Source organism: Paraburkholderia sp. NPDC080076, assembly GCF_050281145.1.
Classification (GTDB): domain Bacteria; phylum Pseudomonadota; class Gammaproteobacteria; order Burkholderiales; family Burkholderiaceae; genus Paraburkholderia.
In genome coordinates, this window is record NZ_JBNNWQ010000010.1 from 226,228 (window position 1) to 283,898 (window position 57,671).

Consider the following 57,671-nt stretch of genomic DNA (forward strand, 5'->3'; position numbering starts at 1 on the left):
CACCGCGCAAGCGGAGTAGTAGCCCACGCCGAACGGCGGCGCGAAGAGGCCGACGCCCATCGAGAGGATCACGACCATCGCGTAATGCACGTCGTGGATATGCATGGCCCGCGCAATCGGAAACATCAGCGGGCCGAATAGCACGATGGCCGGAATGCCTTCGAGTACGCTGCCGAGAATCACGAACATGCAGATCGACGCCGCCATGAACATCGCCGCGCCGCCCGGCAAACCGCCCAAGGTCTGCGCGAGTTGCCCCGAGAAGCCGGACTGCGTCAACGCCCACGCCATGGCGGTGGCCGCGCCGATGATCAGCAGGATCGCGCCGGACAGCGTCGCGGTATCGATCAGCATAGGCTTGAGGCGCGTCCACTCGAAACGGCGGTAGATCAGCAAGCCGGCCAGCACCGCATAGGCAATGCCGATGGTGGAGACTTCGGTCGCCGTCGCAATGCCTTCGACCACCGCCGCGCGAATCACGAACGGCAGCGCGATTGCCGGAAACGCGATCACGAGCTTGCGCAGAATCTCGCCGCGAGTCGCACGCTTGACGCCCGACATGTCTTCGCGCCGATAACGCCACTGCACGACGATGCACAGCGTGATCGCCAGCACGATGCCCGGCAGCATGCCGCCGGTGAAGAGCGCCGAAATCGACACGCCGGTCACCGAGCCGAGCGTGATCAGCACGAGGCTAGGCGGAATCGTTTCGGTCTGCGCGCCGGTCGCGGCGAGCAGCGCGACCAGGTCGCCGGGTTTCGCGCCGCGCGCTTTCATCTCCGGAAACAGGACCGGCGCGACCGCCGCCATGTCGGCGGCTTTCGATCCCGAGATGCCCGACACCAGATACATGGCGCCGACCAGCACGTACGAAAGACCGCCGCGCACGTGGCCGAGCAGGCTCGCGAGAAACGCGATCATCGCCGCCGCCATGCCGGTCATTTCGATCAGCTGGCCGAGAAACACGAAGAGCGGCACGGAGAGCAGGATCAGATGCGACATGCCTTCGTCCATCCGGCCGACCACCACCGGCATCGGCGTGTTCGTGGTCAGAGCGAGATAGCCGAAGGTGGCGAGTCCGAACGAGAACGCGATGGGCACGCCGCTCAGCACGCCGAGCGCCACGAGGCCGACGAAGAAGATCAGCAGGTTCAGATTGCCGAGGTCGCGTAATACCGGCCCGAGCGCGATGAAAATGCCGACCAGCGCGCCGACCGACGCGAGCGCGCCCAGCACGAGGCGCCAGTTGCTCATGCGCGCGAGCCGCACCACGGCGACCAGCAGCATCAGCGCCGAGCCGACCGGCAACGCGGCGGCGCGCCACGAGTTCGACAGTTCGAGCGCGGGTGTGGTGATGAACGACTCGTCCTGCGCGAAGCTGATTGCCGGGCCGATCACCATCGCGAGAAACGCGATCGGCGCGGCGATCGCCACCACGTCGAGGAACGCGCGCACGCCTGGCGGCGCCATGCCCACGAGCGCCGTCATCCGCATATGCTCGCCGCGCCGCAAGGCGATCACGGCGCCGAGCATGGCGAGCCAGAGGAACAGCATCGAGGCGAGCTCGTCGGACCAGACGAGCGGCGAGTGCAGGATATAGCGGCTCGTCACACCGGCCAGCAGCACGACGATTTCGGCGAGCACCAGCAAGGCGGCGGGAATCTCCACCAGGTGCCCGAGCGCCGAATCGAGCGCACAGGCGAAGCGGTGCTGCCGCTCGTGCGAATATGAGATCGTGGTCATCGCATTACCCCAGTTTTCCGACGGACTTCTCCAGCAGACTCCAGGCTTCGTCGCCGTATTTGCTCTTCCAGTCGTGGTAGAAGCTCGTCTTGGCCAGCGCGCCGCGGAACGACTCGCGGTCCACGTCGATGAAGGTGATGCCCTTCGTCTTCAGATCGTCGCGCAGCGAGCTGCTCAGCTTCGCGATGTCCGCGCGCTGCAGCATCGCGGCTTTTTCGAATTCGCGTGTGACGATGGCGCGGATATCCGCCGGCAGCCGTTCCCATGCGGCGCGGTTGCCGAGAATCCAGTAACCGTCCCACACGTGCGAAGTGAGGCTGATGTACTTCTGCACTTCGTAAAGCTTGGCTGTGGCGATGATCGGCAGCGGATTTTCCTGGCCTTCCACGACGCCGGTTTGCAGAGCCGAATACAGTTCGTTGAAGTTGATCGGAGCGGGACCGGCGTCGAGCGCCTTGAACAGCGAGGTCAGCATCGGCGCCTGCGGCACGCGGATCTTGAATCCTTTCAGATCGGCCGGCGCACGCAGCGCGCGCGTGGACGAACTGATCTGCCGGAAGCCGTTGTCCCACACCTTGCTGACCGATACGATGCCGGACTTGCCGATCTGCGCGCGAATGTAATTGCCGAGGTCGCCGTCCATCGCTTTCCACACCGCGTCGTAGTCCTTGAACGCGAAGCCGGTGTTGACGATGCCCGCGGCCGGCGTGAGCGTCGCGAGAATCGACGAGGCCTGGTTGAAGAACTCCACGCCGCCGTTGCGCACCTGCGAGAGCAGATCGGTGTCGGAGCCGAGCTGGTTCTGCGGAAACAGCTTGATGTCGAGGCGGCCGTTGGTCGCCTCGCGAATGTGATTGATCGCCTCCTGGGCGCGGATATTGACCGGATGAGTCGGGTCCTGGCCGGTGGCGAGCTTGTATGAAAACTCGGGCGCCGCCATGGCGCGCCGCGAGACGCTCCATAACGGCACGGCTGCGGACAAGGTCGCACCGGCTTTCAGAAAGGTGCGGCGGCTGATGCCCTGCGGGGCGTTCGAACGGTTAGTCATGGTGTCTTCCTCCAAACCTGGATCGCGCGTCGTTATGTTTTTCGAACTTCGAGCGCGGCGGCTGCACGTGTCGCGCGCCGCGCCTGGTTGTTATCTACTACTGTGTCTCCATCGCCGCCGCCGGCCTCCCGCCAGACGGCTCGTCCTGCTGGACGAATCGGCCTTGAATCAGCCGTGAATCAGCATGCCGCCGTTCACGTCGATCACCGCGCCGGTGATATACGAGGACAGGTCCGACGCGAGGAACAGGAACGCGCCGGCTACGTCGTCGGGCACGCCGAGGCGATTCAACGGAATGCCCGCGAGAATCTCGACGCGCTTGTCGTCGCTGATCTTGCCGGCGTTGATGTCGGTCTGGATCAGGCCCGGCGTCACGCAGTTCACGCGGATGCCGTCGTTGCCGAGCTCGCGCGCCATCGCTTTCGCTAGGCCGAGCACACCGGCTTTGGCCGCGGAATAGTGCGGGCCGCCGAGAATGCCGCCGCCGCGCTGCGCCGATACCGACGACATGCAGCCGATCGAACCGCTCTTCTGCTTCTTCATTTGCGGCACGACCGCTTGCGACAGGTACAGCACGCCGCGCAAATTGACATCGAGAATGCGATCCCAGCTTTCCGGGTCGATGTCGAGCAGCTTGGCCGCCTGGGTGATGCCGGCGTTATTGATCAGGATATCGATCGAACCCAAATCGGCGACGGTGCGCTCGACAGCAGCCTGGCATGCGCCGCGATCCGTGACGTTGCACACATAGCCGCGGTGCTCCGGCCCGATCGAAGCGGCGGCGTCGATCGCGGCCTTTTCGTCGAGATCGAAAATGGCGATGCGCGCACCATGAGCGGCGAATTTGCGTGCGGTCGCCATGCCGATGCCGCGCGGCGACGCGCCGCCGGAAATGACGGCGACCTTGCCGTCGAGAAGACGTGACTCTGACATGATGCGGATCTCCTGAGTGTGATGCTTATGTTGTGCTGCGTGGTTGGCAATCGGTGATTACGATTTGCCCTGCGGATCAATTCAATGCCTAGCGCAGCCAGCCTTTGATCGTGTCGCACATCGCCTCGGTGGAAATGCCGTAGCGGTCGTGCAGTGTCGGCAGCGCGCCGGCATCGAGAAAGGCGTCGGGCAGGCCGATCTGACGGAAGGGCGGCGTGACGCCGTTGGTCAGCAGCACGGTGGCCACCGCTTCGCCGAGGCCGCCGATCACCGTGTGGTTCTCCGCGACGATCACGAGACGCCCCGGCCGGCGCGCTTCGCGCAGCAGCGTGACGGCGTCGAGCGGCTTGATGGTCGGCACATGCAGCACGCCCACGTCGATGCGGTCCGTGGCGAGCGCCTTGGCCGTTTCGAGCGCACGCATCGTCATGATCCCGGACGAGATGATCAGCACTTCGGCGCCGTCGCGCAGCAGCTTGGCTTTGCCGAGTTCGAACTGGTAGTCGTATTCGTCGAGCACGACCGGCACGTTGCCGCGCAAGAGCCGCGCATACACCGGGCCGCGATGGTCGGCAATCGCCGGCACCATCTGTTCGATTTCGAGCGCGTCGCACGGATCGATCACCGTGAGGTTCGGCATCGCGCGGAACAGGGCGAGGTCTTCGGCCGCCTGGTGGCTCGGGCCGTAGCCGGTCGTGAGGCCGGGTAGTGCACAGACCAGCTTGACGTCGAGGTTGTCCTCGGCGATCGCCTGGTGGATGAAGTCGTAAGCGCGGCGCGCGGCGAACACCGCGTAGGTGGTGACGAACGGCTGCGCGCCTTCGTGCGCCATGCCGGCGGCGGCGCCCATCAGCAACTGCTCGGCCATCCCCATCTGATAGAAGCGCTCGGGGAATTCCTTCGCGAACAGATGCAGGTCGGTGTATTTGCCGAGGTCGGCGGTCATGCCGACCACTTCGGGCCGGTTGCGCGCCAACTCCACCAGCGCGCGGCCGAACGGCGCGGAGCGGGTGATCTGGCCTTCACCGGCGATCGAGGCGATCATCGCCGAAGTCTTCAGACGCGGTTTCGGTGCGGCGGCGCTCATACGGTTCTCCCGGCTTCCAGCGCCTGCAGCGCGAGTTGCCACTCGTGCGCATCGACGCGGATAAAGTGGTTCTTCTCGCGTGCTTCGAGGAACGGCACGCCACAGCCCATGCGCGTATCGCAGACGATGATCCGCGGCTGCGCTTCGGGATGCGCGCGCGCCGCATCGAACGCGGCGACTACCGCCGCGAGATCGTTGCCGTCCACGCGCTGCACGAACCAGCCGAACGCCTGCAACTTCTCGACCAGCGGCTCGAACGCCATGACTGCCGAAGACGGACCGTCGGCCTGCTGGTTGTTGACATCGACCATCGCGATCAGGTTGTCGAGCTTCCAGTGCGCGGCGGACATCAGGCCTTCCCACACCGCGCCCTCGTCGAGTTCGCCGTCCGAGAACAGCGTGTAGACGGTGGCGTCCGAACCCTTGCGCTTAAGACCGAGGCAGCGGCCGACCGCAATCGTCAGCCCCTGGCCGAGCGAGCCGCCGGACATCTCCATGCCGGGCGTATAGCTCGCCATGCCGGACATCGGCAGGCGGCTGTCGTCGCTGCCATAGGTCTCGAGTTCTTCGTCGGCGATGATGCGGGCTTCGATCAGCGCCGCGTACAAGGCGATCGCGTAATGACCGTTGGAGAGCAGGAAGCGGTCGCGGCCTTCCCAGTCGGGGTCGTCGGCGCGATAACGCATGGCGCGGAAGTAGGCGACCGCCAGCACGTCGGCAATGTCGAGCGCCTGGCCGATATAGCCTTGGCCTTGCACCTCGCCCATACGCAGCGCGTTGCGGCGGATCTGATAGGCGTGCTCCGCGAGTTCGGGATACGGCGCGGTTTCGCTGATGTTCACTGTTGTCTCCTAGGTCTTTTGCGTGGGCCGCATTGACGCCGCAGCCAGTGATGACAAGCGTAATCGCACGCCTGCAAGCGCTCAAACGAATTAAGATGGGTCGATAGATGAATTGAATTCACGTGGATGCTGCCATGCACAATCGCGTCACTCTCAAGTCGATACAAGCCTTCGAAGCGGCCGCCCGGCTTTCGTCGTTCGCGCTCGCAGCAGAAGAACTGTTCGTGACTCCCTCGGCGATCAGCCATCAAATCAAGCTGCTCGAAGAGCAATTGAGCATTCGTCTGTTTCATCGGCTGCATCGCACGGTGCTGCTGACGGACTCGGGGCGGCAATACGCAGAGGAAATCACGTCGGCATTCGCGCGCATCGATGCGGCCACGCGCGAGATCGGTCGCGTGGCGAAGAGCGACATCCTCACGATTCACTGCACGCCGAGTTTCGCGACCCAATGGCTGATGCCGCGCATCGCGCGCTTCAGCGCGGCGCATACCGATATCGACGTGCGTTTGAATGCGTCTTCGGAAGCGGCGGACCTGATTTCGGAAGCGGTCGATATCGACATTCGCTATGGTCCGCGCAAGCTGCAACCGGCCGGCACCCTGGTGCTGGAGTTGCCGCCGGAGACGATCGTGCCGCTATGCGCGCCGGCGCTGATGAGCGGCGACTATCCGCTCATCAGCGTCGCGGACCTGCAGCACCATCCGCTGATTCACAGCGAAGGTTGTCTGGTCGGCTGGCGGGACTGGATGCGTTTGCATCGGAAGACGCGGATCGATATTGGACGCGGGCCGCGCTTCGACCGTTCGTTCATGGCGTTGAGCGCCGCGGTCGACGGCCTGGGGGTGTGTCTGGAGAGCCTGCTGCTTGCGCAACGCGAACTGGAAACCGGGCGGCTCGTCGCGCCGTTCGGTGTGGAGGGACTCAGCGTGAATGGCTATACGTTGAATCTGTTGAAGTCGCGTGCCGACTTGCCGAAGCTGCGCAGCTTTCAGGACTGGCTGTTTGCTGAATTGGAAAGGTGAGATGCGCGGCCGGACTTCGAATGGCGAGGTTCGTCTGGCGATTCGCCGACGGAATTCCAGACGGGCTAGCCAGGCTTTCTCTCCAGTCTTGTGTTGTTGAAGGACGTCCCGTCCTGACGACGCATCACGCGACATCGCAGCCTTCAATGCATGGTGCGAGGCACTGTAGAGAACTTCAGATTGCTTAATTGTTCTGAATGCGGATCTTCGCCGGTCGGCGTTATCAGCGCGCGCCGTGCGTCGCGCCGCACGCTTTCATTGGGTCTTTTTTAATAACGATTAAGGACTTCGACAAGGACTCCGCGCAGCGCCGTCGATAAACTCGGTTCCAGTTTTTCACTCGCTGCTCGAGCGAGCACGGCAAGTCACTCAGACTGCTTTGTCCATTCAATACGGAGCCCGTAATGCCGAAAGAACTCTTGACCCCTGATTCATGTGCGGTTGCCCTGATCGACTATCAGCCGCAGATGTTCTTTGGAACGACGTCGCATGAGCGCACCACCATTCTGCACAACGTCCAGGCGATCGCAAAGGCCTCGAAGCTCTTCAAAGTCCCGACGATCCTGACCACGGTGGCCGCCAAGTCGTTCAGCGGCGACATGGTGCCGGAAGTGCAATCGGTGTTTCCGGAGTACACGCCGATCGACCGCACGTCGATGAACTCGTGGGAAGACGTGAATTTTCGCAAGGCCATCGAGGCGACCGGCCGCAAGAAGATCGTGATCGCCGGCCTGTGGACGGAAGTGTGCGTGTCGTTCCCGACTATCCAGATGATCAACGAAGGCTACGAAATCTACGTGCCGACCGACGCCTGCGGCGACATCACCACGGAAGCACACGAACGCGCGGTACAACGCATCATCCAGGCCGGTGCGGTGCCGATGACCTCGTTCCAGTACATGTTCGAACTGCAACGCGACTGGGGACGCAGCGAAACGTACGAAGGCTGCATGGACATCCTGAAGGCGCACAGCGCATACGGCATCGGCGTGCGTTACGCCAAGTCGATTCTCGGCGAGCACGCGAGCGAAGCCGGCTGATTCGCCGCAGCCGGCGTGACATGACGCCGGCCAATCCGTATCGACAGACGCCGGGCCGTTCGGCGGCGGCGTGCCGGCATCCCGATACGCCGTTGCCGGCCGCAGCACCTGTTCGAATGCTCGATGGAAGGCGCGCCCTGTGTGCGCCTCCAGGCCCCCCTGTTTCCCGATTTCCGGGCTTGCCCGGACATAGCTCCGCGCGCGCCGACCGGAGCGCTCTCCCATGAGGATCGCCATGACTTCCACACCTTCCGCGCCGACGCCGGCCGAGGTCGTCTTCTTCAACGGCAAGATCGCCACGCAGGACGACAAGCGCTCCTTCGCTGACGCGCTCGCCGTGGCGAACGGCCGCATCGTCGCCGCGGGATCGCGCGATGCCGTGATGCGGCACGCCAACGACGCCACGCGACACGTCGATCTGAAAGGCCGTACGGTCATTCCGGGCCTGAACGACTCGCACCTGCACATCATTCGAGGTGGCCTGAACTTCAACCTGGAGTTGCGCTGGGACGGCGTGCCGTCGCTGGCGGACGCGCTCGACATGTTGCGCAAGCAGGTGGCCCGCACGCCGGCGCCGCAGTGGGTGCGCGTGGTGGGCGGCTGGAACGAATTCCAGTTTGCCGAGCGCCGCGGACCGACGCTCGAAGAAATCAACGCGATTGCGCCGGATACGCCGGTGTTCATTCTGCATCTGTACGACAGTGCGCTTCTGAATGCAGCGGCGTTGCGCGCGGTCGGCTATACGAAAGACACGCCCAATCCTCCCGGCGGCGAGATCCAGCGCGATAAGCGCGGCAATCCCACGGGCATGCTGATCGCACGGCCCAACGCCGGGTTGCTGTACGCGACGCTCGCGAAAGGCCCGAAGCTCGCGCCCGAGGATCAGCGCAATTCCACGCGCCACTTCATGCGAGAGTTGAACCGCCTGGGCGTGACGAGCGCGATCGATGCGGGCGGCGGCTATCAGGCCTATCCCGACGACTACGCCGTCATCATGGACATGGCGAAGCACAGCGAACTGACCGTGCGTATCGCCTACAACCTGTTCACGCAGAACGCCAAAAAGGAAATCGAAGACTTCGCCAAGTGGGTGAAGATGACCAAGCCCGGCGAGGGCGACGATTTCCTGCGCATGAACGGCGCCGGCGAAATGTTGGTGTTTTCCGCGGCGGATTTCGAAGACTTTCTCGAACCGCGTCCCGATTTGCCGGACGCGCTCGAGGACGAACTGCAGGCGGTCGTCAAGCTGCTGGTGGCGAACCGCTGGCCGTTCCGTCTGCATGCGACCTACAACGAATCGATCGAACGCTTCCTGAACGTGTTCGAACGCGTAAACGCCGAGATTCCGTTCAACGGGCTGCGCTGGTTCTTCGATCACTGCGAGACCATCACGCAAAAAAATATCGAGCGTGTGCACGCACTCGGCGGCGGCATTGCGATCCAGCATCGCATGGCGTATCAGGGCGAGTACTTCATCCATCAATACGGCGAAGAGGCGGTGAAGCGCACGCCGCCGATCCGCCACATGCTCGACGCCGGCCTGCCGGTCGGCGCGGGCACGGATGCGACGCGCGTCGCGAGTTTCAATCCGTTCGTCTCGCTCTACTGGATGGTGTCGGGCAAGACGGTGGGCGGCACGTCGATGTATTCGAGCGAGAACAAGCTCGACCGGATGGAGGCGTTGCGCCGCTACACGGTGGGCAGCGCATGGTTCTCGAACGAGGAAGACCGCAAGGGCGCGCTGGTGCCCGGCCAGTTCGCGGACTTCGCGGTGCTCAGCGAAGACTACTTCTCGGTCGACGAGAGCCGCATCAAGTTCCTCACCTCGAACATGACGGTGGTGGGCGGCAAGGTGGTCTATGCGGACGACGAGTTCGCGCCGCTCGCGCCGCCCGACTTGCCGGTCAGTCCGTCGTGGTCGCCGGTCACGGAATTCGGCGGCTACAGCCGTTACAAGCCGACCGCGGTCGCGTGCGTGGACGGTTGCGTCAATCTGTGCGGCGTGCATGCACATGCGCACGGTTGGGCGTGGCGCAAGAACGTGCCGGTCAGCGATTCGAATGGTTTCTGGGGCGCGCTGGGATGTAGCTGTTTCGCGTTCTGACAGCCACCGCTTCGTGCCACCCGACAAGCGAGAACCTTTATGCCGACCCTCGACGATGGCGTGCTGTATGGGCTAGGCATCCTGGTTCTCGATTTCCTCGCCTGGCGGTTCATGAGCCGTAAAACGGACAAGGGGCGTCTCGCGCTGCGTGCGCTGATGTTCGGCTTGTCGACTTACGTGCTGTTCAGTTACGGCATGAATCCGCTGCGCGCGGCGCCATGGCCGGACGAGCCGTTGCGCCATCTGCTCGCGCAATTGCTGGAGGTGGTGTGGTGGTTGCAAGGGGCGCGGCTCGTGACGATCGTGCTGGATCGCACCGTGCTGCCGGAGACCTGGCACGAGGAGCGCCTGTTTCAGGACGTGCTCGGCGCGCTGGTGTTTCTGGCGGCTGCGGTAGGTGCGATTGCCTTTGTGCTGGAACTGCCGGTGCGCGGCCTGCTCGCGACCTCGGGTGCGCTCGCGATCGTGCTCGGTCTCGCGATCCAGAGCACGCTCAACGACGTATTTTCGGGCGTGGTGCTCAACGCAACGGAGCCTTTTGCGATCGGCGACTGGGTCACCATCGGCGAGGTCGAAGGCAAGGTGGTGGAGACCAACTGGCGCGCGACCAGCCTGCTCAACGGTCAGGGCAATATCGTCGTGATTCCCAACAGCGTGGCGGCGCGCACGAATATCGTCAACGCCAACCAGCCTTCGCACACGCACGGCATCAGCGTGCTGCTGCCGGTCAAGCCGTCGATCCGGCCCGCTACCGTGTTGCAGGCGCTCGCCAACGCCGCCGCCAGTTCGGAGAACGTGCTCGCGGATCCGAAGCCGGTCGTCAGCGTGCGGCGGGCGACCAATGACGCGATCGAATACGAGATCGTCTGCTACGTCGATGCGCTCGGCAGGAAGACCGAGGTGCGCAACGAACTGTTCGATCTCGCGCACCGGCATCTGTTATCGCGCGGCGTGGTGCTGCGTTCGTTGTCCGTGCCCGAACCCGTGGTCGACGCCGCGGATGAAAAGCAGCGCCTGCTGCGCAACGTGCTCATCTTCCAGACGCTCGACGACGGTGGGATCGCGGAGTTGGCCGCGCAACTGACATGCCACGAGTTCGACATCGACGAGACCATCTACAGCGCCGCCGATGAAAGCAGCCACGCGCTGCACATTCTGGCGCGCGGCGTGGCGAAAGTGAGCGTGCCGAAGGACAGCGGCGAGGTCGAATTGCGCCGGCTCGCGCCGGGGGACTCCATCGGTCAGTCGGGCATCCTCGCCGGCGTTAGAACTGGCGTGGTCGTTCATGCGATGACGCACGCCACGGTGTTCCAGCTCGACAAGGCCGCGTTGACGCCGATTCTCGCGCGGCGTCCCGAAGTGGCGCGCGAGATGTGCCGGCTGTTGTCCGAACACCATGAAACGGAGAAGCTGATGCTGGCGTCGACGGACGACGCCGACCCAAGCTCCGGTGGTCTGCTGCAATGGATTCGCGACGGCGTTCGGCGCATTCATGAACTCACGTTGTGAGCGCAGCGAGACGCGCCGCATCGATTCAGTCTTTTTAAGGATTCGCCAAAGTCTTTATGAGGTTAATTCGGTACGCTGCATTGATCGGCCGGTCGGCGATGCGCGCCCGCGGCGGCGTGTCGGATAGGGAGAAGATGACATGAAGAAGAACATTGCGGGAGTCGGCATTCCCGACAGTCCGATGGCGCGGGCGGCAACCGATCAGATTCGGGCCGCGGAGTCCAGCTTGATGTTTCATCACGCGCTCAGGGCGTTTCTGTTCGGCGCGCTGACCGGCTCTCGCGACAAGCTGACGTTCGACCCGGAGTTGCTGTACCTGAGCGCGTTGTTTCACAACGTCGGTTTGAATGTGCAACACCGGCGCTCTCCGTATCGCTACGAGGTGGACAGCGCGAATGAGGCGCGCGACTTCATGCTGCAGTACGGCGCCGCCGCCGGCGCGATCGACGAGGTATGGGCGGCGATCGCGTTGCACACCACGCCGGGCATTCCCGAGCATTTGTCGCCGCTCGTCGCGCTGGTGAGCGCGGGCGTGCAGATGGATATTCGCGGTGCCCGTTATGACGAATTCACCGCGCAGCAGCGCGATGAGATCGTGCAGGCCTGTCCGCGCGAATCCGGTTTCAAGAAGAAGATCCTCGAAGCCTACGCGCGCGGCATGGAGCATCGTCCCGAGACGACGTTCGGCACCGTGAATGCCGACGTGCTGGACCGGTGGGACCCGAACTATCGCCGGCTGAATTTCTGCGGGCTGGTGCTGGGTTCCGACTGGGCGAATTGACGCGGTTCACCGCATATGACGACTGGCTCGCCGCGTGTCGAACGCCGCCTGGAAACGGGCCACGCGAACGCCGCAAGCGGGCATCGAAAGGAAATCAGAATGGGCTACATCATTTCATTGGGCGTTGGCTTCGGCATTGGACTTCTCTACTGGCTGCTCAAGGTGCAGTCGCCGGCGCCGCCACTGATCGCGCTTGCCGGCCTGCTTGGGATGGTGCTGGGCGAGCACGCGATACCGGTTGTCAAGGCGCAGTTTTTCGCGCAGACGGCCACGGTTCAGGTCGCCGAATCGCAGCAGAGCACCGCGGCGCAAAAGCCGGCCACGCCCAGCGCGACAAAAGAGGGCGGCTGATCCTGCAAGCCTTCCGTTCAGATCTTGCTAACACCATCGGGTAATCACATGTTCACTTCGCTTCAACGCTTTCGTCCCATCGCGGCTTTTTGCGCTGCCGTGTTGATCGGCCTCGCGCCGGTGTCGTCCGCTTTCGCCGATAACGGCCCGCCGGAAGTCTCGAACAAGACCGCGCTCGCGGCGCGCATGCCCGACGTCTCGGTCGGCGCGCAGTACGACACGACACACGTGTATGTCGCCTCGGCGGATCTCGACGCGTTCGTCACCAGCTTTCTCGCCACGTTCGGCGGCAAGGCATCGCCGCGCGCGGTGTTCACCGTGACGCCGACGCCGAGCAAGACCGCGTCGCAATACGTGCAGACGCCGGTCGGCATGCTGTCGGTGTTCGGCTTCGAAACGCCGATTCCCTATCCGTTCGGCAACGAGCGGACCGGCTATCTGGTCACCAACATCGACCAGGCGGTGAAGGCGGCGCGCGCGGCGGGCGCCGACGTGCTGGTCGATAGCTTCGACGATCCGATCGGCAAGGACGCGATCATCCAGTGGCCGGGCGGCCTGACGATGCAGCTCTATTGGCACACCAAGGCGCCGAACTACGCGCCGCTGCACAGCGTGCCGGATAACCGCGTCTATGTATCGCGTTATGAAGCCAACAACTTCGTGCGCCGCTGGCTGCATTTTTCGCATGGCAAGGTCGTGTCGGATAACCCGCGCGCGGATGCCGGTGTGATTGGCCGGCCTGGCGAGACGATTCGCGAGATCCGGATCAATTCGGGCTTCGGCCGCATGGTGGTGTTCGTCACGGACGGCAAGCTGCCGTTCCCGTTCGGACGTGAAACGACCGGCTATGCCGTCGACGATCTGACGCAGACTCTCGAGCGCGCGCAAGCGGCCGGCGCGAAGGTTTTGTCGCAGCCGTATAGCGGCGAAGCAGGCAAGAGCGCCGTGCTCGAATTCCCGGGTGGGTATATCGCCGAAGTGCACGATGTCCAGTAAAGCAGGCCTCATCCAGAACTTGCAGGCGTTACGGACGCCGCGGCCGCGCCAGCGGTTGCGGCGGCGTTCGGCGCTGCGTGCCGCCCGTGCGCTGTTGATCAGCACGGGACTGGCGGCCGCGCTGCCGGCGTCGGCGGCGGATACCGCGCTCGGCGGCGCAGAGCAAACCAGCACGACCGGCACGCCCAGCAGCACGGCGGCAGCGGCCGCAAGCACTTCATGCGCGCGGCCGGCTGTCATGTTCAATCGCTGGCAGGAAAACTGGTCGGCACTCGCCAATCCATGCGTGCCGAAGAAGCCCTTCGATTCTCTGAAATACATTCCGCTGTTCGGCAATCCCGACGCGTATATCTCGCTCGGCATGGTGCTGCGCGAGCGGCTCGAAATGAACGACGCGCCGCTCTTCGGCCTTGGTTCGGGCCGCGACGACACGTACGTGCTGCAACGTCTTGAAGTCCATGCGGATGTGCGCCTCGGCCCGCACGTGCAGATCTTCACGCAGTTCGAGGATGCGCGTCCGTTCGGCAAGGACAACGTCTCGCCGGTCGACAAGAATCCGCTCGACTTGCGCCAGGCATTCGTCGCCATCACCGAGCCGCTCGGTCCCGGCACCTTCAAGTTTCGTGTCGGCCGGCAGGAGATGGCGTTCGACTTGCAGCGGTTCATCTCCGTGCGTGACGGCCCGAACGTGCGCCAGGCCTTCGACGCCATCTGGGCCGACTATGAAACCGGGCCGTGGCGCTGGATCGCTTATGCGACGCAGCCGGTGCAGTACCGCGACAACTCGGATTTCGACGACGTCTCCAATCGCGACCTGACGTTCAGCGGCGTGCGGGTGGAGCGCAAGGCCGTCGGTCCGGGCGACCTGTCCGCCTATTACTCCCGCTACAACCGCAGCAATGCGCGCTTTCTCGACGCCACCGGCGACGAACATCGCGACGTGTTCGACGCGCGTTACGCGGGCTCCGTCAATCACATCGACTGGGACGCGGAGGCGATGTATCAGTGGGGCCATGTCGGCAGCAAGACGATCGGCGCATGGGCGGTGGGCACGCTCGCCGGCTACACGCTGGCTTCGCTGCCGTGGACCCCGCGTCTCGGCTTGCAAGTGGATGCGGCCTCAGGCGACACGCATCCAGGAGACAGCCGCATCGGCACCTTCAATCCGCTGTTTCCGAACGGCTACTACTTCGCGCTCGCCGGTTATACGGGCTACTCGAACGTGATTCACGTCAAGCCGTCGCTCATCGTCAAACCGAACAGCAAGCTGTCGCTGCTCGCGGGCGTGGGGCTGCAATGGCGCGAGACCACCGCCGACGCGGTGTATCAACAAGGCTCGGCGGTCGTGCCGGGAACCGCCGGACACGGCAGCCGCTGGACCGGTTTCTACACGCAGTTGCGCGCCGACTATGCGGTCACCGCGAATCTCGCCGCCGCTCTCGAAGCCGTGCATTTCCAGGTCGGTCCTTCGCTGCGCGACCTGGGTGCGCGCAATTCCGACTATGTAGGCGCCGAACTCAAGTTCGGCTGGTAACGCCGTATCGGCACCACGTCGTGAGCGAGGCGTGTCGGAAGAGGGATCCGGTTCTACCCGCAAACACTTCGGGAGCAGCATCATGCATATCGACACCCCCTTGAAGCAACGCACCGAGACGGCTCAGCACGAGACGCGCGATCGTCGTGAAGCGTACTGCCAGGTCAGCGAGAACTCGGCGATGCCGGACGACGGTCGGGCGCCAGTGTGGAACCACGTGATCAACCGGCTGTTGGCGGACTATTGCAATGAGACCGAAGGTGAAGCCTATCTGAAGGCGCGGGCGAAACGCATCGCCGCCGCGCACGCGCCGTCGCGGCATATCCAGATCGAAGTGCTCGAACGTCTGTCGGATACGTCGATTGCCGTGCTCTGGCAGGACGCGACCCGTTGCCAATATGTCGACCAGGTGTGGATCTGCTGCCGCGCGCGCAGCAAGGGACGCTGCGCTTTGAGCGGCGCGACGATTCGCCGTGACGATGCGATCTACAAGCCGAGAGTACGCAGCGCGATCCCGGCCAATGCCGACGCCATGATTCTGGCTTCCGTCATCGCGTGCATGCCGTCCACTCTCATGTCAGGCGACTCGCGCTAGACCGCGCGATCCGCAGCCGGCAGCCGCTTGCTCAGTACAAAAAATTTGAACGATAGGATCAGTTTTTTCCGCGCATGCGTACTCGCGGTTGATCTAGACTTCGGGGACGCTTCGCTGAGCAGTCAGTCCTCAGCGGTTCCTCATCCCGCTGTGTCTTGGATACTCAGGCAATGACCCGCATTGGCCCGCTTCAGGTGGACCTCGCCAGCCGAGAGCTGTTGCTCGACGGACAGCCTGTGCGCATCGGCACCCGTGCATTCGACATACTCGCCGTGCTGATCGCCGCGAACGGCGCGCTGGTGTCGAAGGACGCCTTGCTCGAACAGGTATGGCCGGACACCATCGTTGAAGAGAACAATCTTCAGGTGCATATGTCCGCCTTGCGCAAGGTGCTGGGCGAGAGCCGCAACCTGATACAGACCGTGTCGGGAAGAGGCTACCGGCTGGTGTCCAGAGAGGCTTGCGCGGGACAGCCGGCCAACGCCGTTCGCGACAACGCGCCCGATACCTCCGAACCAGTCCCGTCTGTTCGCCACGTCCCCAACAATCTGCCTGCCAATAGCTCGTCGCTGATCGGCCGGGATCAGGCCATCAGCGACGTTGCGCAGGCGCTCGCTTCAACGCGCCATGTCACGCTCGTCGGTTCCGGCGGGATCGGCAAGACCCGTTTGGCCATCGAGATCGCGCGCAGCTCGCTGGCGCACTTTCCGGAAGGTGTCTATCTGGTGCCGCTGGCGTCCGCCGTCGACGCAAATAGCGTGCTTGCCATGTTCGCCAACAGCGTCGGCGTGAGCGCGGCGAGCGGCCCGCTCACGCTGGCGCGCGTCAGCAAGGAACTCGGCGAACGGCGCGTGCTGTTCGTACTGGATAACTGCGAGCACGTGCTTTGCCCCGCCGCCGAGCTGGCCGAAGCGTTATTGAACGTGAGTCCGGCCATCCGGATTCTCGCGACCAGCCGCGAGCCGCTGCGTGTCGTGGACGAGCACCTGTACTGGGTGGCGTCACTCGACGTGCCCGCGCGCGACGATGAGAGCCAGCATGTTTTGCAACGCAGCGCCGTGCAGTTGTTCCTGTCACGCGCCCGCGCGATCGACGCGCGCTTTTCGTTCGACGACCGAAGCATTCATCTGACCGGCACCGTGTGCCGCCGGCTGGATGGCATTCCGTTGGCCATCGAACTGGCGGCGGCGCGCGCCGCGATACTCGGCATCGAGACGCTCGCCGACCATCTCGACGACCGCTTCAACATGCTGACGGGCGGCAATCGCACGGCGCTGCCGCGCCACCAGACCTTGAAGGCGACGCTCGACTGGAGTCACGCCTTGCTCGACGACACCGAGCGCACGACGTTGCGCCGGCTCGGCGTTTTTGTGAACAGCTTCACGATCGATTCGGCGATCGCCATGGTGAGTGACGAAGGCTTGCGTGAGTCCGGCGTGATCGCGGCGCTATCGGGACTCGTCGAAAAATCGCTGGTCGTGATGCACGCGGAGCGCGGCAAGGCAAGCTACCGGCTGCTGGAAACCACGCGTGCCTACGCGCTGCAAAAGCTCGACGACAACGGCGAGCGGCGCCTCGTCACGCTCAGGCATGCACGTTATTTCGCGGACCTGGTCGCATTCGATTCGCCGAGCAATGCGCGTGAAGCACATGAAGCTCATGACACAAACGCCGCGGGCGCCGGCCCGGAGCATTGGCGCCACCACATGCGCGAGCAACTCGACGATTTGCGAGCCGCGTTGGCCTGGGCGTTGTCACCGAAAGGTGACGCTGCGCTGGGCGAAACGCTGGCGGTGAAGTTCGTGTCGCTGCTTTATGAACTCTCGCTGGTCGACGAATGCTGCGTGTGGGCAAGGCGTGCTCTTGACACCGTGGACGCGATGCATCAGGGTGCGCGCTCGCCGCGTCATTTGCGCTTGCGCATGCAGCTGCTCGCCGCGCTCGGTGCGGCGCTCGTCCATGTGAACGGACCGAACCGGGAAACGCTCGGCATCTGGGCCGAGGTGCTGGCGCTCGCGATCGCGTCGGGCGATCAGACCTTCGAAGCGCGCGCGTTGTGGGGCATGTGGAACGCGAGCCAGTCGGCCGGTGCGGCGCGCAATGCGCTGGCGTTCGCACGGCGCTTCGCGTCGCTCGCCGCGCAGACGGGCGACACCGCCAACGGCATTCTCGCTCATCGCTTGCTCGGCATTGCCTCGCACTACGTGGGCGATCAGCAAGAGGCGCGTGTCTCGCTCGATCAGTTCTTGCAGCACACCGGCCGCTTGCAATATCGGCTGCCGCTCGGACAATCCATCGATCAGGGCGTGGTCGGCCGCGCGACGTTTGCCTGCCTGCTCGGCTTGCAGGGCGCGCGCGATCAGGCGCTCAGAGTCGCCGAGGCATGCGTTGCGCAAGCATGCCGGCAGGAACAGGCGATGGTCACGTGCTACGTGCTGGTCGAGGCGGAAATTCCGCTGGCGCTGCTGGCGGGCCGGCGAAAGCGGGCGGCTCAGGCCATCGCGCTGTTGCGGGACGTGTCGGCGCGAGCCGGGCTGCGGGTGGCGCATGCATGCTGCCGCTGTTTCGACGAATACCTGCATTCGCTGGACGACACCAGTGCGCAGCGTGTGCGTAGCTTCCGCGCCGCGCTGGACGATCTCCAGGCGCTCGAATATGCCGCGCCGCGCGCCATGCTTGCCGCGCAATACAGTCTCGCGCTCGGCCGTGCCGGACAGCGGGAGAACGGCATCGCCGCCGTGGCCGACGCGCTCGCGCAGGGCGATGAGACCGGCGACCAGTGGTATGCCGCCGAACTCAGACGCGTGCATGCCGAATTGCTGCTGATGGAGTACGCCGGTCAGTCACCGTTCGGCGATGCGGGGACGCATGCACAGGCGAGTCTCACCGCGGCACTGGAGGAATCGTTGGCACAGGGTTGCCGCTCGTTGCAACTGCGGGCCGCGACCAGTCTCGGGCGGCTTTGGCATGCGCAAGGCCGAAGCGTCGAGGCGGTGCAACTGGTGAAGTCCGCCTGCGCGAGACTCACGGAAGGCCGCGACTGGGACGACTTCAAGGCCGCTAAAGACTTGCTGCGTGTCGCGACTGAAGCGTGCGCGCCGGCCGGTACTTCTGCCGGCGGCGATACGCGGATGGACACGAATGCGCATGCCACTGCGGCATCGTTCGACGACCCGCCGCCGGACGAGATCAGCGAAGCCTGCTAACTCGAACCTCAACCGTGCAGCGTTCGCTGTTGCACCACTTCGTCGATCAGGTCTGGCCGGTTCAACTGCTCGACCCACCATTGCAGCGCCCTGCCGCATTCGTTGTCGCGCCACGCCAGATAGAAATGCGTGACGTCGCGCATGCCGATCACTTCCTTTTGCACCAGTTCGCCCTGACTCAGCGCCTCGACGGCGAGGCATTCCGGAATCGTGCCCGCTGCCAGGCCCTTGATCTGCGCGGCGAGTTTGGCTTCGAGCGTCGGCACCGTGAGGACTTCCTGATTGACGGCGAGCGCGATCGTACGCGGCGCGAGTTTGCGTGACGTATCGCCGATCGCGACCGCGCGATGACGCGCGACGACGTCCAGCGTGAGCGGTCCGGGTATCGACGCCAGCGGATGATCCGGCGCCACCACGAACACATGCCGCAGCGAGCCGATCGGTTTCGCGATCAGATTGGGAATGGGCGGCGGATCGCCGGCCGCGCCGACGATCAGGTCCGCGCGACGAGTGAGCAGCGCGTCCCACGAGCCGCCCAGCACTTCTTTCGACAGATGCAGCCGCGTGTCCAGCTTGAGCTTGTAGAACTCGCTGACGTGATGCCAGAGCAGATCGAACGGAATGATCTCGTCAACGGCAATGTGCAGATCGGCCTCCCAGCCATGCTGGATTCGCTTCGCCTTGAATTCGAGCGCTTCGGCCGCTTCCAGCAGACGGCGGCCTTCCTCGACGACCACACGCCCCGCGTGCGTCAGCGTGGCGCGCCGGCCGGTGCGGTCGAATAGCTTGACGCCGAGATCGAGTTCGAGTTTCTGAACCAGATAACTCAGCGAGGACGGCACCTTGTGAAGCGTTTCGGCGGCGTTCGCAAACGTGCCGGTTCGATCGATTGCATCGAGCACCTGCAGGACTTCAAAAGATAGATTCATGGAGAAGAGCCGGCTCTGTCGGATACGTTCAGCAGGATGTTCAGGATACTGGATTTCCTGAGCTCCGCAATGATCCGGCCGCACTCACCACACGTCCCGCCTCTAACCATCCAGCCGATCCACCAGCGCAAACGGAATACTCTGCGCAAACAGTTCGCGGTCGCCCGTCGCGCTGGTCTGCGTATTCAGCTGCAGCGCGAAATTGAAACCCGGGCTGCGTGTGCTGGTTGTGCGCTCCTTGACCTTCAGTTCGATCGGCATCCAGGAGGCAGGATCGTTGAGAATGCTGTCCACCTTCGCGTCGATTTGCGCGTGCCCCGCGGCGGCCTCGGCGGGCGGCAACTGCTTCGACATTGCCGCCAGCATGTCCAGTTGCTTCGCCGCGCCGCGCTTGAGCCGGTAGCGGTGGAAGTAGGTCTGATTCGGCCGCCGGTTCGCCTTCACGTCGCCGAGATGGCGGTCGAGACGTTGCGCCGCGAGCGTGCGCGCTGGCGCTTGCTGCGGTTCGGGACGGCCATTCAGCCGCGCGTCCTGGCGTTCGCCTTCCTGCTCGGCGAGCACCTGTTCCGTGAACAGATCGAGCCACTGGTCGCGGCTCGCGTCAAGCGCGCGCGTGTAGGTTTCAGCGCTGGAATACTCAGTGTCGAGCAGACACGCGCGATGCGTCAGCGCGCCGTCCTCGCGCACGAGTTGTACTTTGGCGAGGTGGCTGTCGTCGGCGAAGGTCATGGTCGCGGAGGGTGCGTCGAGCGAAACGAGGCCCACGCCCACACTCGACGCAGGCGCACCGACCGCTTTCGTGGCGCTGACGGTTCCGCTCAGCCGTCCGATCAGACGCGAGCCCGCGCCCACCCGATGCTGCTCGATCTGCATGCGGCCGCTTTGTTCATTTGAATCGAGCGTCTGCTTCGCGGTCTTTTCATAGCCGATGCCGATGTTCGCGCCCGCGCGAAACGGCGAGCCGATCTTCGGCACGGTCACGGAGACGCCGGCATCGGCGGACCCGCCGCGCTTGACGGTGCGTGCCACCGAGTCGGTCCAGCTGATCGACACGTCGGGGTCGTCGAAATAATGGTCGGCGAGCCGGTTCCAGGTGCCACGCGCGCCACCCGAATTCGCGCCGTGCGCCTCGGTCGTCTCGTCGAACACATGATCGATGATGCCTTCGAGTTTCGCGCGCATCGCGCTGTCGTCGTAGCCGGTGCCGTTCCGATTGACACGGCGCGCCACCCGCAGCGATACGCCGCTCGGCTCGGACAACTCCTGCGAATGCAGCACGGCCTGCGTGGTCAGCCCGGCGCGCAGCTGGGTCAAGCCGACGTCGACGTCGTAGCCCACCAGCACGCCGACGCCCGCATGCCGCAACTGGGTTTTCGCGGTGCCGACGAACATCTCGACGCCATGCGTGCCGCGGCTCAACTCGACCACGGCTTCACGGGTTTGCGACGCGCGCAGATCGACGCGCGGCGCGATCGGCACCGCGCCCGCATGCAGCACCTTGCTCAGATTCGCCGAGAGCCCGCGCGTGCTCACGCCGATGCGGCGGCCATCGGTCAGGCGCAAGCGCGAACTCGACTGCAGGTCGTGCGCGACGTCCTTGAGCGTTTGCCGGACCGCGTCGGCGCTGTCGGCCTGGGCGGCCGGGGCGGGCGGGCGCGCCTGATCCTTCAGGGCCGACACCTGCGTCCAGAACGGCGAATCGGCGGGCACCCCGGCGACCTTGCCCCATGCAGCGAGCCGCTCCAGATTGAACGGTTGTTTCGCGATCGACTTGAACGGCTTGCTGCGCGCGAGCGTGTGCGGATCGGTGTTGGCCCAGCGCGTGGTTTCGGCGCGCAGGCGATCGAGCGTGGCGGGTGAGCCGACATCGCGCGGCTGCAACTCGGCGCACATCTGCTGCGCGCGTTCGGTGACCTGGTGCAACTGATCGGCATCCATCCGGCCGTTCGGAAAGCCGCCCGACTCGAGCCACACATGCAAGGCCGCGAGTTCGGCAATCGACTGCTCCGGACGCGCGTGCGAAAGCGCGGCGGCGGCGCGCATTTCCGGACGCTCGCGCAGCGGCTCCAGCGCCCCGCGCATGGCCTCGTCGAGCTTGCCCTGTTCGGCGCCGATCGTTTTGCGCGGCACGCCCTGGGTGCCGAAGCGCAGCGCCGAGAGCGGCGAGCTGCGTTTGCCGGCGAGACGCGGCAGGAAACTTTTCCAGCGGTTTTCGCCAACCCGGTCGATGGTCTTCGCGGAGAACTTGTTCAAACGCTCGCGGGCTTGCGACAGGTCGCTGCCGCGTCCGTCCTCGCGGAAATTCTGACGCCACGCGAAGAACGCGCCTTTCTGATCGGCGCTCAGTGCCGCGCGTCCTTGCGTGGTCAGTGTCGAGGCGGCGTCGTAGGCTTGCCAGGCGAGCGGCGTTTCATCGAGCGGCGTTCCTGCTGCCGGTGCCGCGCGCGCGGCGACGGCGGCGGGCGCGGGGTCCTGCGCCGGGCCCGCGCCGTGGAGCGGCGGATCGAGCGCATCGGCGGCTTGCAGCATCATGCGTTGCGCGAGTTGCGTCGACACATCGCCGGGGGCGGGTTGACCGTGATGGCGCAATTGACTGAGCGCTTCGAAACCGGCGTCGGTGCGCGCGAGCGTGCGGGCCACTTGCCAGGCGCCGGCTTCGGCGGGCGTGCTCGAGCGGGCGGTGTGCATCTGCGCGAAGTCGAGATGTTCGAGGGCGTCGAGCACGTGGTTGGCGCTGGGTGCGTCGCCGATCCTCGCGCCGTGCAACGCCTGGGCGACGAGCGAGCCCCGGCTGGTCGGCAAGGCCGCGTCGGGGCCGCCCAAAGCGGCCAGCCGATGCGAGAGTTCGGCCTGCGCGAGCAGATCGTGCGACGGACCAGGCAGTTGATGGCGCACGTACTCGCTCAACGCGGCCTCGCCGGTCATGGCGTCGAGCGGGATCGCCGTCGATGCTTCGTTGCCGTGCTCCACTGCAAGCGCGGTGTTCGAAGTGGAAGAATCCGCGGCGCGCGCCGTTTTCCCCAGCGCCTGGCGGCTTTGCCGCTCGGTCTTGGCCAGCGCCGTTCCCGCCGCGTTCGACCCTGCTACCGGCTTCGCCGCATAACGCTCGCCGTCGGCGGTGAAATCGGCCGGCGCGAATGGCTTGCCGTGCTGACTGGTTTGCGACAAGGCGGTGCTGACGTCGAATTTGCTCGCCCGCAGCCGCGCGCCGGTCCGCGAGAGCGTGTTGCCGAGCCGGCCCAGCAGCGTGTCATCGACGAGCGGCCGGGCCTGCGGCGTGCCGGTGGGCGGCGTGGCGGGCGCACCGCCGGGCCGCTGCGCGGGCGTTTGCGCCGCTTCGGTGTCCGGCGTGTCGGGCAGGTGCGGCGGCAGGGCATGAATATCGGACATGGCGCGTGGCGTTCAACGAGCGGCAGTTGAACCCACGGTATTAAGCGCGTGTGACACCCCCAGGCAGCGTGCGAAGCGAAGTCACCGCACGCGAAGCAGTCCCGCGGCGGCCGAAGCGTGCAGCGCTTCGAGATCCACGGTGATGCGCAGTTCGAGCCGGCGCGCGCCATGCTGACGCGCGCGCAGCAACGCGTCGTCGAGCAACTCGCGCACCGTGCGCGGATCGTCGCCGGTGCGCAGGCGCAGCATGGCGTCCAGACGCAGCAGCTCGGGCACGTACCAGAGCTCGCCGGTGCGCTCGCTGCGGCTCACGGCGTCGCGCAAGGTAGCGCCGAGCGACGCCGCGAGTTCCGGCTTGCCGTGCAGCGCAATGCGCGGCAGCAGCGTGGCGATGAACGCGATGTCGGGCACATAGATGCGCTCGCGCGCGATCCGCTTCAACGCGCCGGCAATCAGGCGCCACGCGGCTTCCTCGTCGCCGCGCCGGGCTTCGAGCCAAAGCTGGAAATCGAGCCCGAGGCGCAGCCAGCGTTTGACGCCTGCCGCACGCGCGCGCGTGACCAGCGCCGCGGCGCACGACTCGGTGAGCGCGATGTCGTCGTCGAGCGCGGCGAGCGCGCAGGCAAGACCGAGCGCGATGCAGCACGCGAGCGGTTCGCTCTCGTCGCCGGGCTCGCGGATCGTGACGCGCGGCGGCGTCGTCAGATGCGGTTCGCCGACCAGCCACAGTGCGACGGCATGAATCGCGCGCGCCACGAGATGCAGCGAGAGTCCATAACTGGTGGCCACCGCGTTGGCCTCGCGGCTCAGGTCTTCGTCAATGTCGTCGGCGGTGTCGTCGTTCAGGCCGACCACCGGCGCGAGCAAACGGATCGCGGTGTCGAATTCGCCCGCGTACGCCTTGACGATGCCCTCGATGCGCCGCGCGTTGATGCTCACGGCGGCACTCTGCGCGACCGGCGCGATCTCGCTGAATTCGTTCGCGAGGCGCCGGCATTGTTCGATCTCGCCGGCGTCGAGCGCGCACATTACGAGGCAGAAGAGCGCACGCAGGCGGTAGGGCGTGTCGGCGCAGATATTGGCGAGTTCATAGGTGCGCTGCCAGCTCTCGACGATCTCCGCCGAGGCGCCGCGCCTGAGCATCAACGCACGCGCGAGCACGGCACGCAGCCGCATTTCGTCGCGGATGCGCCGCATCGACACGCTGTCCACCCGCGCCAGCACGGCACGCACCCAGCCGATGTATTCGTCGACGAGCGCGAGCGCCACCCAGATCGGCGCGGTGTTGTCGAGCAGCTCGATGCACAGCTCCACTTTGTCGACGGACACGGCCCATTCGAGCGCGGCGCGCAGCGCGTCGATATCGTGGCGGCTGTGCGCGGTGGCTACGGCGACGCCCGCGCCGAAGCGGCGCGCCATGTCGCGCGCGACGAACTGCGCGTGATGCAGTTCGGCCTCGGCGCTTTCGCGATTGCGCTCCAGCGCGTCGAGCGCGAAGCGGCGCACGGCGGGCGGCAAGCGCAGCCGCAAGGCGCCGTCGCAGTCGACGGTATTCACGAGGCCCGCGTCCATCAGCGTATGGAGCTGGCGCTCCAGCAGACGCGGCTCGGGCGGCCCGAAACCGTAGTCGCTGCCGAACGCGCCGAGCATTTCATAGGCGGCGTCGTGCGAGAACGCGGTGGCGAAAATGCCGAGCCGGCGCAGCATGGTGCGAGTGGGCGCTTCGAGCGCCGCATACGAGAGATCGAGCATCACGTGCACGATCGCCGCGCGCGGCAGCACGATGCGGCGGCCGCCGCTGCGATACGTCATGACGGTGTCGAGTTCGCGCGCGAAGGCCACGATCGCCTCTTCCGGCGGCACGCCCGCGCACACCTGGCCGGCAATGGTCGCGGCCGCCAGTTCGAGCGCGAACGGTACGCCGTCGACGCGCCGGCAGATCAGCGCCGCCGCCGCGAACGTGGCCGGCGCGATGCCGCTCACTTCCGGCAGCGGCGCGTGCAATGCGGCGGCCTTCACGCAGCGCGCGAGGCGGGAAAAAAGCAGCCGCAGCGCATCGTAGTCGAGTGTGGCGGGCGTGCCGTCGATCTGCTCGGGCGGCACGCGCAACGCGGCCACCGGCACGGTGGTCTCGCCGCCGATGAAGAGCGGCGACTCGCAGGTGGCGATCACATGCAGGCCGCCCGTGTTGGCGACCAGCGTGTCGATCAGGCTGGCCGCCGCTTCGCTCAGATGATCGCAATGATCGACGATCAGCAGCATGCGGCGCTCGCCGATCTGCGCGGCCAGATTGGCGGCGCTGGCCAACTCGCTGGCCGGCTCCAGTCCGACGGCCGCGCCGATCGCGTTGGCCACGCGATCCGGTTGCGCGAGCGAGGCGAGCGCCGCGCAGAAGTCGCCGTCGGGAAAATGCGGCGCGAGGTGGCTTGCGGCTTCGATCGCCAGGCGCGTTTTGCCGACGCCCGAGGCGCCCGTCAGCGTGACGATGCGGCGCGTGGGCACCAGCGCGAGCAATTCCGACAATTCCGCATGACGGCCGATGAACGGCGACGGATCGATGATCTGCGAACGCAGCGAGGTGACCGCGCTGGTCGGCATCAGCGCGGGGAACGCGGACACGGCCGGCGCGACCGCCGCCGCAAGACTCGATGCGCCGGCGACGGATGCGACCGCGGCGGACGGACTGTACGGCGCGCCGCTGAAGCGCGCGGTGCGGGTGGAGGCCGAACCGAATGCGCCGAACGCGGCGCTATAAGCGGACGCGGCAGTCGCAGCGGACAACGCGCGGGCCGGCGCACCGAACCGGAACCCGGTCGTGGTCAACGGACTCGCCGCCACCGTCGTGGCGAACGAGGTGGCCAGCGACGCGGCAATGCTGCCGGCGTTCGCCACCGCGAGATCGAGCCCGGTGTCCGGCGTTTCGAGCACGCGGACCTCGCCCGCGAAACGGTAGCCGCGGCCGGCCACGGTGACGATCAGATCGCGGTCGCCGTCGAGCGCGCGGCGAATCGCGGAGATTTGCGCCTGCACCGTGTTCGCGTCGACATTGCTGCCCGGCCAGACGATTTCGCGCAACTCGGCGCTCGACACCACGCGGCCGCGTGCGTCGAGCAGCGCCGCGAGCATCGCGAACGGACGCGCGCCGAGTTCGATGACGGCGCCGTCGGAAATCAGCAGGCCCACGTCGCGCGCGAGCCAGAATCGCGAGAAAGCGATCACCTGACCAGTGAGCCGCGGTAGCGACATGATGAATCTCCGGCGTAGTAGTGTTTCGGTCCACCGGCGAGGAATACTCGCGAGGCATGCATCACGAAATGCCCGCGCTGCGGCTATTCGTCAGACCAAAGTATTATCGCCCGAGAAGTGAACAATTGCCTGGACTGCGGACACTTCTTCAATGCAGGGTGCGCCGTCGACGGTTAAAACGCTTGCTTCACGCGTCCGCGAGACTCCATTGCATGGTATTGCGCAACCACGCGACGCCTTCGCTGGCCGGTTCGGGCGGCACCGGTGCGGGACGCGTGAGCGCGTAGAGATAGCTGTCGGCGGCGGCGAGGCCACGGTTCGGACGCGGTTCGTGATTCGTCAGGCGCGCTTCCTGTACGAAGCCGAGCCGCTCCATCGAACTGTGCGCGGCGCCATCCACGGCGCAGCACGCAAATACGCGGTACACGCCGGGCTGCTCGATCAGCCAGTCGATCACTTCCTGCAAGGCCAGCACGCCGGCCCGGCGCCGCCGCGCGCCGTCATGCCGGCTGATGATCACGCCGATCTCCACGCGCGGCAGCGTTGGCTTCAATTCGATCAGCGCGGTCAGGCGGCCGGTCTCCTTGCATTCGAGCGTGTAGCGGATCAGGCTGCCGTCGTCCCAGCCGCGCCGCGCCTCGGCGATGAATTCCTCGGTCTGGCTCACGCCGGTGTGGCGCAGCACAGGCAGGTCGCGCATCGTGTCGGCGTCGCCCAGCATCTGGTCGAACAGGGCGGGAGCGTCGGCGGGGGTCAGGGGGCGTAGCCGCAGATACGGCGTGTCCAGAGTGTCGAGCGGCGTGAAACGCATGAGTCGGATTCCGAGTGAGCGACGAACCCCGGCAGTGTGGCGCCGTCGCATGACCGGCGCACGACGCGCCGCGAATCGGCGTAAGGGCGCGCGAAGACCTGGCAGCGGGCCGGGCCGCTGGCCTCGGCCCGCCGCTGAACACGCAAGTGCGGCGGCTACGGTGTCGTGCTGCTGAGCGCTCGCGCTTCGTATCGGTGCACGCGAGTTCGCACGCCGGCAGCGAGTTTCGTACGCTGCTTGTAAGGTCGAGCAGGATGCCTGTTCGACGTCCTTGTCTTGTGCTTCGCGTTGACGGCGCACATTCACACCAGGAGCCCCGCACCATGCCGAATTCCCCATCGATCGGACGTTCGAGCAGTACGCTGCCGCTTTCCGACTCCCACGCTCCGTCGTCGTCGCCGGCGGACGGCGGCAAACCCGCCGGCGGCTTGCCGCACGCCGGTCCACAAGCCGACGACAAACTGGGCGCACTGGCCGGCAACGGCAGCGGCGCCGCGGCGGGCAAGGGCGCGCGCGCATCGTTCGCGGCGAAGGTGCCGTCGCCGGCCACTTCGGCGACGACGACTGCGCCGGGCGCGGCTCAGTCGGCCGCTCAATCAGCCTCTGGCGGCGCGCCGGGGCGCGCCGGACGCCTCGGCGCTTTCTCGCAAGGCGCGGCGACACTCGCGAACGGCGCCACCGGTGTCGCGACGGCGGGCGTGAACGTGGTCGGCGGCCTGCTGCAACTGGAACAGGCCGCGGTCATGCAGCTCGCCGAATTGCTGAAGCAGGGCGCCCGCAACGTGGAAGAAGCATCGAAGGGATGAGGCGTGCAACGAGGTCCGCCAGGCGCGGACCCTCGAGCGAGTGTGTTGCGGGTGCAGTGCCTGCGTTGCTGGCGAGTGGCGTGGCTAGTTGCCCTTGTGATTGCTCCGGCGTTGCTTGATCGGCCGCGCTCGGCGTTGCATCACGCCCGCAACCAGAAAAACTCTCCCGACGCGATCCCTTCGAACATCTCGTCGTTCGACTCCACGATGTTCTGTCGCCAGTAGCGCCCGTGCTCCGCGTAGTGCGCGAGCAGATCGGCGAGCGCCTCGCCGTTCAGATCGTCCGCGAACGGCAGCCGCAGCACCAGCACGACGCCGCCGGTATCGGTGTCGAGCCCCAGTTGCGCCTGGTCCTGCGCATAGATCAGCAGGTTGGCCTCCAGCATCAGCCGGAACACGACGAGCGTGCGTCCGGCCGTGACCGTGCCGAAATGGAAATTCGCGTACATCGCGTCGAGATCGCGCTCGAAATAATCGAGCCGCACGTCGAAGCCCTCGACCTCGATCGACCGCGTGCGCAGCACATGGTCCGCGTCGCCGAGACCGACGGTCGCGCACAGATCCATGATCAGGCTGGTGTAACGCTCGCTGCTCATTCTCGACCCTTGCTTGGCGGTTGCGCGCGGTGCCCGGCTGGCCAGGCGTTCTTTTGTCCGCTTCGCGAGCGGCGGACGCCGCGCCGCACCTCTCGCGCATGCCGCAAAAAACACGGCCGGACCCCGTGTGCGACGCGGCCGGCCGCGTGCGGACCGCCGCCTGTGGCGAACGGCCCGCGTCTGCAATGCTTAGCCGCCGCGCGAAGCATCCTTGACGTTGCTTGCGCCGCTCTTCGCGATGTTCGCCACCGATGCATACATGCTTTGTTCAACTTGCATCTGGGCGGACATCATCGTCATCTGATCCATTTCCTGCGTGAGACCAGCCATCATTCCGCCTGCGCTTCCTACGGACATAAGAACCTCCAGTGACTATGGGTAGAGAGTGAGTGGCCTACATCGAGACCTGCCGCCACGCCGGCCGCTCCTGAGAGCGGGCCGCCGCGGCAAGCGCGTTATCCGCGTGCCGAGCGCGTGCTGCGCCGGACATGCGGTGAGCCGCCGCGTCGCGCTCAGGCGCGCGCGCCGGCCTGTTTTTCCTGCAGCCGCGCAATCACGCGCGACGCGGCGAGAAAGCCGCGATACAGCTTCGCCAGATTGTTGCGATCGAGGTCGGTGGCGCCCTGCGTGTCGCTGATGCGCTGCGCCGTCGCGTCGAGCGCCTGGCGGATCGCTTCCACTTTGGGCGCGCCGGCCGGATCGGCGAGCGTCTTCTGCAGGTCGTTGAATTCGCTGGCGTGGGCTTCGAGCTGCTCGTACATGTCGATCTCCTGGTTGTCCTGGTTGAAGCGTGGCGGTGCGCCGTTGATGGGTCAGCTCGACGGACCGCGCGGCTGGGCCGGCGGCAGTGTCGCGGGATTGGGCAGCGGCACGACGCTGGCCGCGCTGCGAGTGACGGTGTCGTTGTCCACGATCGAGGCGTTGGCGGTGTTTTGCGTGTTGCTCGTGGTGGTTTTGCCGTTCGGCGCCGCGTTCGTGTTCGCGGCGGTTGTGTTACTGGCATGGCCGGCCGCGTTCGCATCCGCAAGCGCCGCGCCGCTTGCACCGCTTGCGCCTGCTGCATTCGCATTCGCAGCCGCATCGCCGTCCGATGCCGGCGTGTCGATCGCGTAGATGTGTTTGACGCCATCCGGCGTTTGCGCGTAACGGACGTCGTCGGAGGAAATCATTTCGGAGTACGACGCCGCCGCTGGCCCGGCCGCCATGACGTTGGAGTTTTCCGCAGCCTGCACCACGATGTTCTTCACGTTCGGATCCAGATCGGCCCGCACGCGCGCGAGCGCCGCATCGAGATCCGCGCGGCTGCTGACCGCGCCGGTCACCGCGAAATTGCCGTCGCCGAGATAGCGCACGTGCGCACCCGCCACGCCGAGCGAATCCTCGATGCTGCGCGCGTCGTTCTGCGCGACGTCGTAATTGCGCGAGATGCCGGTCGGCGAAATGCGCGCGAACAGATTGCGCACGGCGTCGTCGTCGGCGGGACTCGTGACCATGCCGGTCACCACCACCGTGTTGCCGACCGCGTGCGCCTGCAAGCCGGTCACATGGGCCGCGGCCAGCCCTTCGTTGACGCGCTGCGCGCGGTCGTCGGCATTGCGCGGCAACGCGGCGCGGCTCATCTGCGTCGTGGTCAGCAGCGAACCCGCGACGATTACGATGCCGAGCACGAAGCACGCGACGACCGCGCCCACATAACGGCGGCGCTTCTTGCGTTCGGCGGCGAAGCGCGCTTCGGCGGGGCGCGTCAGCAGCATCGACAGCAGGTCGAGATCGGACGGCCACGCGGCATCGTCCGCGCCCACGCACAGAATCATGTCGTCGAACTGCATCGGCACGAAGTCCACCAGCAGCACCACTTCTTCGCCGGCCACCGGCGGCGCGGCCTGCCCGTCCGCGGTGTCGGCCATCTGCACCGCTGCGGCGACGCGCTGTGCGCTGACCACGCCGCTCGCGTCGACGTGCAGCAGCGCATCCGCGCCACGCCAGTCGGTGAGGCGGATGTCGGCATCGTCGTCGGCGCCGACGCGATGCGTGCCCGGCGTGAGCTGCAATTGCGCTCCCGCGTGGACGCCCGTCAGTATCCGCAGCAGTTTCATCGTGCTCGCACAGGGTGGGTGGGAGAAGCGCCGGAGAAGCGCGCGGCTTGCGCGCTCAGGCCGGCTCGATCGACCTTAAATGTAGCCGCGCGATGTGGCGTGTCAGCGAACGGATGCGAAGGCGCCGCATGCGATGCGAAGCCGCGCGGCAAACCGTTTAGCGACGATTGTCTGGAAAGGCGCGGCGTGGTCCAGGCGGGCTTCCCGGGGCGTCGGATAGGGACGGCGGTGCGTCGCCGGCGCCGTGCGGGCTCCCTTCAGCGGCGAGGCGACGGGATGCACCAGACGCACCGGATGCGCCCGAAGCCGAAGCCCGCCCAAGCACCCCGCCGCGCAGCCCGCACAACGTATCGATCGAGCGCCCGAGCTGCGCCGCGTTCGACGGCTTATCCGCGTGCAGCCACAGCAACGGAAACAGCAGGTTGAAACGCTGCACGCGCTCGGGCGGCGGCAGACGCGTGACGGCTTGCCCGGACGCACTGCCCGCGCGCTCACGCAGCGCGGCCACGCCCGAACTCGCGCCCGGCTGCGCGGCGGCAAGACTGCCGATGCGCTGCTGCACACTGAGCAGATCGATCGACTGCTCGAGCACGCGCGCGTCGAGCGGCATCTGCGGATTGGCGGCCAGTTGCTCGCGCAAGCTCAGCATGTCGTTGCGCCATGCGTCGCGCACCGCCGCCGCGCGCGCGCTTTCCTCGCCCGGCTGCGCGTACTGCGCGGCGACCGCGTCGAGCCGGCCGGACGGCGGCGGTGGCACGGCGCCGCGATCGCCGCGCGCCTTGATCCCGGCCGCCGCGCCCGTGCCGTGCTCGTCGCTGTGATCGCCTTGCGAATGACCGCCGCCGCCCCCGCGTCCGCCGCCGTCGCGGTTGACCTTCTGGCCTTCCGCGTGATGCGCTTCGGCGTCGTCCGGGCCGTCGTCGTCGAGACCCGCGCCGTTGCTGCGCTGCTTCTTGGCGGCGCGTCGTTTGCGTGCCAACTGGTCGGCCATGCGCTTCGCGCGCACCGAACTCACCGAGGGTCCGCGTTGCGCGTCGCCGCCATAGGTGAAAGTGGTGGTGCCGCGATACAGCGCCGCGAATTGCGCGCCGTTACGGGCGCCTTGCGCGTTGGCCGATTTCTGCTGCGCCTCGGCCGTGCGCTGTGCGTGGGCCGCCGCTGTGTCGCTGCCCTGATGGGAGATTCGGCTCATGTCGCGCGCCTCGCAAAGTGGCCCGGTTCAGCGGCGGGCCTGCACCGCTTCAGAGCGGCACGGCCGCCTGCATCAACTCGTTGGCGAAGTGCAGGATCGCCGCGCACGAGAGCGGCGCGGCGACCACGATCACCACTGTCACCGCGATCAGCTTGACCGCGTGCGACAAGGTCTGATCCTGCATCGACGTGATCGCCTGCAGGAACGACACGCCGAGACCGACCACGGCCGCGACGATCACCGCGGGCAGCGACACGGTCAGGCACAGCAGCATGCCTTCAGTGGTGAAGCGGATCAGCGAATCGATTTCCATCTGGTCTCCCGCGCTATTTGTAGGACATCACGAGGCCGTGAATCAGCGTCGACCAGCCGTCCATCACCACAAACAGCAGCAGCTTGAACGGTATCGCGACGTTGGTCGGCGTGACCTGGTTCAGGCCCATTGCGAGCAGCACGTTCGCGATGATCAGATCGATCACGATGAAGGCGATGTACAGCAGAAAGCCGATCTTGAACGCGTCGGTCATTTCCGTCAGCGTGAAGGCGGGCGCGAGCACGATCAGGTCGTCTTCCTTGATCTGCGCGGCTTCTTCCTTCGGCCACACCACGGAAGCCGAGCGCAGAAAGAAGCGCTTCTCGCGCTCGTTGGTGTGCTTGACGAGAAACGCGCGGAACGGCTCGCGCGCCGCGCCGAACGCCTGTATCAGCGCCTGCGATGGTTGCGAGGCAAGTTGCTGGCCTTCGAGCGTCTTCGCGGCGAGCATGCCGATCGGCGCCATCACGTAGATGGAGACGAGAATCGCGATGCCGTTGAGCACCATGTTCGGCGGCACCTGCTGCACGCCGAGCGCATTGCGCAACAGACCCAGCACGACGACGATCTTCGCGTACGAGGTGACCACCATGGCGACGAAGGGCAGCAGGCTGATCGCGACGACGACCAGCAGCAGCCCGGTGATATCACTGAATTGGACCATGCCTGTGCGCCATGCGAATGATGCGGATACCGAGATGTTCGCCGACCGTCACCAGCTCGCCATAGCCGATGGTCTGTCCATGCGCGACGAGCCGCAACTGGGCATCCGCCACGGGAACGGGCAGTTCGAGCACATAGCCTGGGCCGAGCGCCGACAGTTGGGCGAGCGGTAGGGCCACCGTGTCGATCTCGAACTGCACCGGCAGTTCGAGTTCTCCGATCCGGATCGGATCGGCGGGATCGTCGATGGCGAGCCCGGCGCCGGCGCTCGCCGGGTCCAGCTCTTCTGACATGTTCGGCTCCTTGACGATGACGAGCGCGTGCCCGTCGATTTCCACAGCGGCGCACACGCGGGTGAGCCCAGGGGTGCCCCACGCGGCGACGGCACGCGGCCGAGCGTGAGACGCGGATGAGTCGTCCGATGCGCCGAGCAGCGCCGCATCGAGCGAAGGGAAGGCGGCGCGCAGCAGCACGTCGCCGGGTTCGAGTGCATTCAGCGTGTCTATCGGCAAGCGCTTCATGCCGAGGATCAGGCTGCCCGGCACGTCGAGGTCGGCGCTCGCGTGTGCCGACGAATCGTTCGATGCGAATGCGCCTGGTGTCGGGTTCAGCGCCTGGGTCGCGTCGGTATCGCTGCGCAATAGCCGGTCGAGCAGGTCGTAGCATGCGGGCTCGGCGAGAACGGCAGCCTGATAGCGGCGCTCGGCGAGTACGAACGAGAGCGCGACGACCGGTGGCATAGTCGCGTGGGCTTCGCTCGTGAGCTTGCGCATCGAAGCCGAAGTCGAAGTCGAAGCGATATCGCACAGGCGCGCCCGGCGCACGGCAACCGCACGCGGATCCTTGAAGCCGGCGCCGACGAGCCGCTCGAACAACGGCGCCAGCACGACGCCCGCGACGGCCTGGCGCAAGGCGACATCGGCGGGCGGTTTGGTGCTCAGCGCGTCGCTATCCGGCCATGCCGCGATCGACAGCGCCGGATAGGCGCGCAGATCGAGCGCCACACGCAGACCGGCTGTCGTGCCGCCGTCAACCGCGGCGAGCGTGAGTTCGATGACACCGGGATCGGCGTAGGCGGCATCGAACGTATGAGCATCGGTCAACGCCGCCTGCCATTCGGTGATGCCGAGCGTCGCACGCAGATGATTGGCGACGCGCGTATCGCAGATCGTGCGCGTAATGCGCGCGTCACCGTGGGACACGACCGGCATGCGGAACGGCACGATCACTCGCCGATGCGCGAGCTCCGCCGCGCCGCGCGACGGCTCGCTGACCGATGCGCGTTCACGCACCGCGCGCGGGTCGGTCACGGCTTCGTCTTCAGTCGTCGGCTCGTCGAGCGGATAGGTCATGCGCAGGGAATCTGTCACCAGACAGTGAGTTCGATTTCGCGGGCTTCACCCCACGCGCGCAGCAAGGTGTCGAGTTCTCGTTCGAGCAGTGCGCTATGTTCCAAGAGTAATTGCCGCGCCGCCGTATCCGTCGTATCGAACCGAAGCTGCAGACTGAAACGCGAAAGCGTCAGATACAGCGTGGTGTGCGGCAACAGTTTCTGATCGAGCGGCAGTTGCACTTCCCAATTGCCTGCTTCCGCGATCGACGGATCGCCGCAGAACGCACCGATCTCGCGCGCCAGCGAGCCGAGCAGCTGCACGAAGCGCTGTTGTTGCCGATACACGGCGGACACGACCGGTTGCGCGGCATCGGCGACACGTGCGCCGATCGCGAGGCGTTCGGGCGAAAGCGTGAGTTCGGTATTTGCGCCGGAACCTGAGCCCGTGCTCTGTTCAGCAGCATCGTGACCGGCGTCGCCTTCGTGCGGGAAGAACGGCTGCGGCGCGGCGGGCGCCGATGCGGTCTCTGCGTCTTCATTGGCATCCTCATGACTGCCGCCTTGCGAGCCCGCGTGGGCATCGGCATCCGCGTTGTTGTTCAGCCGATGCAACGCGCGGCGGCGGCCGAGCAACGACGCGTAGTCGAAGCCGCGGCCACGTGAAGCGGAACGCGACACGGCGTCTTCCGGTGTGTCGTTATCCGCTTCGCCCGGAATCACACGCACGTGGCGCGAAGCGATATGCGTCATCGCCGCCGCCTCAGATCGACACGCGGCCGAGCGGCCGCAATTCGACGTGCTCGCCGAGTTCCTGATACGAATACACCGCGAGCCAGCTGAGACGCGCCTCGATCATGCGCCGCACGTAACGGCGAATATCCATCGAGGTCACGAGCGCCACGCCCTCGCGCGGCACCGCGCCGACGAAGGACTGGATCTTGTCGATCAGCAGCGCGGCTTCATCGGGCGGCAAGGCGAGAAAATTGCCGGTGGGCGTTTGCTTGATCGACTGCCGGATATGCTGCTCGACCGGCATGTCGAACAGCACCGCCGACAAGGTCCGCTCGCCGCTTGCGGCCCGATGCGCGAGAAAGCGCGAGAGATCGCCGCGTACGTACTCGGTCAGCATCAGCATGTCTTTCTCTTTCGGTCCCCACGCGATCAGGCTCTCCATGATCGTGCGGACATTGCGAATCGAAATCTGTTCTTCGAGCAGACGTCGCAGCACGTCGGCGATACGCTGCGGCGGCAGCACTTTCTGCACTTCGGCGACCAGCCCCGGATAGTCGCTCGCGAGCTGGTCGAGGATCCATTGCACTTCCTGAATGCCGAGAAAGAGCGGGGCGTGGCGCCGCATCAGTGCGACGCAGGCGTGTGCGATGGCCTGCTCCGCACGCCATACGGGTGTTTTCGGCGGCACCGAGCGTTCTTCCAGCCAACGCGTCGGCGTGCCGCTCGTGTCGATCGGCGGCCCCGGCTCGCATTGCGCGACGAGCACCTCCAGCGCCTCGCTTTCCTCGCTCGTGAGCGTCACCGGTGCCGCCGAATGCGCGAGACGGCTCGCTTCGGGCAACATCACTTTGCCGGCGGGGAGTTCAATGGTGAGTTGCGGAACGTCGTGAACGAGGATCTGGCAAGTGGACGCCGGCAATGCGGCATACGTCCACATCGTGATGCCCGGAAACGGCAGGCCGAGTTCTTCCTGAAGCCGCGCGCGTTCGGTCTCGAACGACTTGTCGAGCGCGGGCATGGTGAGCCGCGCGACGAGGTCCGGCGCGATCCGCACGCCGAGCGGGCAGGTGAACTGCGGCGCACGCGCCAGAATCGCGGGCACGTCGATCTTCGCGCCCGAGCGTTGCATAGCGTGCAGCGACTCGCGTTCATGGCTGCTCTGCTGCGGCTTCTTCGTGTTCAAACGCCACGCCGTAAACGCCAGCGTGCCGGCGAGCAGCAGGAACAGCGCCGCGGGAAAACCAGGCACGGCAGCGAAACCGAGCAGCAGGATGGCCGCGAAGTACAGCGCACGCGAACTGGAACCGAGCTGGCGGCCGATCTCGTCGCCGAGCGAACCGGGCTTGGCTTGCCGCTCGTCGGCGACGCGCGTGATCATCACGCCGGCTGCCACGGAGAGCAACAGCGATGGAATCTGCGACACCATCGCATCGCCCACCGAGAGAATCGAAAAACGGTTTGCCGCTTCGCCCGCGCTCATGTTGTGATACGCGACGCCGACCGCAATACCCGCCACGATATTGATCATCGTGATGATCAATCCGGCAATCGCATCGCCCTTGACGAACTTCATCGCACCGTCCATGCCGCCATGCAACTGGCTTTCGACGGCGAGCGTCGCGCGCTTGCGGCGGGCTTCCTCGGCGGTCAGCAGATTGGCGCGCAGGTCCGCGTCGATACTCATCTGCTTGCCGGGCAGCGCGTCGAGCGTGAAGCGTGCGCCGACTTCCGCGACGCGTTCCGAACCCTTCGCGATCACGATGAACTGCACGGTCGTGATGATCACGAACACCACCAGCCCGACCACGAGATTGCCGCCCACCACGAGTTCGCCGAAGCTCTCGATAATGTGGCCCGCCTCGGCATGCAACAGAATCGACTTGGTCGACGCGATGTTCAGCGACAAGCGGTACAGCGTCGTGAACAGCAGCAGCGACGGAAACGCGGAAAGCGACACCACGTCCGGCACGTACATCGTTACCATCAGCAGCGTCACGCTGATCGTGATGTTCACGCCGAGCAGAATGTCGATCAGCGTCGGCGGCAGCGGCAGGATCATCAGCGAAATGATCGCGACGATCAGCGCGACGATACCGATTTCACCGCCGGCAGGGAGTTTCAGCGTCTTCAGCATGGTGGGTCTCGTCAATGGAGGGCGGGCGGCGGAGTCGTGGTGTGGGGCGAGGTTTCGTCGTCGGGTGCGAGTGCGCCCTCGTTGCGCCGCGCGCCGATCGATTCGACCCAGCGCAGAATGGCCGCGACCGTCTCGAACAGTTCTTCGGGAATCGGCTCGTCGAGACCGACCTTGTACAGCGCGCGCGCCACCGGCGGGTTGCCGATGATCGGTACACCCGCATCGCGCGCCGCGCGCCGCAGCGCGGCGGCGCTCTCGTCCATGCCTTTGGCGATCACGCGCGGCAGCGGGTGTTCCTCGGGGGCGTAGCGCACCGCGACCGAATAGTGCGTGGGATTCACCACCATCATGTTGGCCATGCCCACTTTCGACTGCGGCGGCGCATTCAGCATTTCGCGCGCGAGCCGCCGCCGTTCGCCCTTGATGCGCGGATCGCCTTCCTGATTCTTGTGTTCGCGTTTGACCTCGTCCTTGGACATCTTCATCTTCTTGAGGAACATGAAACTCTGCAGCTTGACGTCGGCGGCGCCGACCAGCACGAACACAGCCGCGGCCACCATGAAGACCTTGAGCAGCAGATCCCAGAACATGCGCACCAGTTCCGGCAGCGGCTGATAGAGCGAACCGACGATCAGCGGAAACAGCCACTTGATGGTCTGCCACATCACGCAGAACACGATCACCGCCTTGACGATCATCTTCGCGCACTCGATCAGCGTGCGAACCGAGAAAATCCGCTTGAGGCCCGCCATCGGGCTGACGGCTTTCGGGTCCGGCGTGACCGGCTTGGTGGCGATCTGCATGCCGACCTGGCCGATCGAGCCGGCAATCGCGGCGAGCGCCGCGATGCATACGCACGGCACGATCGCCGACAGCGCGAGGCCGCCGATCTTGTACAACTGCGTCTGCATATTGGTGAGCGAATGATCGCCGTTGACGAAGCCGGTGGCGATCGTCACCGCCTCGCGCATGGCGTCGCTGAAGTGGCTCGCGCCCGCCATCAGCAGCAGCACCACCGCCGACATCGAGATCGAGTCGGTCAAATCGCTGCTGCGGGACACCTGGCCTTCCTTGCGCGCGTCCCGCAGCTTTTTCTGTGTTGGCTCTTCGGTCTTTTCGTCGCTCATGTCGGCTCGGTCGCGATGTGAGGAGGGCAGCGCCTCATAGTCCGCCTGACGATAGCGCCCGCACCCGCCTTGCGTGCCGGGCGAGGCGAAGCGGGCGCGCGCATTACGAAGCGCTTTGATTCGCCGCCGGCACGCAATTCGCACCGGGATCGCGCCGTTGACGCGTGAGCATGGACAGCGCTGTTACGCAAACGGCACGGCTTCGCATCCGTTGCGGCCACTTCGCATTCGACGGCTTGCCGCCGCGCGGCGGTTGCTATGTTTGCGTCATCCTTCCCGACCGGCTGCGAACGGCACGGTCGACCTCAACGCTTCTGTCAGGAGCCCATCGCCATGACCGTCAGCACGCCGGATTACCTGAATTGCAGCCCCGATGTCGTCGGCGGCCTGATCGAAACCGTCTCGACCGCGTTGCTCAGCAACTTCCCGAAGGTGTCGGCCGACCCGTACGACATCGAACTCGTGCTCGACGCGCTGCGCGTGCTGCGGCCGCGCGTCGCCGAAATCGATACGCTCGACGGCATCCTGCACATGGTGCGCGGCCATTGGGACGACGCGATTCACGTGCTGCGCCAGGTCGGCGAAAACGCGCCGCGCTTCGGCTACGCGAAGGCGCTGCTCGCGTTTTGTCTGTCCGCGAAAGGCGACCCTGACTGGAAACAGTGCGCCGCCGAAGCCATGGAAAACAATCCGACGCGCGACACTCAATCGCTGGTGCGCGCGCTCGAAGCTCGCGAAGACCTGCTCAACGCGATGAAGGTCAAGCGCGCGGGTGGCCAGTTCGTCACGCCGAAGTCGTGCGAGGCGCTGGCTGAATTCGACGCGGAAACCGCCGAAGGCGCGCAGTCCGCCGAACCCGCGACCGCAGCGGCGTCCGCACCGGCCGCGGCCGCGCCGGTCGACTATGCGCACCAGTCGTTCCTGCGCGCCTGATCACGGAGCCGCCCATGACCGTCAATGCCACCACGACCGCCTTGCAGGCGTCGCTCGAGCAGATGTCGCAAAGCGCGGGCGCCGCGCCGGCGGCGCAGACCACGCCTGAACTGGCGGACAAGTTTCAGTCGCTGATGCAGAAAGGACAGATGAGCGCGCCCGCCACGCCGCAGCAGGACGGCACGGCGGTTGCCTCGAAGCTGGTGGCGGCGCAGGACGCCGAGTTGCAGCACACCGTCAACGACGCGCTGCAACTCGCGCAGCAGGCGCCGACCATGTCGATGAATGAGATGAGCGCGGGCACCATCCGCATGACGCTCGAACTCGCCAGCACGCAGCTCGATCTGGAAGCGAAGATGGGCGTGGTGGATTCGTCGAAGTCGGCGATCGAAACGCTGATGAAAAACCAGTAACCCGTCATTCAACTTCGTCACGGACGCCGTCACCATGTTCGACCGATTGCCCGCTGTGCAGCCCGCCGTGCCGCCTGTCGCGCCACCGGCCCGCCGAGCCGCGCCGCTGCTCTGCGTGCTGGCGCTGTGCGTCATGCTCGGCGGCTGCAAGAAGGAGCTGTACGGCAATCTCTCCGAGCAGGACGTCAACGAGATGGTGGTCGCGCTGCTGGAACGCGGCGTGGATGCGTCCAAGGACACGTCGGACGCGGGCAAGACATGGTCGCTCGATGTCGACGACGCGCAGATGGTGCGCGCCATGGAAGTGCTGCGCGCGCGCGGTCTGCCGCACAGCAAGTTCGACGACCTCGGCGGCCTGTTCAAGAAGGACGGCCTCGTCTCGACGCCGACCGAGGAGCGCGTGCGCTTCATCTATGGGACCTCGCAGGAGTTGTCGTCGACGCTCTCGAAGATCGACGGCGTGCTGGTTGCGCGCGTGCAGATCGTGCTGCCGAATAACGATCCGCTTGCGCAGACCATCAAGCCGTCGTCGGCGGCGGTGTTCATCAAGTACCGGCGCGACTCCGATATCGGCGCGCTGGTGCCGCAGATCAAGACGCTGGTCATGCACAGCGTCGAAGGGCTCACCTACGATCAGGTCAGCGTGACCGCGGTCGCGGCGGATCCTGTCGAATACTCGCAACTGCCGCAAAGCAATAGCATGCCGGTGTGGTGGTTCGGCGTGCTGGCCGGGGTGATCGTGCTGGCCGCGACCGGGCTGCTGGTGCTCGCGCGCCGTGGCGTGATCGCCGGACGGCCCAGGAGCGGCGATGCCGCCGGCAACGCGGATGCCGCGGCCGGCGCGAGCGGGCGCTTCGCCGGATTGCTGGCGCGCTTGCGGCGTCTGCGTCCCGCGAACTGATCCGTCGACGCGGCTACGATGAACGCGCCGACCGATCTACCCTTCATGCGCGTGGCCGCGGCGCTCGATGCGTATCGCCGCAATCTCGCGAGCGCGGCCCGCTGGGCCGATCCCTCATGGAGCGCCGCGTTGCTCGGCGCGGATGCCGTGCAACTCGAAAGCTGGCGCATGGCGCTCGAACGCGCGAACAGCGCGGCGGTGGAGAGCTGTTCACACGCGCTCGCCGATGCGGCCGCTGTCAAGCTGCCCGCCTTCGCGTCCCTCACGCATAGCGCGCTCAAACCGACGCCGTCCGGCGCGGCCCAGCCGAACGCCGTGCTGCTCGACGTGCTGCCGGTGCGTCACGCGCTGCAGGTGCTGCGCATGCGCGCCTTGTCGTTCCGCCGTGCCGAAGCGCGGCGTCTGATCGACAAGCGCACCCGTTCGCAGCTTTCCGAGTGGACCGGTGTCGGCGTCGACCGTCTCACCCAGGACGCGCATCTTGCCGATGCCCCCGATATTGCGCGCCTCGCCGCGCGCGCCGCGATGCCGCCGCTGACCGCGCTGGATGCCGGCACCCTCGCCGTCGAAGGCTGCGCGTTGCTGCTGCGCGACCTGGGCCATGTGAACGGTGCGAACGGCGCCGGCGACAGTGCGCGCGTGCCGTTTCCGCTGCTGCGTCTCGCCTTGCCGCGCGTGCTGCCGACACCGGCGTGGCTCGCGTCCGTTCCCGATTCGATCGACGCGGCCGGCTCGGCGCGCCTGTTCGCGCGGCTGTCCGATCTGCTACCGGAGTTTGCATGGCTATTTGGTTGAAGCGCGCGCGCTCCGCTTTCGGCGAAAGCGACGCGCACGGCTGGTCCGCGCGCGTCGGTGTGGTCAGCGATGTGATTCCGCGCGCGACCTTCGGCGAACTGCTGTCGATCGACGAAGCCTACGCCGCGCTCGCCATCGAACGCGAGGCCCTGCTTGCCGACGCGCGCGACGAAGCGGCCCGCATCGTCGATGCGGGTCACGCGCAGGCCGCGGAGATCGCCGCCCAGGCGCAGCGCGACTACGACACGGCCAGCGAACAGGGCTATCGCGACGGTTGCGACCGTGCGCTCGCCGACTGGATGGAGCGTCTCGCCGACGTCGCCGATGCGCAGAACCAGTTGCAGATGCGCATGCGCGAGCGGCTCGCGCAGATCGTGGCGTCGGCGGTCGAGCAGATCGTGCGCGTCGAGCGTCACGAGGCGCTGTTCGAGCGGGCGCTCGCCACCGTCGACCGGATCGTGGAAGGCGCGACTTATCTGCGCGTGGCCGTGCATCCCGACGACTATGCCGAGGCCAAGGCCACCTTCGACCGGCTCGCCTCGCGCTGGCGCGATCTCGGCCAGCCGATCCCGCTTTCCGTGATCGCCGACAAGCGGCTCGATCCGGGCAGTTGCGTGTGCGAGTCCGACTTCGGCACGGTGGATGCGAGTCTCGACACGCAATTGCGCGCCATGCGCAGCGCGGTGTCGCGCGCGTTGAAGCGGTCCGTGGAAGAGGCCGATGCCGGCGGCGAGGAACCCGTCGCGCCCGCTGCGCCAGACGGCGAGGAAGCCGCATGAGCACGCCGTGGCTGACCCGCACGGTCGATTTCGACCGTCTCACCGACGAGATCGAGCGCGAAATCCTGGCCGTGCCGGGGGTGGCGCGGACCGGCAAAGTGCTGGAAGTGATCGGCACGCTGATCAAGGTGGCCGGGCTCGATCTGTCGCTCGGCGAGCTTTGCGAACTGCGCGCGCCGAACGGCACGCTGCTGCAACACGCCGAGGTGATTGGTTTTACGCGCGACGTCGCATTGCTCTCGCCGTTCTCGCGCCTCGAAAACATTTCGCGTTCGACGCAGGTGATCGGGCTCGGACGTTCGCTCGCCGTGAAAGTGGGCGACATGTTGCTCGGCCGCGTGATCGACAGCCTGGGCGAACCGGTCGACGGCGGGCCGCCGATTCATTCCGACACCTTGCGGCCGATCTTCGCCGCGCCGCCCGACCCGATGAGCCGCCGCATGATCGATGCGCCATTGCCGACCGGCGTGCGCGTGGTCGACGCGATGATGACGCTCGCCGAAGGCCAGCGTATGGGCATTTTCGCACCGGCCGGCGTCGGCAAGAGCACCTTGCTCGGCATGTTCGCGCGTGGCGCGTCGTGCGACGTCAACGTGATCGCGCTGATCGGCGAACGCGGCCGCGAAGTGCGCGAATTCGTCGAGCTGATTCTCGGACCTGAAGGCATGGCGCGCTCGGTGGTGGTGTGTGCGACTTCGGATCGTTCGTCGATGGAGCGCGCCAAGGCAGCCTACGTCGCCACGGCAATCGCCGAATATTTTCGCGACCGTGGCCAGCGCGTGCTGCTGATGATGGACTCGCTCACGCGCTTTGCGCGCGCCGGCCGCGAGATCGGCCTTGCCGCCGGCGAGCCGCCGGCGCGGCGCGGCTTTCCGCCGTCCATCTTCGCCGAATTGCCGCGCCTGCTCGAACGCGCGGGCATGGGCGAAACGGGTTCGATCACCGCGCTCTATACCGTGCTCGCCGAAGACGACAGCGGCAGCGATCCGATCGCGGAAGAAGTGCGCGGGATTCTCGACGGCCACATGATCCTGTCGCGCGAAATCGCAGCGAAGAACCAGTATCCGGCGATCGACGTGCTCGGCAGTCTGTCGCGCGTGATGCCGCAAGTCGTGCCGGACGGCTACGTGCAGGCAGCCGCGCGGATTCGCGAATTGATGGCGAAGCATCGCGAAGTCGAGATGCTGCTGCAGATCGGCGAATATCAGCCCGGCACCAACGCGCTCGCCGACGAGGCGATCGCCAAGGCCGACGCGATCAAGGCGTTCCTTTCGCAGCGCACCGGCGACTATGCCGCGCCGAACGACACCGAGGCGCAACTCTACGACCTGAGCGGGCTCGGCTGATGAGCGCGGGATCGAAGGGCCTGCAGCAACGGCGCATCGTCGCGCTGGAGCGATCCTGCACGCGGCGGCGCCGTCTCGACGAGACCTTGCGCGTCACGCTCACGGCGCAGTGCGGCGCGCATGCGCCGCTAGAAGCCGCACGCGATGCGAAGGCGGCACAAGTCGCGCACGAAGCGGGCGTGCTGCAGTTCTACCAGCATCGCGTGGACGGCATGATGACGGGCACCGAAGCCTTCTCGCTCGACGACCTGAACAACTGCCGGTTGTATATCGGCGTGGTGAACGACCGGCTGCGCGTGTTCGAGTCAGAACTCGCGCATGCCGAAGCGGCGGTGCAAGCGAACCTCGCCGCGATCGCGCAGACCCAGCGCGAGATCGCGTTGAATCAAGGCCGCATCGATCTATGCGGCGAGCGGATTCGCGACATCCGGCGGGTTCAGGAGAACGCCGCCAGCGACGCGAGTGACGAAGAGGCCGAGGAAACCGCGCTGGCGCGGCGCTTCCAGGCGCGCGGGGCACACGCATGAACGACATCGCATCGGCGTTGCCGCAACTCGGCTCGCTGCTGGTCGGCTATATCACGTTGATCGGCGTGTGTTCGCTGCGCCTGTTCATCGTGATGTTCATTTTTCCGCCGACCGCCGACGGTCTCCTGCAAGGCGTGGTACGCAATGCCATCGTGCTGCTGTTCAGTTCGTATGTGGCCTACGGCCAGCCTGTCGCGTTCATGCAATCGCTGCACGGCGTGCTGCTGCTCGAAGTCGGCTTGCGCGAGGCGTTGATCGGACTCGCCATCGGCTTCGCGGCTTCGGTCGTGTTCTGGGTCGCGGAAAGCGCGGGCACGTATATCGACGATCTGACCGGCTACAACAACGTGCAGATCACCAATCCCATGCGCCAGGAACAGTCGACGCCGACCGCCACCTTGCTTAGCCAGATTGCGTCCGTTGCATTCTGGGCGCTCGGCGGCATGACGTTTCTGCTAGGCACGCTGTACGAGTCGTATCACTGGTGGCCGATTATCTCGGCGGGGCCGAACGTGTCGAACATTCTCGAATCGTTCGTGCTCACGCAAACGGATTCGCTGATGCAATCGGTCGCCAAACTCGCGGCGCCGATGATGTTCATTCTGCTGCTGATCGACTTCGCCTTCGGCTTCGCCGCGAAGTCCGCTTCGAAACTCGATCTGATGACGCTCAGTCAGCCGGTCAAAGGCGCAGTCACGGTATTGATGCTCGCGTTGTTCGTCGGCATCTTCGTGGATCAGGTGCGAGACCAGGTGACGTTGCGCGGTCTCGCCGCCGAGTTTCGCGTGCTCTCCGATACGACCAAGACGCCGGCCGCGAAGGATGCGCCCAATGCATCCGCGCCCGTAGCGAAGCCTTGAGGTTATGTTGAGAATGCATGCGCAACGTACCGCATTGCAACGGCCTCGCGGCAAAACTCAAACCTTCTCAAATGCGCCGCGAATATCAGATTAATTGAAACTTCGCTTGATGCGAATCGTTACATTGACTCCACCGAACGCAACGCGCGTGCCGCGTGCGACGCGTTCCTGCACTCAGAGGAGTCGTCCATGTTCTCGATGCTTTACTTCCCCGTGGTGTCCGCACTCGCGACGCCCGCACCTTGCAAACACACGCCACTGTCCGGCCGTTTCCTCGACACCTTGCTCGACGGCAAGGTGAGCGCCGCGAGCCAGCTCGCGAGCCGCTGGGCCGACGAAGCGGGTCACGCCGATGCCGCGCCGCATGCACTGCAACTGCACGCCGATCTGCAACTGATGCTGGGTATCGAAGTCGAGGCGGAAGAGAACTACCGTCGTTCGCAGAAACTGATTCGTTCGTCGAAGCATGCGATCCGCACGGCGTCCTGCCGCAATGCCGCGTGGCAGGCGTTGTTCCGTCACCGGCTCGGCACCGCGCTAGCCTGTTTTTCGCGTGTCGCGGACGAACCCGAGATCGAGCCGGCTCGCGCGGTGGAAGCGCACTTCGGGATCGTCTGCGTGCTCAATGAATTGGGCCGCACCAGCGAAGCCGCCGACGCGCTCGACGATCTGTTTGAACGCGTGGAGCGCGATATCGACGATGCAGCGGGCCATTGGCACGCACTGCTTGCCACGATGCGTTTCGACCTGGCTGTGCAGATGGAAGTGCGGGCCGCGACGGCGCTGCGCGATCACGTCTACTGGCATTCGGGTTTGTCGAGCGAACACGCGCCGCGGTCCGGTCAGGGCGTTGACATGAGCGTCGACGGTCTCGCGCGCGCGGTGTTCGGTGTGCGCTCGCCATTGCTGCGCGCGCGCATCGACTATCTGCAGCAGTTGCGTCTCGCCGCCTGCGCGGATCGCGATGCGATCGGCGAATTGCAGCGTCATTTGCAATGGTCGCGCGAGCAGGGGCTCGGCGACTATCAGCGCACGCTGCGACTGGAAATCGCACTCGCGACGCTGGCGGGCGCGGCGCCGCATCTGGCCTGCTCGATTCTGGAGCCGCTGCATCAGATCGGCCGCAACGGCACCACCGGCCACCGTCAGCTCGAATACCTCTACTGCACCGCGAAAACGCGCCAGGCCGAAGGTCGCGCGCAGGAATCGCTGCAACTGTATAGCCGCTATGCGCTGGTCGCGATGCAGTGTCTGCGCGAAGACTCGCAGGCGCGCGCGCCGTTCCTGCAACGCAGCGCAAAAGCCTCGCCGCAACTCGACGATGTGGGCGCGCGCCTGCCGGCCAAGTATCGCCGCGCATACAGCTATGTGCTCGACAACCTGGACCGGCGCGATCTCTCGGTGCGCGAGGTGGCCGCGGAAATCGGCGTGACCGAACGCGCGCTGCAAAGCGCCTTCAAGAATTTCCTCGGGCTGTCGCCCACTGAATTGATCCGCCGTCAGCGCATGGAACGGATTCGCGCCGAACTCACCGACCGTTCTTATTCCAGCGATCGTGGCGTGCTAGGCGCGGCGAGCAAATGGGGCGTGCAGAACCGCTCGACGCTCGTCAACGGATATCGCAAGCAGTTTCATGAAGCGCCGTCCGAGACGCTCGAACGATAGCGCGTTCGCTGCCGCTCGCCGCGGCGGCGTGCGACTTGACTCGCGGTTTCTTTCCTTCACCTTCACTCAGTCGACTCCATGAAATCGAAGACGCTCTTCTGCGCCGCGTGGCTCGCGGCGTCCCTCACGCTGGGCGGGCTGCAACCCGCCAGCGCGGCGCCGGTGCGATGGCGCAGCAACGCGGTGCATATTGCCGTCGAAGGCAAGGACCTGAAAGACGTGCTGCGCGATTTCACCGCAAGCCAGGGCGTGGCCGCATCGATCGCGGGCAACGTTCAGGGCACGGTGACCGGCCGCTTCGACACATCGCCGCAGCGCTTTCTGGACACGCTCGCCTCGACCTTCGGCTTTGTCTGGTTCTATGACGGCAGTGTTTTGTCGATCAGCAGCGCCAACGACGTCACGCATCAGGTGATCAAGCTCGATCATGCGTCGGCCGCGGATCTGCGCGCGGCGCTGCACACCATGAGCGTCGACGACTCGCGCTTTCCGGTGGTGTACGACGAAAGCGCGGGCACGGCCATCGTCAACGGGCCGCCGCAGTATGTGCAGATGGTGAGCGAGATCGCCCGTCGTCTGGATGACAACGCGAGCCGCCGCAGCGGTTCGGTGATTCGCGTGTTCAAGCTCAAGCATGCATGGGCCGCCGATCACAAGGTGCAGATCGACGGCAACACGATCACGGTGCCGGGCGTGGCGACCGTCCTGTCGAACATGTATCACGCGAAACAGGGCAGGGGCGGTGGTGGTGGCCAGTCGCAGACTTCGATGTCGCCGAACATGCAACGCGTACCGCCGATGACCGACGTGGGTGGCGGCGACAGCGGCGGCGGCCAGGTGTACAACCCGCCGTTGCCGCCCAACATGGCGGACGGGCAGGGCGCGACGCTCGGCGGCCTGGTCGGCAATGCGCAGCCGTCCAACTACGGCAGCCCGGGCAATGTCGGCTATGCGAATGCGCCGGGCGGGGCGCCGACGAGCCCGCCGAGCGGCGGCGATCTCTCGTTGCCGATCATGCAGCCGGACCCGACCACCAACTCCGTGCTGATTCGCGATACGCCACAGCGCATCGACCAGTACGCGACGCTGATCGATCAGCTCGATACGCGGCCCAAGCTGATCGAGATCGAGGCGCACATCATCGAAATCGACGACGACGTGCTGGCGCAGATCGGGGTGGACTGGCGTGCACACAACAGCCATCTCGACTTCCAGACCGGCACCGGCACGAATCAGCAGAACAGCTTCGCGAACGGCTCGATCAATCCGAACTTCGGCACCACGACGCTCGCCGACGGCACCACGGTCGTTTCCGCGACGCCGGTGGGCGCCTCGATTACCGCTGTGCTCGGCGACGCCGGGCGCTATCTGATGGCGCGCGTCAACGCTTTGCAGACCACCTCGAAAGCGAAGATCGATGCATCGCCGAAGGTCGCGACGCTCGACAACGTCGAAGCGGTGATGGACAACAAGACCAAGTTCTTCGTGCGCGTATCGGGCTATACGTCAGCGGATCTGTACAGCGTGTCCACGGGCGTCTCATTGCGCGTGCTACCGATGGTGGTGCAGGAAAACGGCCAGATGCGCATCAAGCTCGAAGTGCATATCGAGGACGGTCAGCTCACCGGTCAGCAGGTCGACAACATTCCGGTGATCACCAGCAGCGAAATCAATACGCAAGCCTTTGTGGGCGAGGGGGAGAGTCTGCTGATCGCGGGCTATAGCGTGGACAACGACTCGAACGGCGTGACCGGCGTGCCGGGTCTGTCGAAGATTCCGCTCATCGGCGCGCTGTTCCGGTACAACAACGACCAGCGCTCGCATATGGAACACGTCTTTCTGTTATCGCCACGGGTGCTCGATCTGTAATCGGCATGCGCCGGAATTCGATGTGAAGGCAGGGGCAAGGGCGGTTTGAACCGCGCTTGCCCCTGCTTGCGTTCGATGCGGTGCGCGGCCTCGTTAGCCGCGCGTCAACTTTAGCGCCGGCGTGCATTGCCTCTCAATAGCGCCGCGGGCACCGAGAACGACGTCAGCGCCGGCGAAGCCTCGCTGCCTGGCAACTCCTCGCCGTGCGCCGCGAAGCTCGCGACCGGGTGCACGAGGTGCGCCGTGCCGCCGTGCCACATCGCGGCATACTGGCCCCACGGTTGCGCGTTGCGCGCGGCTTCACTGTCTTTCGCATGCACGTCCAGCGTCATGCAAGGTCGGGCCGTCGGCGCGATGCATTTGCCGGCGGCTTCCTTGCGATCGATGTCGACGGCCTGGGTGATCGCCGCTATCGCATCGGCGGTTTGCGCGGCCGGCTGGATTTCGGGCAGGCCGGCGATGATCGCTTCGCTCTCCGTCTTGCCGTCGCACAACTCGACGCGATATCCGTGCGCATACATCGTGCGAAGCTGAACGCCGGATGCGCCGTTCAATCCCAGTTTCTTGCGCAGCTTGTAGATGTGCTGCTCGAGCGTGCGCCCGACGATATCTTCGGTGCTGCTCCAGATCGCACCCGCAATCTGACGGCGGCTCACGTACTCGCCGGCGCGTGAGAACAGCAGCCACGCAATTGCGAATTCGCGCACCGTCAGGCGGATTTCGCGTTCGTCGATCAAGACCGTGCCCGTGCGCCGGTCGAGACGGTAAGGGCCGAGTTCGGCCCAGTCTTCGGCTTGCACCGGCGTCGGCGACTGGAACCGGCGCAACGCCTGGTAAGTGCGGACTTCGAGTTCGCCACGGTCGATCGGCGAGAGCACGACGTCGTCGGCGCCCACTTCGAAAGCGCGCTCGATGCTGTCGCGATCGGCGAACGCTCCGATCACGATCAACGGCGCGCGGCGGTCGCCGTAGCAGGCGCGGCGCGCGAACACGGCGCGCGTCGCGTCGATGCCCGTGGCGGCGTCGACGAGGATGGCGTGATAGTCCTCGCGATAGATCGCCCGCGACAGCGCGACGTCATCGAGGAAGCGGCAGCATTCGATCGTATCGTCGCGAAAGCATTGGCAAATCAGATTGAACAGGCTGCTGCTGGTGGTCATCACGGCGAATTTCAACATGCCCTCCCGGGACAGATGCTTAAGGTTGCTTCCTGAATCGCATTGCGTGTCCCGCAAATTAAGGCCCTTAAAATATCAGGGCTGTAACGAATTGTTTCGCCCCAAGATGTATTGAAATAGCATGAAAGGTCGCTAATTGGTTTGGCATGGCTTCGTTCAGGTGAATTAGCGTGCAGATCCCCGGTATTAGCCGCGAGATGCGCGGCGGTATGCAATTACGGTAGCAATTTCCGTTACCTTTTTCAGTTCCGGTAAAAGAGACTTAAGCCGCCCGGAATCGCACGCGAAGCAAGGTTCGCAGCACCTTTCAGCGTTGCAAGGCATATTTACCTTTGTTGAGAATCTGGAAAGCCCAATTTAAGAAAGATGGCTTCGCGTCGCCATGAGCTTTGTTGAATCTGTGAGACGGCCGGCTAATTAGACTCGCACGTGGCGGGCGCAAAAGCGGCGCCGGGCCGTATTTCTTTCTCCGCCGATTCCATTGCGAGTGCGTTCATGTCCTTTCTGTTAAACGCCTGGTATGTCGCCGCTTTCGCGCACGAGGTTCACGCCCGCAAGCCATTCGCACGCACGCTGCTCGGGCGGCCCGTGGTCTTGTATCGCGACGCCGAACAGCGCGCAGTCGTGCTCGACGATCGCTGTGCGCATCGCTTCGCGCCGTTGTCGCAAGGGCGGATCGTCGACGGCGCGCTGGAGTGTCTTTATCACGGGTTGCGCTTCAGCGCGAGCGGGCAGTGCGTGCACAATCCGCACGGCGACGGCCGGGTGCCCGCGGGCGCGAAGGTGCGCGCCTATCCGGCGCTCGAACGTTACGGTGCGATCTGGTTCTGGCCGGGCGATCCCGCGCGCGCCGACGCCGCCTTGCTGCCGCCGTTTCCGTTCGTCGATCCCGCGGTCAACATCACGCACGACGGTTATCTGCACACGCGCGCGCACTATCAGTTGAGCGCCGACAATCTGCTCGATCTGAGCCACTTCCAGTTTCTTCATCCCGACACGCTCGGCAGCGAGGCGATTGCGCGTGGCGACGTGCAGTCGGGCAATCTCGACGACATTGTCTGGGTGCGCCGCAGCGCATACGACGAAGCGTTACAGCCGTTCGTCGCGCAAGGCTTCGGCATTGCGCCCGGCACGCGCGTGGATCGCTGGATGGACGTGCGCTGGACGCCGCCCGGACTGCTGTCGATCGTGGTCGGCGTGACGGCGGCGGGCATGCCGCGCGAAGCCGGGTTGATCGCGCCGTCGGCGCATTGGCTTACGCCGGAGACCGAACGCACGACGCACTACTTCTTCGCGTTCGGCTTGCCGAACGAGATGGGCGAGGCCGCGCACGGACTCGTGCGCTATGCCGTCGAAGGACTCATGAAGCCGTTTGAATGCGAGGATCTGCCCATGCTCGAAGCGCAGCAGAACAACCTCGGCGACAACGACTTCTGGGCGATGCAGCCGGCGCTCCTGCCGATCGATGCCGGTGCGATTCGCGCGCGGCGCGTGATGGAGCGGCTGATCGCGGCGGAGCGCGGCGATCAGCCCGCGCCCGCGCGCACGATCGCGATTACGCCGGTGGCGGTTGCTTCGCGCGTGGTGGCTTGATGGCCACGGTACTGGACGTTGCAACCACGGGCAGCGGCGAATCGCGTCGTGCGGCTGGGGTCGTGGAGGGCGCATCGCTCAACGCGGTGTGGGTCGAATGCATCGTCGAAATGCTGAGCGCGGCCGGTGTGCGTCATGCGGTGCTGTGCCCCGGTGGACGTGCGAGCGCCATGTGCCTCGCATTCGACGCGCATCCGCGCATGGCCGTCGAGATGGTGTGCACCGATGAACGCAGCGGCGCTTTCGTCGCACTCGGACTGGCGAAGGCGAGCGGTTCGCCGGTGGCGCTCGTCACGACGTCCGGCTCGGCGATTGCGAACGTGCTGCCTGCGCTGACCGAAGCGGACACTGCCGACGTGCCGCTCGTCGTGCTCACCTGCGACCGTCCGCGTGCGCTGCGCGGTGCGGGCTTTGGACAGATGGCCGATCATCTCGGCGCGACGCGCGCGTTCGTGCGCGCACAGGCGGATCTGGCCGATCCGGTCGATTCGGCGCACGCGATGTCACAGGCGCGCGGTGCGCTGGCAGTTGCGCTTGCCGCAATGGTCGAGGGCGTTGCGGATCGCGAGGGCACGTTGTCGCGCGCCGATGCGCATCCGCCCGCACGGCGGCCGACGCGCGGGCCGGTGCATGTGAATGTGCCGCTGGTGGGCGTCTACGACGCGGTGGAGACGCAGCCGGTTTCGGTGGAAACGGTGCGTGCCGCGCGCGCGCCGATGGCGTCGTGCGAAACCGCCGTCTCTTCGCAAGCTCATACGCCCGATACGCGCGCGGTCCAAATAGTCGAGCGCATCATGGCGCGCGTGTGCGCGAAGCGCGGCGCCCGTCCGCTCGACGACGGCCTGGACGGCCTGATCGTGGTCGGCCCCGAACCCGGCGTGCCGCTCGACGCCATTTTCGCGTTGGCGGCCGCGACCGGTTTTCCCGTGCTCGCCGATGCCGGCAGCGGCTTGCGGTCGGGGCCCGCAGCGCTGGCTCCGCAAGCGGCGTCGCGTGGCGCGGCGGGTGCGTTGATCGTCAACGCGTTCGATGTGTTCGGCGGCGCCGCGCGGCTCGCCGCGGCGCGCGCGGAATTGATCGTGCGCTTCGGCCTCGCGCCGGTGATGCCGGTGCTGCACGCGTACCTCGAAACGCAGGCCGACGTGCCTACGATCAAGATCGCGCCTTGCAGCGTGGCGCATGACTATCTGCATCAGGCGCTCGATCCGCGCGACGTGTTGGCGGCGCCTTCGGTGGGTGCGTTGCGTAAGCTCGCCGAAGCGCTGTGCCGTATTGCTCCACCTCCACGCGCCACACCCGTCGCCTTCTCCTGGCGCGACCGCTGGGCGAGCGTCGCGAGTTACGGCGCACGCGAGCGTCGCGCTTGTGTCGCGTCGCTCGAATGGGGCGAAGTGGCGGCGGTTCATCGCGTGCTGGCGGCGCCGGGTTTTGCCTTCGTCCATCTCGGCAATTCCATGTCGATGCGGCATGCCGATATCGGCTACGACGTGCGCGCGATACGACAGGACGTGTACGTCAACCGCGGCGTGAGCGGCATCGACGGCACGCTGTCGACCTTCATCGGCGAGGCGCTCGCAAGGCGCGACGCCGGCTTGCTGTTGCTCGGCGATCAGGCTATGGTCCACGATCTGTCGGCGTTGGCGAGCGCGCAGCGCGTGAGCACACCGGCCTGCGTCTGCGTGATCGACAACGGCGGTGGCGCGATTTTCGACTTCTTGCCGATTGCGCAGGCGCCGGCGTATCGGCGCACGATCCGCAATCCGTACCGCCTCGACATCGGCGCGCTGGCGCAGGCTTTTGGGTTGGCGCATCGGCGTGTCGAGACACGTGACGCACTCGACCATGCGCTCGCCGAAGCCGCCGCTCACGCGGGCGTGACGCTCGTCGAAGTCGCCGTCGAACCGCATTCCGGCGCGATGCAGATGCATCAGCTTGCACAGGCACTGGGAGCGGCATGATGGATTGGGGCATCGTCGAGAGTCCGCTGGAGCGTTCGCTCGCGGCGTTGAACCGCTATGCCAGTGCAAGCGCACCGGACGAAGTCTTTCTCGACGACATGCAGCAGCGCATCGGCGCCGCGCGTCGCGCGCCCGATCGCAACGGCGCGCGTGCGCGGGGTGACGCGCCGCGCGTGCTATTGCTCGGCTACAGCGGCGCGGGCAATACCGGCGCCGATCTGCGCACGATCGAGACGATCGCGCAACTGCGACGCCTGCTTGCACCGCGTGAGCCCCGCATCACGCTGTTCGCGCTCGGCGATTGTTTCGATCATCCGCTCTTGGCCGGCACCCTGCGTCTTGCGCCGGCGCTCCCTTATTTACCCGATGCGCTCGACGCCGCAGTGCGTGACGCCGATCTCGTGCTGAACGTGGAAGGCTCGACTTATACCTCGAAGTTTTCCGATTCGCTGGCGGGCGTGCTGATCGGCGGGATCGCGCTCGCCCATGCGCATGAGCGGCCGGCGATTGCCTATGGTGTCGACAGCGGCAGGATGAGTGTTGCGCTCACCCGCTTCGTCGAGCGTAACGCCGAGGCCGGCGAGATCATCTGCCGCAACGAGGCTGCGCGCGCGCAACTCGCTTCGCTCGGCGTGCGCACGCATGCGGGCGCCGATACGGCGTGGGCCTATCGGGCGCCGCCTGAAGCAGGCAACGTGGCGCAAGGTGCGCGGCGCGTCGCACTGTGTCCGAACAATCCGTTCTGGTGGCCGGTGCATGCGGACGCCGCACGGGCCCGCGAACTCGACGCGCGCAGTGAGGCCTCGCCGTTTCGTTATGGGCCGCTGCATTTCCACAGTTGGGACGCGGCGCGCGCCGAGGCCTATCACGCGTATCTCGACCGCTTCGCGCGGATCGCCGTCGAATTGAAGGCGCAGGGCTATACGCCGGTGCTGGTGGGCATGGAGCAACTCGATCGCAGCGCGTGCGCCGATCTGGCGGCGCGTGTGCCGTTCGCCATCGACACCGTCGCGCGCGGCCCGCATACGCTCGACGAAGTGGCCGCCACGGTCGCGCATGCCACGTGCGTGGTGACGACGCGCTATCACGCGGCGGTGCTGGCGATGTCGCACGGCGTGCCGGTGTTCGGCCTTTCGATGGACACGCGCATCGAGCGCTTGCTGAGCGAAGCGGGCTGCGCGCAATGGAGCGCGGCATGCGATCACGAAGACGGCGCCGATGCCGCGCTCGAAGCAATCGCATCGCTGCGTAACGGCGAGGTGCGCACCGCGCTGATCGCTGCCTACGATGATTACGCGCGGATACAACGCGCCCGTTTCGACGCGATGGGCGAGAGATTGCGCGCCGTGCTCGGGGGTTGAGCGCGATTTCATGCCCTTGCACCTTGCACGTTTGCGCGTGATCAACGCGACCTGCAAGCACTTCATGCGGGCTGCATGGAAATAATCCGGCCTCTGTCATCAGCGTGACAGAAACTTCGTTTTGCCGTTCGGCAGTTCCGGTTTGTCGCGGATCGCGGTGCCCCTTTCCGATGTACTAATGGATCGAGCCCCGCAAATCCCGGAGAACGCCATGTCCACACCGTCGATTCCAAGCTCTCATCACGGGGGGCACGTGCCGGGCGAGAACAACGGCGAGCACGGCTCGAACGATCCCGCCACGCAATCCTCTTCTTCAACGACACCGACGCCGACCGGCGAAGGCAATGCCCAATTGACCAGGCTCGGCAAGCTGAAGGCGAAGCTGTCGGGCGTGGCCAGGCGCACGGGCGAGGGCGTCGCGTCAATCGAGTCGCCGCTCGGCTCGACCGCATCCGGCGGCTATCTGGGGTGGGGCGCGAATAACACGGTGTCGTCCGGTGGCGGGGTGGCGAGCGCGTCCGGCCACGTCTCGGAAGGCACGAAAACGGTCGCCGAAGTCACGGGTGCCCTTGGCGCGGTGCCGCAGGCACTGGATATCGTCTCCACCGCAGTCGGCACGGCGCACAAGGCTTTCACCTTGTCGAAACATGCGCAGGCAGTGAGCACCACGGAAAAGGGCACGCTCGAAGGGGATGAAGCGCGGCGCGTGCTGCCCCAAAGCAAGGGCAATCTCGGACGAGCCGTGCCCGGCGCGATCCGCGATGTCGGACTCGGTTCGCTGAATATGGCGAGCCGCATGCAATCGGTGGCGCATCCGGGCACGTCGCTGTATGGCAAGCCGCCCCATCCGGTGAACGCGGACGGCGGCCTCGCCGTCGCCTCCGGTGCGATGTATGTGGCGGCCGGCGCACTGCAGAGCAGAAAAGTCGATCGCGGCGTGCAGCGTACCCATGCGTTCGGCGCCGCGCTCAACCATCCCGCGAGCGCGCGCGAGGACACGACGAGCGAGACGATGCAGGCGCTCGACGATTTGCACAGCAGGCGCGATATCGACCCGAACGTCTATTCGATCTTGCGTCAGCGCGGCGAAGGCGACGTGCGGAAATTCGTGGAGAATTTCGACGCGCTTGGTCCCGACGGACAGCGGGCGTTGAACAAGACGCTGCATTTCGCGGGCGAGCAGAACAAGCTCAATGTGCTGAACTTCACCCGCAAGACGAATCTGAACACGGCGAGCACGCGCCGCGCGATTCGCGAGGACGTGATCGATGCGTTCATCAAGTCCGATCTGAATCAGGGCGGAGCCAACGCGGCGCTGGAGCAAGGCGGAACCAGCGCGGCGGCGATGGAGGGCGGAACCGGTACGGTGAGCGAGCATGGCGGGGCCGGCGCGGTGGCGGACCCGGCGCGAATCAGCGCGGTGCTCGACGAGATGAAGACGGTCAGGAAGGAGTCGCGCGGCAGGCGCGTCGGCCCGGACCTGAGCACGTTACCCGACGAACTCAAGACCGGCGAGCTCGACAAGAACGCCTTGTCGGCCATCGCCCGTTCAGGCAATCCGGAGGCCTTTCTGGCCCGCTACCAGAACCTGTCCGCCGCCGACAAGACGCGTGTGCGCGACACGCTGCACTTCGACTCGTGGCGTTTCTGGAGAAGCGATGCCACCTTGCCCACGACGAGATATCAGCGCAGCGATATCCGCGTGGCGCTGGTGAAACATTTCTCCGACGGCGCGACAATCGAGCGGCTGCAAACGCTCAAGCGGCGCTACAACGCGAAGGTCGTGCCGTTGAAACCGAGCGGCATACCAGCGCAAACCGCCGAGCCGCCCGAGATGCTGAAGCATCACGTGACGGCATACCAGGGGCTCAACCTCGATAACCTCAAGGAAGAAAAGCGCCACGCCAAGGTGCAAATCGCGTACGGCGGAGTGAACATGGCGATGGGCGTCGCCGAACTCGCCGTGAATCCCGTGGCCGCCGCGACTGCCGGACAGCTGAGCGCGTCGCGCGCGGTGCTGAGTCCGGTGTATCTGATCTATGCGGGGCGCCGCGGCATCGTCAGCTATATCACGCAAAAGAACGCGCGGCCGATCGACTCGAAGATGCACGAGGAAGCGCTAATGCGCGCGATGCCACGTCTGCGTGAAAGAATCGAAACAGGCGGCGCGCCGACGAAGGATCTGAAGAACCGCGACATGTTTCTGCGCGGCGAACTGAAGCTCAGCGAAGCGGATATCAGGAAGCTCAACGCACTGGAGTTGAGCGGCAACCATGCGGGCGCGCGGGAGTTCCTCGCGGCAAAGCATCCCGAGAACAATGTATTGATCGCCCTGCGCAAGCTGGCCGATGAACGCGGCGGGGTGAGCTCGGAGTTTCATCGCAACGAGGCGCGCAAGCTGATCGACGACGAGGCTCAGACATACGACTCCGACGAGTTGCGAGCTATCGCCGACGGCTCGAATCCGGATGAGTCGTTTGCCGCACTCAAGACCCACTTTCTCGAGCATGCGGCTTACCGGCCCGACACGGCGATCAGAACGTTATCCGAACAATTGTCCGCGGGTACGGTGAAGGGCGAGGTGGGTTTCGACAAAGCCCCATACCAGGGCAGAAATCCCGACGACATCGCCACGGAGTTCAGAACGCGCTTTGCGCAGGACAATCCGCCGTTCGCGATCCGGCAGTTTGTCGCGAGCTGGCGGGCGGGCGGCGAGGGCGGCGTGCAGGCGCGGAACATGTTGCGCGATTGCCGCTTCACCGAAAAGGACATCGCCACCCTCAATGACATGCCGGAGAAAGACGCGTGCAAGTGGCTCGAAGGTCATCTGTTCGGTGAGAACGTGCGGCGGCGTTTTTCCACGGTCGCGCTCGACCAGCCGGGCCGCAATCGCGCGGCGAATGCGGCCCGGCATGTTCAGCTCGAACCGTCGGACGCAGCCGAGCCTTTGCAGTGGCGCAGTCATTTCGAAGAGGCCGGCGTCGATGTGATCGACAACCCCGGCACGCCGGGCCTCGATTCGATGTTGTACGCGCTGCATCAGAATTTCTCGGGTAAAAGCGACGCGTCTTCGAGCACGATGCATAAGCAGGTGATGCAGGCGCGCGAGGCGGTGATCGGAGAGTTGCGCAGAAAGCGGACCGAAGCCGAGGCGGGGAATCAGAGTCAAGCTGAAGGTGAGGGCGAAGCCAGCCATGCTCGGCCGCTGCTGCCTGTCGATGTGGCGCGTGACGCGGAGACTATCGTGAACGTCGCGGCGGGCGTTTTCGGCAAGCCGGGTGCGACGGTCGCGCTCGTCGATACGGCGGCTGGGCAGGGGCTTCGGCGTATT

Annotated in this window: 46 protein-coding genes (2 of these 46 only partly in view); 25 read left to right on the forward strand and 21 right to left on the reverse strand. The window is 65.8% G+C overall.

The window, feature by feature from the left end; translation table 11 throughout:
* From ACQKRQ_RS32735 to ACQKRQ_RS32755, 5 genes are all read right to left on the reverse strand, one after another.
* Positions 1–1,743, reverse strand: partial view of a TRAP transporter large permease subunit gene (locus ACQKRQ_RS32735; protein ID WP_132381751.1) — the 5' portion only. The gene continues 117 nt to the left of window position 1, outside the view; 1,743 of the gene's 1,860 nt are visible here — the first part of the coding sequence; the start codon lies at positions 1,741–1,743; its stop codon lies off the left edge, out of view.
* A 4-nt stretch (positions 1,744–1,747) separates the two neighbouring features.
* Positions 1,748–2,791 carry a TRAP transporter substrate-binding protein gene (locus tag ACQKRQ_RS32740; RefSeq protein WP_132381753.1) on the reverse strand — a complete coding sequence of 348 codons (1,044 nt, stop codon included), beginning with the start codon at positions 2,789–2,791 and terminating at the stop codon, positions 1,748–1,750.
* Positions 2,792–2,959: 168 nt separating this feature from the next.
* Positions 2,960–3,724 (reverse strand): SDR family NAD(P)-dependent oxidoreductase, encoded by a 765-nt coding sequence (locus tag ACQKRQ_RS32745; protein WP_427481540.1) that lies wholly within the window; start codon positions 3,722–3,724, stop codon positions 2,960–2,962.
* A gap of 88 nt (positions 3,725–3,812) precedes the next feature.
* Complete coding sequence (locus ACQKRQ_RS32750; protein WP_427481541.1) at positions 3,813–4,811, reverse strand: transketolase family protein; 999 nt, start codon at positions 4,809–4,811, stop codon at positions 3,813–3,815.
* Positions 4,808–5,653, reverse strand: coding sequence for a transketolase (locus ACQKRQ_RS32755; protein WP_408177784.1), 846 nt, complete (start codon positions 5,651–5,653; stop codon positions 4,808–4,810). Before ACQKRQ_RS32755 ends, ACQKRQ_RS32750 begins: the two co-directional genes overlap by 4 nt.
* Before the next feature lie 134 nt (positions 5,654–5,787).
* On the opposite strand from ACQKRQ_RS32755, the gene gcvA reads away from it, so the two are divergent.
* The 10 genes from gcvA (at position 5,788) to ACQKRQ_RS32805 (ending at position 18,794) form a co-directional block, all read left to right on the forward strand.
* Positions 5,788–6,678 carry a transcriptional regulator GcvA gene (gene gcvA / locus ACQKRQ_RS32760; RefSeq protein WP_408313861.1) on the forward strand — a complete coding sequence of 297 codons (891 nt, stop codon included), beginning with the start codon at positions 5,788–5,790 and terminating at the stop codon, positions 6,676–6,678.
* 404 nt (positions 6,679–7,082) lie between these two features.
* The gene (locus tag ACQKRQ_RS32765; RefSeq protein ID WP_132381763.1) at positions 7,083–7,718 is read left to right on the forward strand and encodes a hydrolase; all 636 of its coding nucleotides are present in this window, start codon (positions 7,083–7,085) and stop codon (positions 7,716–7,718) included.
* 235 nt (positions 7,719–7,953) lie between these two features.
* Entirely contained in the window at positions 7,954–9,822 is a 1,869-nt protein-coding gene (locus tag ACQKRQ_RS32770; protein WP_427481542.1) for an amidohydrolase, read from the forward strand.
* Positions 9,823–9,861: 39 nt separating this feature from the next.
* The gene (locus ACQKRQ_RS32775) at positions 9,862–11,331 is read left to right on the forward strand and encodes a mechanosensitive ion channel domain-containing protein (protein WP_427481543.1); all 1,470 of its coding nucleotides are present in this window, start codon (positions 9,862–9,864) and stop codon (positions 11,329–11,331) included.
* A gap of 139 nt (positions 11,332–11,470) precedes the next feature.
* Positions 11,471–12,112, forward strand: a complete 642-nt coding sequence (locus ACQKRQ_RS32780) for a phosphohydrolase (protein ID WP_427481544.1) — start codon at positions 11,471–11,473, stop codon at positions 12,110–12,112.
* 99 nt (positions 12,113–12,211) lie between these two features.
* Positions 12,212–12,463 (forward strand): DUF1427 family protein, encoded by a 252-nt coding sequence (locus ACQKRQ_RS32785; protein ID WP_427481545.1) that lies wholly within the window; start codon positions 12,212–12,214, stop codon positions 12,461–12,463.
* 48 nt (positions 12,464–12,511) lie between these two features.
* A complete protein-coding gene (locus tag ACQKRQ_RS32790) occupies positions 12,512–13,459 on the forward strand; it encodes a VOC family protein (protein WP_132381771.1) in 948 nt (315 codons plus the stop codon).
* Positions 13,449–14,993, forward strand: a complete 1,545-nt coding sequence (locus ACQKRQ_RS32795) for an alginate export family protein (protein WP_427481546.1) — start codon at positions 13,449–13,451, stop codon at positions 14,991–14,993. Before ACQKRQ_RS32790 ends, ACQKRQ_RS32795 begins: the two co-directional genes overlap by 11 nt.
* A gap of 82 nt (positions 14,994–15,075) precedes the next feature.
* Positions 15,076–15,588, forward strand: coding sequence for a DUF3331 domain-containing protein (locus ACQKRQ_RS32800; RefSeq protein WP_427481547.1), 513 nt, complete (start codon positions 15,076–15,078; stop codon positions 15,586–15,588).
* A gap of 170 nt (positions 15,589–15,758) precedes the next feature.
* Positions 15,759–18,794 carry an ATP-binding protein gene (locus tag ACQKRQ_RS32805; RefSeq protein WP_427481548.1) on the forward strand — a complete coding sequence of 1,012 codons (3,036 nt, stop codon included), beginning with the start codon at positions 15,759–15,761 and terminating at the stop codon, positions 18,792–18,794.
* Between the two features lie 8 nt (positions 18,795–18,802).
* Here the strand turns inward: ACQKRQ_RS32805 and ACQKRQ_RS32810 are convergent, their stop codons facing one another.
* The 4 genes from ACQKRQ_RS32810 to ACQKRQ_RS32825 form a co-directional block, all read right to left on the reverse strand.
* Complete coding sequence (locus ACQKRQ_RS32810; RefSeq protein WP_427481549.1) at positions 18,803–19,723, reverse strand: LysR family transcriptional regulator; 921 nt, start codon at positions 19,721–19,723, stop codon at positions 18,803–18,805.
* 102 nt (positions 19,724–19,825) lie between these two features.
* Complete coding sequence (locus ACQKRQ_RS32815; RefSeq protein WP_427481550.1) at positions 19,826–23,113, reverse strand: autotransporter; 3,288 nt, start codon at positions 23,111–23,113, stop codon at positions 19,826–19,828.
* Positions 23,114–23,194: 81 nt separating this feature from the next.
* On the reverse strand, positions 23,195–26,359 hold the full coding sequence (locus ACQKRQ_RS32820) for a winged helix-turn-helix domain-containing protein (RefSeq protein WP_427481551.1): 3,165 nt from the start codon (positions 26,357–26,359) through the stop codon (positions 23,195–23,197).
* A 187-nt stretch (positions 26,360–26,546) separates the two neighbouring features.
* The gene (locus ACQKRQ_RS32825) at positions 26,547–27,170 is read right to left on the reverse strand and encodes a GNAT family N-acetyltransferase (RefSeq protein WP_427481552.1); all 624 of its coding nucleotides are present in this window, start codon (positions 27,168–27,170) and stop codon (positions 26,547–26,549) included.
* A gap of 323 nt (positions 27,171–27,493) precedes the next feature.
* On the opposite strand from ACQKRQ_RS32825, the gene ACQKRQ_RS32830 reads away from it, so the two are divergent.
* Positions 27,494–27,976 carry a hypothetical protein gene (locus ACQKRQ_RS32830; protein WP_427481553.1) on the forward strand — a complete coding sequence of 161 codons (483 nt, stop codon included), beginning with the start codon at positions 27,494–27,496 and terminating at the stop codon, positions 27,974–27,976.
* 140 nt (positions 27,977–28,116) lie between these two features.
* Here the strand turns inward: ACQKRQ_RS32830 and ACQKRQ_RS32835 are convergent, their stop codons facing one another.
* The 11 genes from ACQKRQ_RS32835 to sctU all read right to left on the reverse strand — a co-directional run bounded on the left by ACQKRQ_RS32835 (position 28,117) and on the right by sctU (position 38,162).
* A complete protein-coding gene (locus ACQKRQ_RS32835) occupies positions 28,117–28,572 on the reverse strand; it encodes a CesT family type III secretion system chaperone (protein WP_132381789.1) in 456 nt (151 codons plus the stop codon).
* Between the two features lie 189 nt (positions 28,573–28,761).
* Positions 28,762–28,929 (reverse strand): hypothetical protein, encoded by a 168-nt coding sequence (locus ACQKRQ_RS32840; protein ID WP_162831287.1) that lies wholly within the window; start codon positions 28,927–28,929, stop codon positions 28,762–28,764.
* Between the two features lie 155 nt (positions 28,930–29,084).
* Complete coding sequence (locus ACQKRQ_RS32845) at positions 29,085–29,333, reverse strand: type III secretion protein (protein WP_132381791.1); 249 nt, start codon at positions 29,331–29,333, stop codon at positions 29,085–29,087.
* Positions 29,334–29,384: 51 nt separating this feature from the next.
* Positions 29,385–30,668, reverse strand: coding sequence for a secretion protein (locus ACQKRQ_RS32850; RefSeq protein WP_427481554.1), 1,284 nt, complete (start codon positions 30,666–30,668; stop codon positions 29,385–29,387).
* 157 nt (positions 30,669–30,825) lie between these two features.
* Positions 30,826–31,860, reverse strand: a complete 1,035-nt coding sequence (locus tag ACQKRQ_RS32855) for a hypothetical protein (protein ID WP_427481555.1) — start codon at positions 31,858–31,860, stop codon at positions 30,826–30,828.
* Between the two features lie 49 nt (positions 31,861–31,909).
* Positions 31,910–32,173: a type III secretion system export apparatus subunit SctS gene (gene sctS / locus ACQKRQ_RS32860; protein ID WP_132381797.1), complete on the reverse strand. Its 264-nt coding sequence runs from the start codon at positions 32,171–32,173 to the stop codon at positions 31,910–31,912.
* Between the two features lie 13 nt (positions 32,174–32,186).
* Entirely contained in the window at positions 32,187–32,837 is a 651-nt protein-coding gene (gene sctR, locus ACQKRQ_RS32865; protein WP_132381799.1) for a type III secretion system export apparatus subunit SctR, read from the reverse strand.
* Positions 32,821–34,206, reverse strand: coding sequence for a type III secretion system cytoplasmic ring protein SctQ (sctQ, locus tag ACQKRQ_RS32870; RefSeq protein WP_427481556.1), 1,386 nt, complete (start codon positions 34,204–34,206; stop codon positions 32,821–32,823). The genes sctR and sctQ overlap by 17 nt, the downstream gene beginning before the upstream one ends.
* Positions 34,203–34,919 (reverse strand): type III secretion system protein SctP, encoded by a 717-nt coding sequence (sctP, locus tag ACQKRQ_RS32875; RefSeq protein ID WP_427481557.1) that lies wholly within the window; start codon positions 34,917–34,919, stop codon positions 34,203–34,205. The genes sctQ and sctP overlap by 4 nt, the downstream gene beginning before the upstream one ends.
* A gap of 10 nt (positions 34,920–34,929) precedes the next feature.
* Complete coding sequence (gene sctV / locus ACQKRQ_RS32880; protein WP_427481558.1) at positions 34,930–37,035, reverse strand: type III secretion system export apparatus subunit SctV; 2,106 nt, start codon at positions 37,033–37,035, stop codon at positions 34,930–34,932.
* A gap of 11 nt (positions 37,036–37,046) precedes the next feature.
* Positions 37,047–38,162 (reverse strand): type III secretion system export apparatus subunit SctU, encoded by a 1,116-nt coding sequence (gene sctU / locus ACQKRQ_RS32885; RefSeq protein WP_408177804.1) that lies wholly within the window; start codon positions 38,160–38,162, stop codon positions 37,047–37,049.
* A 333-nt stretch (positions 38,163–38,495) separates the two neighbouring features.
* Between sctU and ACQKRQ_RS32890 the strand changes: the two genes are divergently transcribed.
* The 10 genes from ACQKRQ_RS32890 (at position 38,496) to sctC (ending at position 48,250) form a co-directional block, all read left to right on the forward strand.
* Positions 38,496–39,095, forward strand: coding sequence for an HrpB1 family type III secretion system apparatus protein (locus ACQKRQ_RS32890; protein ID WP_427481561.1), 600 nt, complete (start codon positions 38,496–38,498; stop codon positions 39,093–39,095).
* Between the two features lie 14 nt (positions 39,096–39,109).
* The gene (locus ACQKRQ_RS32895) at positions 39,110–39,508 is read left to right on the forward strand and encodes a type III secretion protein HrpB2 (RefSeq protein WP_132381809.1); all 399 of its coding nucleotides are present in this window, start codon (positions 39,110–39,112) and stop codon (positions 39,506–39,508) included.
* Positions 39,509–39,542: 34 nt separating this feature from the next.
* Complete coding sequence (gene sctJ / locus ACQKRQ_RS32900) at positions 39,543–40,409, forward strand: type III secretion system inner membrane ring lipoprotein SctJ (protein WP_427481563.1); 867 nt, start codon at positions 39,543–39,545, stop codon at positions 40,407–40,409.
* An 18-nt stretch (positions 40,410–40,427) separates the two neighbouring features.
* Positions 40,428–41,204 carry a type III secretion protein HrpB4 gene (locus ACQKRQ_RS32905; protein WP_427481565.1) on the forward strand — a complete coding sequence of 259 codons (777 nt, stop codon included), beginning with the start codon at positions 40,428–40,430 and terminating at the stop codon, positions 41,202–41,204.
* Positions 41,189–41,983, forward strand: a complete 795-nt coding sequence (sctL, locus tag ACQKRQ_RS32910; RefSeq protein WP_427481566.1) for a type III secretion system stator protein SctL — start codon at positions 41,189–41,191, stop codon at positions 41,981–41,983. Before ACQKRQ_RS32905 ends, sctL begins: the two co-directional genes overlap by 16 nt.
* A complete protein-coding gene (gene sctN / locus ACQKRQ_RS32915; RefSeq protein ID WP_408177809.1) occupies positions 41,980–43,329 on the forward strand; it encodes a type III secretion system ATPase SctN in 1,350 nt (449 codons plus the stop codon). The genes sctL and sctN overlap by 4 nt, the downstream gene beginning before the upstream one ends.
* On the forward strand, positions 43,329–43,856 hold the full coding sequence (locus ACQKRQ_RS32920; protein WP_427481569.1) for a type III secretion protein HrpB7: 528 nt from the start codon (positions 43,329–43,331) through the stop codon (positions 43,854–43,856). The genes sctN and ACQKRQ_RS32920 overlap by 1 nt, the downstream gene beginning before the upstream one ends.
* Complete coding sequence (gene sctT, locus ACQKRQ_RS32925) at positions 43,853–44,716, forward strand: type III secretion system export apparatus subunit SctT (RefSeq protein WP_427481570.1); 864 nt, start codon at positions 43,853–43,855, stop codon at positions 44,714–44,716. The genes ACQKRQ_RS32920 and sctT overlap by 4 nt, the downstream gene beginning before the upstream one ends.
* A 189-nt stretch (positions 44,717–44,905) precedes the next feature.
* The gene (locus tag ACQKRQ_RS32930; RefSeq protein ID WP_427481571.1) at positions 44,906–46,381 is read left to right on the forward strand and encodes a helix-turn-helix domain-containing protein; all 1,476 of its coding nucleotides are present in this window, start codon (positions 44,906–44,908) and stop codon (positions 46,379–46,381) included.
* Positions 46,382–46,459: 78 nt separating this feature from the next.
* Positions 46,460–48,250: a type III secretion system outer membrane ring subunit SctC gene (gene sctC, locus ACQKRQ_RS32935; RefSeq protein WP_427481572.1), complete on the forward strand. Its 1,791-nt coding sequence runs from the start codon at positions 46,460–46,462 to the stop codon at positions 48,248–48,250.
* 110 nt (positions 48,251–48,360) lie between these two features.
* Here sctC and ACQKRQ_RS32940 read toward each other — a convergent pair whose 3' ends face one another.
* Positions 48,361–49,428, reverse strand: coding sequence for a response regulator transcription factor (locus tag ACQKRQ_RS32940; protein ID WP_243658512.1), 1,068 nt, complete (start codon positions 49,426–49,428; stop codon positions 48,361–48,363).
* A gap of 495 nt (positions 49,429–49,923) precedes the next feature.
* Here ACQKRQ_RS32940 and ACQKRQ_RS32945 point away from each other — a divergent pair, with 495 nt between their 5' ends.
* The 4 genes from ACQKRQ_RS32945 to ACQKRQ_RS32960 form a co-directional block, all read left to right on the forward strand.
* Entirely contained in the window at positions 49,924–51,021 is a 1,098-nt protein-coding gene (locus ACQKRQ_RS32945) for a Rieske 2Fe-2S domain-containing protein (protein WP_427481574.1), read from the forward strand.
* Complete coding sequence (menD, locus tag ACQKRQ_RS32950) at positions 51,021–52,979, forward strand: 2-succinyl-5-enolpyruvyl-6-hydroxy-3-cyclohexene-1-carboxylic-acid synthase (RefSeq protein WP_427481575.1); 1,959 nt, start codon at positions 51,021–51,023, stop codon at positions 52,977–52,979. The genes ACQKRQ_RS32945 and menD overlap by 1 nt, the downstream gene beginning before the upstream one ends.
* Positions 52,976–54,340, forward strand: a complete 1,365-nt coding sequence (locus ACQKRQ_RS32955; RefSeq protein ID WP_427481577.1) for a polysaccharide pyruvyl transferase family protein — start codon at positions 52,976–52,978, stop codon at positions 54,338–54,340. Before menD ends, ACQKRQ_RS32955 begins: the two co-directional genes overlap by 4 nt.
* A 211-nt stretch (positions 54,341–54,551) precedes the next feature.
* A protein-coding gene (locus ACQKRQ_RS32960; protein ID WP_427481578.1) for a hypothetical protein crosses the window boundary here: on the forward strand, positions 54,552–57,671 show its 5' portion. 411 nt of this gene lie beyond the right edge of the window; 3,120 of the gene's 3,531 nt are visible here — the first part of the coding sequence; it begins with the start codon at positions 54,552–54,554; the stop codon falls past the right edge of the window.

What these genes read in the sequence shown, in the direction of transcription:
- ACQKRQ_RS32930 (WP_427481571.1), top strand. Translation starts at nt 44,906, where the DNA reads ATGTTCTCGATGCTTTACTTCCCCGTGGTGTCCGCACTCGCGACGCCC.
- ACQKRQ_RS32825 (WP_427481552.1), bottom strand. Translation starts at nt 27,170, where the DNA reads ATGCGTTTCACGCCGCTCGACACTCTGGACACGCCGTATCTGCGGCTA.
- ACQKRQ_RS32805 (WP_427481548.1), top strand. Translation starts at nt 15,759, where the DNA reads ATGACCCGCATTGGCCCGCTTCAGGTGGACCTCGCCAGCCGAGAGCTG.
- sctN (WP_408177809.1), top strand. Translation starts at nt 41,980, where the DNA reads ATGAGCACGCCGTGGCTGACCCGCACGGTCGATTTCGACCGTCTCACC.
- sctR (WP_132381799.1), bottom strand. Translation starts at nt 32,837, where the DNA reads ATGGTCCAATTCAGTGATATCACCGGGCTGCTGCTGGTCGTCGTCGCG.
- ACQKRQ_RS32895 (WP_132381809.1), top strand. Translation starts at nt 39,110, where the DNA reads ATGACCGTCAATGCCACCACGACCGCCTTGCAGGCGTCGCTCGAGCAG.
- ACQKRQ_RS32840 (WP_162831287.1), bottom strand. Translation starts at nt 28,929, where the DNA reads ATGTCCGTAGGAAGCGCAGGCGGAATGATGGCTGGTCTCACGCAGGAA.
- menD (WP_427481575.1), top strand. Translation starts at nt 51,021, where the DNA reads ATGGCCACGGTACTGGACGTTGCAACCACGGGCAGCGGCGAATCGCGT.
- ACQKRQ_RS32815 (WP_427481550.1), bottom strand. Translation starts at nt 23,113, where the DNA reads ATGTCCGATATTCATGCCCTGCCGCCGCACCTGCCCGACACGCCGGAC.
- sctS (WP_132381797.1), bottom strand. Translation starts at nt 32,173, where the DNA reads ATGGAAATCGATTCGCTGATCCGCTTCACCACTGAAGGCATGCTGCTG.
- ACQKRQ_RS32775 (WP_427481543.1), top strand. Translation starts at nt 9,862, where the DNA reads ATGCCGACCCTCGACGATGGCGTGCTGTATGGGCTAGGCATCCTGGTT.
- sctL (WP_427481566.1), top strand. Translation starts at nt 41,189, where the DNA reads ATGGCTATTTGGTTGAAGCGCGCGCGCTCCGCTTTCGGCGAAAGCGAC.
- sctJ (WP_427481563.1), top strand. Translation starts at nt 39,543, where the DNA reads ATGTTCGACCGATTGCCCGCTGTGCAGCCCGCCGTGCCGCCTGTCGCG.
- gcvA (WP_408313861.1), top strand. Translation starts at nt 5,788, where the DNA reads ATGCACAATCGCGTCACTCTCAAGTCGATACAAGCCTTCGAAGCGGCC.
- ACQKRQ_RS32850 (WP_427481554.1), bottom strand. Translation starts at nt 30,668, where the DNA reads ATGAAACTGCTGCGGATACTGACGGGCGTCCACGCGGGAGCGCAATTG.
- ACQKRQ_RS32785 (WP_427481545.1), top strand. Translation starts at nt 12,212, where the DNA reads ATGGGCTACATCATTTCATTGGGCGTTGGCTTCGGCATTGGACTTCTC.
- ACQKRQ_RS32855 (WP_427481555.1), bottom strand. Translation starts at nt 31,860, where the DNA reads ATGAGCCGAATCTCCCATCAGGGCAGCGACACAGCGGCGGCCCACGCA.
- ACQKRQ_RS32820 (WP_427481551.1), bottom strand. Translation starts at nt 26,359, where the DNA reads ATGTCGCTACCGCGGCTCACTGGTCAGGTGATCGCTTTCTCGCGATTC.
- sctV (WP_427481558.1), bottom strand. Translation starts at nt 37,035, where the DNA reads ATGCTGAAGACGCTGAAACTCCCTGCCGGCGGTGAAATCGGTATCGTC.
- sctC (WP_427481572.1), top strand. Translation starts at nt 46,460, where the DNA reads ATGAAATCGAAGACGCTCTTCTGCGCCGCGTGGCTCGCGGCGTCCCTC.
- sctU (WP_408177804.1), bottom strand. Translation starts at nt 38,162, where the DNA reads ATGAGCGACGAAAAGACCGAAGAGCCAACACAGAAAAAGCTGCGGGAC.
- ACQKRQ_RS32940 (WP_243658512.1), bottom strand. Translation starts at nt 49,428, where the DNA reads ATGTTGAAATTCGCCGTGATGACCACCAGCAGCAGCCTGTTCAATCTG.
- ACQKRQ_RS32790 (WP_132381771.1), top strand. Translation starts at nt 12,512, where the DNA reads ATGTTCACTTCGCTTCAACGCTTTCGTCCCATCGCGGCTTTTTGCGCT.
- ACQKRQ_RS32750 (WP_427481541.1), bottom strand. Translation starts at nt 4,811, where the DNA reads ATGAGCGCCGCCGCACCGAAACCGCGTCTGAAGACTTCGGCGATGATC.
- ACQKRQ_RS32890 (WP_427481561.1), top strand. Translation starts at nt 38,496, where the DNA reads ATGACCGTCAGCACGCCGGATTACCTGAATTGCAGCCCCGATGTCGTC.
- ACQKRQ_RS32810 (WP_427481549.1), bottom strand. Translation starts at nt 19,723, where the DNA reads ATGAATCTATCTTTTGAAGTCCTGCAGGTGCTCGATGCAATCGATCGA.
- ACQKRQ_RS32795 (WP_427481546.1), top strand. Translation starts at nt 13,449, where the DNA reads ATGTCCAGTAAAGCAGGCCTCATCCAGAACTTGCAGGCGTTACGGACG.
- ACQKRQ_RS32945 (WP_427481574.1), top strand. Translation starts at nt 49,924, where the DNA reads ATGTCCTTTCTGTTAAACGCCTGGTATGTCGCCGCTTTCGCGCACGAG.
- ACQKRQ_RS32765 (WP_132381763.1), top strand. Translation starts at nt 7,083, where the DNA reads ATGCCGAAAGAACTCTTGACCCCTGATTCATGTGCGGTTGCCCTGATC.
- ACQKRQ_RS32770 (WP_427481542.1), top strand. Translation starts at nt 7,954, where the DNA reads ATGACTTCCACACCTTCCGCGCCGACGCCGGCCGAGGTCGTCTTCTTC.
- ACQKRQ_RS32745 (WP_427481540.1), bottom strand. Translation starts at nt 3,724, where the DNA reads ATGTCAGAGTCACGTCTTCTCGACGGCAAGGTCGCCGTCATTTCCGGC.
- ACQKRQ_RS32920 (WP_427481569.1), top strand. Translation starts at nt 43,329, where the DNA reads ATGAGCGCGGGATCGAAGGGCCTGCAGCAACGGCGCATCGTCGCGCTG.
- ACQKRQ_RS32835 (WP_132381789.1), bottom strand. Translation starts at nt 28,572, where the DNA reads ATGAGCAGCGAGCGTTACACCAGCCTGATCATGGATCTGTGCGCGACC.
- ACQKRQ_RS32740 (WP_132381753.1), bottom strand. Translation starts at nt 2,791, where the DNA reads ATGACTAACCGTTCGAACGCCCCGCAGGGCATCAGCCGCCGCACCTTT.
- ACQKRQ_RS32780 (WP_427481544.1), top strand. Translation starts at nt 11,471, where the DNA reads ATGAAGAAGAACATTGCGGGAGTCGGCATTCCCGACAGTCCGATGGCG.
- ACQKRQ_RS32800 (WP_427481547.1), top strand. Translation starts at nt 15,076, where the DNA reads ATGCATATCGACACCCCCTTGAAGCAACGCACCGAGACGGCTCAGCAC.
- ACQKRQ_RS32905 (WP_427481565.1), top strand. Translation starts at nt 40,428, where the DNA reads ATGAACGCGCCGACCGATCTACCCTTCATGCGCGTGGCCGCGGCGCTC.
- ACQKRQ_RS32830 (WP_427481553.1), top strand. Translation starts at nt 27,494, where the DNA reads ATGCCGAATTCCCCATCGATCGGACGTTCGAGCAGTACGCTGCCGCTT.
- sctP (WP_427481557.1), bottom strand. Translation starts at nt 34,919, where the DNA reads ATGACGCATATCGCTTCGCGCCACGTGCGTGTGATTCCGGGCGAAGCG.
- ACQKRQ_RS32845 (WP_132381791.1), bottom strand. Translation starts at nt 29,333, where the DNA reads ATGTACGAGCAGCTCGAAGCCCACGCCAGCGAATTCAACGACCTGCAG.
- ACQKRQ_RS32955 (WP_427481577.1), top strand. Translation starts at nt 52,976, where the DNA reads ATGATGGATTGGGGCATCGTCGAGAGTCCGCTGGAGCGTTCGCTCGCG.
- sctT (WP_427481570.1), top strand. Translation starts at nt 43,853, where the DNA reads ATGAACGACATCGCATCGGCGTTGCCGCAACTCGGCTCGCTGCTGGTC.